The organism is Sabulicella flocculans (genome assembly GCF_045449635.1).
GTDB lineage: Bacteria > Pseudomonadota > Alphaproteobacteria > Acetobacterales > Acetobacteraceae > Roseococcus.
The window spans coordinates 1-42,121 of sequence record NZ_JBJJBR010000028.1 but is presented as its reverse complement, the minus strand read 5'-3'; the positions used below and the strand labels follow the sequence as shown (position 1 = coordinate 42,121).

The 42,121-nt window shown below is 74.6% G+C and carries 40 protein-coding genes and 1 pseudogene; 26 read left to right on the top strand and 15 right to left on the bottom strand.

Annotation, left to right across the window (positions count from 1 at the left end; translation table 11 throughout):
* The 17 genes and pseudogenes from ACI6QG_RS17920 to recN form a co-directional block, all read left to right on the top strand.
* Positions 1 to 332, top strand: a pseudogene (locus tag ACI6QG_RS17920) (hypothetical protein); the annotation flags it as partial.
* 3 nt (positions 333 to 335) lie between these two features.
* The gene (locus tag ACI6QG_RS17915; RefSeq protein WP_407025956.1) at positions 336 to 2,258 is read left to right on the top strand and encodes a peptidoglycan D,D-transpeptidase FtsI family protein; all 1,923 of its coding nucleotides are present in this window, start codon (positions 336 to 338) and stop codon (positions 2,256 to 2,258) included.
* Entirely contained in the window at positions 2,245 to 3,660 is a 1,416-nt protein-coding gene (locus ACI6QG_RS17910; RefSeq protein ID WP_407025955.1) for a UDP-N-acetylmuramoyl-L-alanyl-D-glutamate--2,6-diaminopimelate ligase, read from the top strand. Before ACI6QG_RS17915 ends, ACI6QG_RS17910 begins: the two co-directional genes overlap by 14 nt.
* On the top strand, positions 3,657 to 5,030 hold the full coding sequence (locus tag ACI6QG_RS17905) for a UDP-N-acetylmuramoyl-tripeptide--D-alanyl-D-alanine ligase (protein ID WP_407025954.1): 1,374 nt from the start codon (positions 3,657 to 3,659) through the stop codon (positions 5,028 to 5,030). The genes ACI6QG_RS17910 and ACI6QG_RS17905 overlap by 4 nt, the downstream gene beginning before the upstream one ends.
* Positions 5,027 to 6,115: a phospho-N-acetylmuramoyl-pentapeptide-transferase gene (gene mraY / locus ACI6QG_RS17900; RefSeq protein WP_407025953.1), complete on the top strand. Its 1,089-nt coding sequence runs from the start codon at positions 5,027 to 5,029 to the stop codon at positions 6,113 to 6,115. The genes ACI6QG_RS17905 and mraY overlap by 4 nt, the downstream gene beginning before the upstream one ends.
* Positions 6,115 to 7,470: a UDP-N-acetylmuramoyl-L-alanine--D-glutamate ligase gene (gene murD / locus ACI6QG_RS17895; protein WP_407025952.1), complete on the top strand. Its 1,356-nt coding sequence runs from the start codon at positions 6,115 to 6,117 to the stop codon at positions 7,468 to 7,470. The genes mraY and murD overlap by 1 nt, the downstream gene beginning before the upstream one ends.
* Positions 7,467 to 8,606, top strand: coding sequence for an FtsW/RodA/SpoVE family cell cycle protein (locus tag ACI6QG_RS17890; protein ID WP_407025957.1), 1,140 nt, complete (start codon positions 7,467 to 7,469; stop codon positions 8,604 to 8,606). The genes murD and ACI6QG_RS17890 overlap by 4 nt, the downstream gene beginning before the upstream one ends.
* On the top strand, positions 8,603 to 9,700 hold the full coding sequence (murG, locus tag ACI6QG_RS17885) for an undecaprenyldiphospho-muramoylpentapeptide beta-N-acetylglucosaminyltransferase (RefSeq protein ID WP_407025951.1): 1,098 nt from the start codon (positions 8,603 to 8,605) through the stop codon (positions 9,698 to 9,700). Before ACI6QG_RS17890 ends, murG begins: the two co-directional genes overlap by 4 nt.
* A gap of 165 nt (positions 9,701 to 9,865) precedes the next feature.
* Positions 9,866 to 11,305: a UDP-N-acetylmuramate--L-alanine ligase gene (gene murC, locus ACI6QG_RS17880; RefSeq protein ID WP_407025950.1), complete on the top strand. Its 1,440-nt coding sequence runs from the start codon at positions 9,866 to 9,868 to the stop codon at positions 11,303 to 11,305.
* Positions 11,305 to 12,213 carry a UDP-N-acetylmuramate dehydrogenase gene (gene murB, locus ACI6QG_RS17875; RefSeq protein WP_407025949.1) on the top strand — a complete coding sequence of 303 codons (909 nt, stop codon included), beginning with the start codon at positions 11,305 to 11,307 and terminating at the stop codon, positions 12,211 to 12,213. The genes murC and murB overlap by 1 nt, the downstream gene beginning before the upstream one ends.
* On the top strand, positions 12,210 to 13,130 hold the full coding sequence (locus ACI6QG_RS17870) for a D-alanine--D-alanine ligase (protein WP_407025948.1): 921 nt from the start codon (positions 12,210 to 12,212) through the stop codon (positions 13,128 to 13,130). The genes murB and ACI6QG_RS17870 overlap by 4 nt, the downstream gene beginning before the upstream one ends.
* Entirely contained in the window at positions 13,120 to 13,998 is an 879-nt protein-coding gene (locus ACI6QG_RS17865; protein ID WP_407025947.1) for a cell division protein FtsQ/DivIB, read from the top strand. The genes ACI6QG_RS17870 and ACI6QG_RS17865 overlap by 11 nt, the downstream gene beginning before the upstream one ends.
* Positions 13,995 to 15,299 (top strand): cell division protein FtsA, encoded by a 1,305-nt coding sequence (ftsA, locus tag ACI6QG_RS17860; protein ID WP_407025946.1) that lies wholly within the window; start codon positions 13,995 to 13,997, stop codon positions 15,297 to 15,299. The genes ACI6QG_RS17865 and ftsA overlap by 4 nt, the downstream gene beginning before the upstream one ends.
* Before the next feature lie 72 nt (positions 15,300 to 15,371).
* Positions 15,372 to 16,817: a cell division protein FtsZ gene (gene ftsZ / locus ACI6QG_RS17855; protein ID WP_407025945.1), complete on the top strand. Its 1,446-nt coding sequence runs from the start codon at positions 15,372 to 15,374 to the stop codon at positions 16,815 to 16,817.
* Positions 16,818 to 17,031: 214 nt separating this feature from the next.
* The gene (gene lpxC / locus ACI6QG_RS17850; protein WP_407025944.1) at positions 17,032 to 17,967 is read left to right on the top strand and encodes a UDP-3-O-acyl-N-acetylglucosamine deacetylase; all 936 of its coding nucleotides are present in this window, start codon (positions 17,032 to 17,034) and stop codon (positions 17,965 to 17,967) included.
* Between the two features lie 51 nt (positions 17,968 to 18,018).
* Entirely contained in the window at positions 18,019 to 18,873 is an 855-nt protein-coding gene (locus ACI6QG_RS17845; protein ID WP_407025943.1) for an outer membrane protein assembly factor BamD, read from the top strand.
* 4 nt (positions 18,874 to 18,877) lie between these two features.
* Entirely contained in the window at positions 18,878 to 20,554 is a 1,677-nt protein-coding gene (gene recN, locus ACI6QG_RS17840) for a DNA repair protein RecN (protein WP_407025942.1), read from the top strand.
* A gap of 156 nt (positions 20,555 to 20,710) precedes the next feature.
* Here recN and ACI6QG_RS17835 read toward each other — a convergent pair whose 3' ends face one another.
* Complete coding sequence (locus ACI6QG_RS17835; RefSeq protein ID WP_407025941.1) at positions 20,711 to 21,694, bottom strand: Bug family tripartite tricarboxylate transporter substrate binding protein; 984 nt, start codon at positions 21,692 to 21,694, stop codon at positions 20,711 to 20,713.
* 92 nt (positions 21,695 to 21,786) lie between these two features.
* Between ACI6QG_RS17835 and ACI6QG_RS17830 the strand changes: the two genes are divergently transcribed.
* Positions 21,787 to 22,569 carry an IclR family transcriptional regulator gene (locus ACI6QG_RS17830; protein WP_407025940.1) on the top strand — a complete coding sequence of 261 codons (783 nt, stop codon included), beginning with the start codon at positions 21,787 to 21,789 and terminating at the stop codon, positions 22,567 to 22,569.
* A 28-nt stretch (positions 22,570 to 22,597) separates the two neighbouring features.
* Entirely contained in the window at positions 22,598 to 24,406 is a 1,809-nt protein-coding gene (locus ACI6QG_RS17825; RefSeq protein WP_407025939.1) for a thiamine pyrophosphate-binding protein, read from the top strand.
* Here ACI6QG_RS17825 and ACI6QG_RS17820 read toward each other — a convergent pair.
* The 3 genes from ACI6QG_RS17820 to ACI6QG_RS17810 are packed head-to-tail and all read right to left on the bottom strand — an operon-like array spanning position 24,396 to position 27,415.
* Positions 24,396 to 25,274: an amidohydrolase family protein gene (locus tag ACI6QG_RS17820; RefSeq protein WP_407025938.1), complete on the bottom strand. Its 879-nt coding sequence runs from the start codon at positions 25,272 to 25,274 to the stop codon at positions 24,396 to 24,398. The genes ACI6QG_RS17825 and ACI6QG_RS17820 overlap by 11 nt on opposite strands.
* Positions 25,267 to 26,259 carry a Gfo/Idh/MocA family protein gene (locus ACI6QG_RS17815; RefSeq protein ID WP_407025937.1) on the bottom strand — a complete coding sequence of 331 codons (993 nt, stop codon included), beginning with the start codon at positions 26,257 to 26,259 and terminating at the stop codon, positions 25,267 to 25,269. Before ACI6QG_RS17815 ends, ACI6QG_RS17820 begins: the two co-directional genes overlap by 8 nt.
* Positions 26,249 to 27,415, bottom strand: coding sequence for a 4-hydroxybenzoate 3-monooxygenase (locus ACI6QG_RS17810; RefSeq protein WP_407025936.1), 1,167 nt, complete (start codon positions 27,413 to 27,415; stop codon positions 26,249 to 26,251). The genes ACI6QG_RS17815 and ACI6QG_RS17810 overlap by 11 nt, the downstream gene beginning before the upstream one ends.
* A gap of 124 nt (positions 27,416 to 27,539) precedes the next feature.
* Here ACI6QG_RS17810 and ACI6QG_RS17805 point away from each other — a divergent pair, with 124 nt between their 5' ends.
* Positions 27,540 to 28,526: a Bug family tripartite tricarboxylate transporter substrate binding protein gene (locus ACI6QG_RS17805; RefSeq protein WP_407025935.1), complete on the top strand. Its 987-nt coding sequence runs from the start codon at positions 27,540 to 27,542 to the stop codon at positions 28,524 to 28,526.
* Here the strand turns inward: ACI6QG_RS17805 and ACI6QG_RS17800 are convergent.
* From ACI6QG_RS17800 to ACI6QG_RS17775, 6 genes are read right to left on the bottom strand one after another with little or no spacing between them, the layout of a single operon-like run.
* Positions 28,507 to 28,815: an AzlD domain-containing protein gene (locus tag ACI6QG_RS17800; RefSeq protein ID WP_407025934.1), complete on the bottom strand. Its 309-nt coding sequence runs from the start codon at positions 28,813 to 28,815 to the stop codon at positions 28,507 to 28,509. The two genes, ACI6QG_RS17805 and ACI6QG_RS17800, sit on opposite strands and share 20 nt — an antisense overlap.
* Positions 28,808 to 29,446, bottom strand: coding sequence for an AzlC family ABC transporter permease (locus ACI6QG_RS17795; RefSeq protein ID WP_407025933.1), 639 nt, complete (start codon positions 29,444 to 29,446; stop codon positions 28,808 to 28,810). Before ACI6QG_RS17795 ends, ACI6QG_RS17800 begins: the two co-directional genes overlap by 8 nt.
* 50 nt (positions 29,447 to 29,496) lie before the next feature.
* Positions 29,497 to 29,856 carry a helix-turn-helix domain-containing protein gene (locus ACI6QG_RS17790; protein WP_407025932.1) on the bottom strand — a complete coding sequence of 120 codons (360 nt, stop codon included), beginning with the start codon at positions 29,854 to 29,856 and terminating at the stop codon, positions 29,497 to 29,499.
* Positions 29,853 to 30,386, bottom strand: coding sequence for a Smr/MutS family protein (locus tag ACI6QG_RS17785; protein ID WP_407025931.1), 534 nt, complete (start codon positions 30,384 to 30,386; stop codon positions 29,853 to 29,855). Before ACI6QG_RS17785 ends, ACI6QG_RS17790 begins: the two co-directional genes overlap by 4 nt.
* On the bottom strand, positions 30,386 to 31,165 hold the full coding sequence (locus ACI6QG_RS17780) for a LutC/YkgG family protein (protein WP_407025930.1): 780 nt from the start codon (positions 31,163 to 31,165) through the stop codon (positions 30,386 to 30,388). Before ACI6QG_RS17780 ends, ACI6QG_RS17785 begins: the two co-directional genes overlap by 1 nt.
* On the bottom strand, positions 31,162 to 32,586 hold the full coding sequence (locus ACI6QG_RS17775) for a lactate utilization protein B (protein ID WP_407025929.1): 1,425 nt from the start codon (positions 32,584 to 32,586) through the stop codon (positions 31,162 to 31,164). Before ACI6QG_RS17775 ends, ACI6QG_RS17780 begins: the two co-directional genes overlap by 4 nt.
* A gap of 63 nt (positions 32,587 to 32,649) precedes the next feature.
* Between ACI6QG_RS17775 and ACI6QG_RS17770 the strand changes: the two genes are divergently transcribed.
* Together ACI6QG_RS17770 and aptA are read left to right on the top strand one after the other, a co-directional pair.
* Positions 32,650 to 33,462, top strand: coding sequence for a class I SAM-dependent methyltransferase (locus tag ACI6QG_RS17770; RefSeq protein ID WP_407025928.1), 813 nt, complete (start codon positions 32,650 to 32,652; stop codon positions 33,460 to 33,462).
* Positions 33,463 to 33,514: 52 nt separating this feature from the next.
* A complete protein-coding gene (gene aptA / locus ACI6QG_RS17765; protein ID WP_407025927.1) occupies positions 33,515 to 34,843 on the top strand; it encodes an omega-aminotransferase AptA in 1,329 nt (442 codons plus the stop codon).
* A gap of 541 nt (positions 34,844 to 35,384) precedes the next feature.
* Here aptA and ACI6QG_RS17760 read toward each other — a convergent pair.
* From ACI6QG_RS17760 to ACI6QG_RS17750, 3 genes are read right to left on the bottom strand one after another with little or no spacing between them, the layout of a single operon-like run.
* Positions 35,385 to 36,377, bottom strand: a complete 993-nt coding sequence (locus ACI6QG_RS17760) for a Bug family tripartite tricarboxylate transporter substrate binding protein (RefSeq protein ID WP_407025926.1) — start codon at positions 36,375 to 36,377, stop codon at positions 35,385 to 35,387.
* Positions 36,378 to 36,429: 52 nt separating this feature from the next.
* The gene (locus ACI6QG_RS17755; RefSeq protein WP_407025925.1) at positions 36,430 to 36,630 is read right to left on the bottom strand and encodes a hypothetical protein; all 201 of its coding nucleotides are present in this window, start codon (positions 36,628 to 36,630) and stop codon (positions 36,430 to 36,432) included.
* On the bottom strand, positions 36,627 to 36,872 hold the full coding sequence (locus ACI6QG_RS17750; RefSeq protein ID WP_407025924.1) for a hypothetical protein: 246 nt from the start codon (positions 36,870 to 36,872) through the stop codon (positions 36,627 to 36,629). Before ACI6QG_RS17750 ends, ACI6QG_RS17755 begins: the two co-directional genes overlap by 4 nt.
* A 104-nt stretch (positions 36,873 to 36,976) precedes the next feature.
* Here ACI6QG_RS17750 and ACI6QG_RS17745 point away from each other — a divergent pair, with 104 nt between their 5' ends.
* The 4 genes from ACI6QG_RS17745 to ACI6QG_RS17730 are packed head-to-tail and all read left to right on the top strand — an operon-like array spanning position 36,977 to position 40,258.
* Positions 36,977 to 37,945: a CobW family GTP-binding protein gene (locus tag ACI6QG_RS17745; RefSeq protein ID WP_407025923.1), complete on the top strand. Its 969-nt coding sequence runs from the start codon at positions 36,977 to 36,979 to the stop codon at positions 37,943 to 37,945.
* Entirely contained in the window at positions 37,942 to 38,964 is a 1,023-nt protein-coding gene (locus tag ACI6QG_RS17740) for a WD40 repeat domain-containing protein (protein ID WP_407025922.1), read from the top strand. The genes ACI6QG_RS17745 and ACI6QG_RS17740 overlap by 4 nt, the downstream gene beginning before the upstream one ends.
* A complete protein-coding gene (locus ACI6QG_RS17735; protein WP_407025921.1) occupies positions 38,961 to 39,779 on the top strand; it encodes an aldo/keto reductase in 819 nt (272 codons plus the stop codon). Before ACI6QG_RS17740 ends, ACI6QG_RS17735 begins: the two co-directional genes overlap by 4 nt.
* Positions 39,780 to 39,829: 50 nt before the next feature.
* Positions 39,830 to 40,258 (top strand): DUF3775 domain-containing protein, encoded by a 429-nt coding sequence (locus ACI6QG_RS17730; RefSeq protein WP_407025920.1) that lies wholly within the window; start codon positions 39,830 to 39,832, stop codon positions 40,256 to 40,258.
* Between the two features lie 12 nt (positions 40,259 to 40,270).
* Here the strand turns inward: ACI6QG_RS17730 and ACI6QG_RS17725 are convergent, their stop codons facing one another.
* Together ACI6QG_RS17725 and ACI6QG_RS17720 are read right to left on the bottom strand one after the other, a co-directional pair.
* Positions 40,271 to 41,260 (bottom strand): hypothetical protein, encoded by a 990-nt coding sequence (locus ACI6QG_RS17725; protein WP_407025919.1) that lies wholly within the window; start codon positions 41,258 to 41,260, stop codon positions 40,271 to 40,273.
* The coding region (locus ACI6QG_RS17720) for an FkbM family methyltransferase (RefSeq protein ID WP_407025918.1) at positions 41,257 to 42,121 on the bottom strand (865 nt) is incomplete at its 5' end. The genes ACI6QG_RS17725 and ACI6QG_RS17720, both read right to left, overlap by 4 nt.

Sequence of the window (42,121 nt, the reverse complement as noted above, 5' to 3'; positions counted from 1 at the left end):
CGCGGCGGTCGTGCGGGGGCGGGGGGCGGCGGGGCCCGAGGGCCCAGCCCGGCTGCGCGGCCGCCTCGCCGCCGCGCCCGGCCTCCGCCCTGGCCGCCCGCCCGGCCGAGCGGCCGGCGCCGCGGCGGACCGAATTCGCCGCCCTGCCGCCGGTGGCCATGCCGGCCCACCAGCCGCGCCCGCCGCAGCCGCCGATCTCCAACCTGCCGGCCTCGCCCAACTCCGCCATCCCGCAGCCCGCCATCCGCACCGCCATGGCCACCGCCCCGGCGCCGATGGGCGGCTCGCTGCTGGGGGGCGCGGCGCTGCCGCCGCCCGTGCCCTTCCGCTAGCCGGTGCTGCCCCCCGCCCCGCCCCCCGCCGAGAGCGCCTCCCGCGCCCTGGTCCGCGTCCCGCCGGCCGAGGCGGTGATGCGCGCCCGGCTGCGCGGGCGGCTGCTGGTGGCTGCCGCCGGCTTCGCCGTGCTGTTCGGGGCGGTGGCGCTGAAGCTGACCGACGCCACGGTGCTGGACCCCGCCTCCAGCCGCATCGCCACCACGCCGCGCCACGCGGCGGCGGTGGAGGCCCCGGTCAGCCGCGCCGAGATCACCGACCGCAACGGGGAGATCCTGGCGGTGACGGTGCGCGGCACCGCGCTCTACGCCCGCCCGCCGCAGATCGACGACCCGGCGCGGGTGGCCGACCAGCTGGTGCGCATCCTGCCCCACCTGGACCGCGAGCGGCTGGTGCAGCGCCTCTCCCCGCCGCGGCAATTCGCCTACATCGACCGCTTCATCACCCCCCGGCAGGAACAGGCGATCAACGACCTGGGCATCCTGGGCCTGCACTTCGAGGTGGCGGAGCGCCGCACCTACCCGCGCGGCCGCGACGCGTCCCACGTGCTGGGCGTGGTGGACGTGGATGGCCAGGGCATCGCCGGGGTGGAGAAGTGGTTCGACGAGCGCCTGCGGGTGGACCGCCGCCCGCTGCGCCTGTCCATCGACATCCGCATCCAGCGCGAGCTGCGCGAGGCCGCGGCCTGGGCCATCGAGCGCTTCAGCGGCATCGGCGGCGCGGCCATCATGATGGACGTGCACACCGCCGAGGTGCTGGGCATGGTCTCCCTGCCCGACTTCGCAGCCGCCGACCTCGCCACCTCGCCGCCCGAGCAGCGCTTCAACCGCGCGGTGACGGGCGTCTACGAGCCGGGCTCCACCTTCAAGCTGCTCACCACCGCCATGGCGCTGGAGCTGGGGACGGTGCAGCTGCACTCGGGCTTCGACGCCTCGCGCCCCATCCGCGTCGGCCGGCACGAGATCAACGACTTCCGCGGCAAGAACCGCTGGCTGACGGTGCCCGAGATCATCGCCTACTCCTCCAACCTCGGCACCGCGCACATGGCGATGACGCTGGGCCCGCAGCGCCACCGCGAGTTCATGGGCCGCTTCGGCAACCTGCAGCGCCTTGGCGTGGAGCTGCCGGAGGCCGCGGTGCCGCTGGTGCCGTCGCGGCAGAACTGGCGCGACCTCAACACCATGACCATCGGCTTCGGCCACGGCATCTCCGTCACGCCGCTGCACGTGGTCAACGCCACCGCTGCCATCGCCAATGGCGGCATCCTGCGCCAGCCCACCATCCTGTCCGTGCCCGAGGGCACCGAGCGCGAGGGCGCGCGCATCATCAGCGAGCGCACGAGCGAGCAGATGCGCCGCCTGATGCGCGTCGCCGTCACCGAGGGCAGCGCGCGCGGGGCCGACAGCCCGGGCTACTTCATCGGCGGCAAGACCGGCACCGCGCAGAAGACCAACGAGCGCGGCCAGTACATGGAGAACCGGCGCATCTCGGCCTTCGTCGGCGCCTTCCCGATGAACGCGCCGCGCTACGCCCTCTACATCATGGTGGACGAGCCCAAGCCGCGCGCCGACCTCGGCCCCTTCGCCACCGCAGGTGTCGTCGCCGCCCCCACCGCGCGGCGCATCCTGGAGCGCACCGCCCCCATCCTGGGCCTGGTGCCCGAGGGGGCGGAGCGCATCCCGCAGATCCAGGCCTCCATCGCCCTGCCGCTGCAGCCCGGCCGCCCGGCCCGCGCCACACCGGCCGCCGCGCCGCAGCCGCGCGCGCAGACGCAGCCGCCGCCGCGCCCGGCCACCCCGGCCTTCGCGCCGGACCCGGCGCCGATCCGCCGCACCGAGGCCGCGCCCGCGGGGCAGGACGCCATCGCCATGCCGCGGCTGGTGCTGCACGGCCTGGGGCCGGAGGGCGGCCGTGCGCCTCGATGAGCTGGCGCGCTGCGGGCTGACGGTGCCGCCCGGCGCGGGCGCCACGGAGGTCACGGCCATCACCGCCGACAGCCGGGAGGTGGCGCCCGGCGCGCTGTTCTTCGCCCTGCCCGGCAGCCGCCTCGACGGCCGGCGCTTCGTCGCCGACGCCATCGCCCGCGGCGCCGCCGCCATCGCCCTGCCGGAGGATGCGGAGCCGGGCTGGCCCGTGCCGGTGCTGGTGGCGCCGCACCCGCAGCGCGCCCTGGCCTTCGCCGCCGCCGCCTTCCACCCCGGCCAGCCCGAAGCGGCGGTGGGCGTCACCGGCACCAACGGCAAGACCAGCACGGCGGATTTCGTGCGCCAGATCTGCGCCCTGGCCGGCCATCGCGCCGCCTCGCTGGGCACGCTGGGGCTGGTGGCCGACGGGCTGCCGCCGGAGGAGACGCTGACCACGCCCGGCCCGGTGGCGCTGCACCGCATCCTGTCGCGCCTGCACGGCGCGGGCATCACCCACCTGGCGATGGAGGCGTCCTCGCACGGGCTGCACCAGGGGCGGCTGGACGCGGTGCGGCTGCTGGCCGCCGGCTTCACCTCCTTCACCCGCGACCACCTGGACTACCACGGCACGCTGGATGCCTACCGCGAGGCCAAGCTGGCGCTGTTCCGCCGCGGCATGGTGCGGCCGGGCGGGCTCGCCGTGCTCAGCGCCGCGCTGGACGCGCCGACGCTGCGCGCGGCGCAGGAGGCCGCGGCGGCGGCGCGGCTGGACACCGAGGTGGTCAAGGTGCGGGACTGGCGGCCGCTGCCCGGCGGGCAGGCCTTCTCGTTCCGCGGCCAGGCGCTCGAACTCGCCATCCCCGGCCGCTTCCAGGCCGACAACGCCCTGGTGGCCACCGCGCTGGCGCGGGCGATGGGCGTCCCCGACCCCTGGGCGCTGCTGCCGCGCCTGGTGGGGGTGCGCGGGCGGATGGAGCTCGCCGCCACCCTGCCCAACGGCGCCGCCGCCTATGTGGACTACGCCCACACCCCCGACGCGCTGTCGCGCCTGCTGGAGGCGCTGCGCCCCCACGTGGCGCCAGGTGCCAGGCTGCACGTGCTGTTCGGCGCCGGCGGCGACCGCGACCCCGGCAAGCGCCCGCTGATGGGCGCCGCCGCGGCGGCGGGCGCCGACCGCGTCTGGGTCACCGACGACAACCCGCGCTCGGAGGACCCCGCCGCCATCCGCCGCGCCGTGCTCCAAGGCGCGCCGGGCGCGGTGGACGCGGGCGGGCGCGCGGCGGCCATCGCCCGCGCGCTGGGGGCGCTGGGCCCGGGCGACGTGCTGGCGGTGGCCGGCAAGGGGCACGAGCAGGGCCAGACCATCGGCGGCGAGACCCTGCCCTTCGACGACGCCTCCGTGGTGCGGGGGCTGGTGGGATGAGCGCGCTGTGGACGGCGGAGGAGCTGCGCGCCGCCACCGGCGGCCGCTGCGCCGACGGGCTGGCGGTGCGGGGCGTGTCCATCGACACCCGCACGATTCAGCCGGGCGACCTGTTCGTGGCGCTGCGCGACGCGCGGGACGGGCACGACTTCGTGCCCCAGGCCTTCGCCGCCGGCGCCGCCGCCATGGTGGACCGCGAGGTGCCGCCCGGCCCCGTGCTGCGCGTGCCCGACACCTTCGCCGCGCTGGGCGCGCTGGGCGCCGCCGGGCGCGCCCGCTGCGCCGGGCAGGTGCTGGCGGTGACCGGCAGCGTCGGCAAGACCACCACCAAGGAGATGCTGCGCCGCGCCTGCGCCGGGCTGGGCGCCACCCATGCCTCGGCGGCGTCCTACAACAACCACTGGGGCGTGCCGCTGACCCTGGCGCGCATGCCCGCCGCCACCGCCTGGGCGGCGGTGGAGATCGGCATGAACCACCGGGGCGAGATCGCGCCGCTGTCGCGCCTCGCGCGGCCGCACGTCGCGGTGGTGACGGCCATCGGCACCGCGCATGTCGGCAACCTGGGCAGCGTGGAGGCCATCGCGGAGGAGAAGGCGGACGTCACGGCGGGGCTGCAGCCCGGCGGGGTGGCGGTGCTGCCGGCCGATTCGGCGCATTTCGCCCGCATGGCCGCCATCGCGCGCGGCAACGGCGCGCGGGTGCTGCCCTTCGGCGAGGGGACGGGCGCGGAGGCGCGGCTGCTGGAGTTCCACGGCACCGACGCCGGCAGCCGCAGCCTGCTGGCGCTGCCGGGCCGGCAGGTGGAGCTGGCGCTGGGCCAGCCCGGCCGCCACATGGCGCTGAACGCCCTGGCGGCGCTGGCCGCCATCCAGGCCGCGGGGGGCGACCCCGCGGCGGCGGCGGCGGCGCTGGCGGGCTTCGGCGCCGGCGCCGGGCGCGGGCAGATGCGGCGCATCGCCACGCCCGATGGCGGCACCGCCCTGCTGCTGGACGAGAGCTACAACGCCTCCGACACCGCCATCCGCGCCGCGCTGGCGGTGCTGGCGGCGCAGCCGGCCCGCCGCCGCCTCGCCGTGCTGGGCGACATGCGGGAGCTGGGCGGGCACGGCCCGGCCCTGCACGCGGCCCTGGCGCCCGAGACGGCGGCCGCCGCCGGGCTGGTCTTCGCCTGCGGCCCATTGATGCGCGGGCTGTTCGATGCCATCCCCCCCGCGCGGCGCGGCGCCTGGGCGGAAAGCGCCGGGGCGCTGGCCCCCGTGGTGGCGGCGGCGCTGCGCGACGGGGACGCCGTTCTGGTCAAGGGGTCGCTGGGCATGCGGATGGCGGAGATCGTCCGGGCCCTCGACGGCGCTGGGAAGGCTTCACCATGATTCCGCTGCTGCTCGGCCCGCTGGCCGACGAGTTCATCCTGTTCAACCTCACCCGCTACATCACCTTCCGCGCGGGCGCGGCCTGCATGACGGCGCTGGTGCTGACGCTGTTCTTCGGGCGCCGGCTGATCGGCTGGCTGCGCACCTTCCAGCCCGCCGGCCAGCCCATCCGCGAGGACGGGCCGCAATCCCACCTGCTGACCAAGAAGGGCACGCCCACCATGGGCGGGGTGCTGATCCTGTTCAGCCTGTCCGTCTCCTTCCTGCTGTGGGCGGACCTGCGCAACGGCTTCGTCTGGCCGGTGATGATGGTCACGCTGGGCTACGGCGCCATCGGCTTCCTGGACGACTGGCTGAAGGTGACCAAGCGCAACACCAAGGGGGTGTCGGGCCGGCAGAAGCTGCTGGGCCAGGGGCTGATCGGCCTCGGCGCGGCGCTGTGGTTCTGCCTGCTGATGCCGCCGGGGCTGGAAAGCAACCTGGCCCTGCCGGTGTTCAAGGAGCTGCTGATCCCCTTCGGCGTGCTGTTCCCGCTGGTGGCGATGTTCGTGATGATGGGCGCCTCCAACGCGGTGAACCTGACGGACGGGCTGGACGGGCTGGCCATTGTGCCGGTGATGATCGCCGCCGCCGTCTTCGCGCTGATCGCCTACCTGGTGGGCAACCGCATCTTCGCCGACCACCTGCAGCTGCACGGCGTGCCCGGCGTGGGCGAGCTGGCCGTCATCTGCTCGGCGCTGATCGGCAGCAGCCTGGGCTTCCTGTGGTTCAACGCGCCGCCGGCGGCGGTGTTCATGGGCGACACCGGCAGCCTGTCCCTGGGCGGGGCGCTGGGCGCGGTGGCGGTGGCCACCAAGCACGAGGTGGTGCTGGCCATCGTCGGCGGGCTGTTCGTGGTGGAGACGCTGAGCGTGATGATCCAGGTGTTCTGGTTCAAGCGCACCGGGCGGCGGGTGTTCCTGATGGCGCCGCTGCACCACCACTTCGAGAAAAAGGGCTGGGCCGAGCCGACCATCGTCATCCGCTTCTGGATCATCGCCATGGTGCTGGCCCTCGTCGGCCTGTCCACGCTGAAGATCCGGTGATGGCGCCCGGTCACGCAGCGGAGCGGGGCGTGGGCCGGCCGCCCGGCGGGCCCTTCGCGGGCCGGCGCATCGCCGTGGTCGGGCTGGGCAAGGCCGGGCTGCCGGCCGCGCGCCGCCTGCGCGAATGGGGCGCGGCGGTGACGGCGTGGGACGACGACGCCGCGCGCCGCGCCGAGGCCGAGGCCGCCGGGCTGCGCGTGGCCGACCCCGCCCTGGCCTGGGCCTTCGACGCGCTGCTGCTCTCGCCCGGCATCCCGCACCGCCTGCCCGCGCCGCACCCGGCCGCCGCCGCCGCGCTGGCGGCCGGCGCGCCGGTGCTGAGCGAGATCGAGTTCCTGTTCCGCGCCGTGCGCGCCGCCGGCTCGCGCGCGCGCTTCGCCGGCATCACCGGCACCAACGGCAAGAGCACCACCACCGCCCTGCTGGCCCACCTGCTGCGCGGCGCCGGGCAGCAGGCGGTCGAGGGAGGCAACCTGGGCCCCGCCGCCCTGGACATGCCCATCCTGCCCGATGGCGGCACCTACGTGCTGGAGATGTCCTCCTACGCGCTGGAACGCCTGGACGCCTGCACCTTCGACGTGGCGGCGATGCTGAACCTCTCGCCCGACCACCTGGACCGGCACGGGGACATGGCGGGCTACCTGCGGGCCAAGGCGCGCATCCTGCGCGGCGCCGGCGTGGCCGTGCTGGGCCAGGATGACGGCTGGACGCGCTCGCTCCGGCCGGAGGGCCGGGTGGTGCCGCTGGGCCCCGGCGGGGTGTGGTGGGAAGGTGCGCTGCTGCGCGACGCCGCCGGCCCGCTGGCCGACCTGTCGCGCTGCCCCACCCTGCCGGGCGCGCACAACGCGCAGAACGCCGCCGCCGCCGCCGCCATGGCCCTGGCGCTGGGGGTGGGGCGCGACGCGCTGGCGCCCCTGCTGGAAACCTATCCCGGCCTGCCGCACCGGCAGGAGCGCGTGGCCGAGCGCGGCGGCGTGCTGTGGGTGAACGACAGCAAGGCCACCAACGCCGACAGCGCCGAGAAGGCGCTGGCCTCCTACCCCCGCGTGGTGTGGATCGCCGGCGGCACCGGCAAGGAGGGGGGCATCGCCCCGCTGGCGCCGCTGTTCGGCCGGGTGGCGCACGCGCTGCTGGTGGGCCGCGACGGCCCGGCCTTCGCCGCCACCCTGGCGGCGCACGGCGTGGCGCACGAGGTCGCGGGCACGCTGGAGAACGCGGTGCGGCGCGCGCGCGCCCTGGCGGCGCCGGGCGACGTGGTGCTGCTCTCGCCCGCCGCGGCGTCCTGGGACCAGTTCACCGGCTTCGACGCCCGCGGCGACCTGTTCCGCCGCCTGGCGCAGGAGGAGGATGCCTGATGGCCGTCTCGCGCAACGACACCTCCGTCCTCGGCCGCTGGTGGTGGAGCGTGGACCGCTGGACCCTCGGCGCGCTGCTGGCGCTGGTGGCCATCGGCTACGTGATGATGCTCTCGGCCTCGCCCGCCGTGGCCGACCGCATCGGCGCCTCCACCCGCCACATGTTCCTGGCGCGGCAGGTGCTCTACTCCTCCCTCGCGGTGGTGGTGATGGTGTGCGTGTCGCTGCTGTCGCCGCGCTGGACGCTGCGGCTGGCCATCCTCGGCGCGCTGGGGGCGCTGGCGCTGACGGCGCTGACCCTGGTGGCGGGCACGGAGATCAAGGGCGCGCGGCGCTGGATCTCCCTGCCCGGCATGTCGCTGCAGCCCAGCGAGTTCCTGAAGCCCTGCTTGGCGGTGGTGTGCGGCTGGCTGCTGGCCGAGGGCAAGCGCACGCCCCGCTTCCCCGGGCTGCTGATCGCCTTCGCGCTGATCGGCGTGGTGGCGCTGCTGCTGAAGAAGCAGCCCGACATCGGCATGCTGGCCGTGATCGGCGCGGTGTTCGTCGCGCAGGTGTTCGTGTCGGGCATCAACCTGTTCTGGGTGGCGCTGCTGGGCGGCGTGGGGGTGGGCGCCTTCGCGCTGGCCTACATGCTGCACGGCCACGTGCGCTCGCGCATCCAGCGCTTCCTGGACCCCGAGGGCGGGGGCGACAACTTCCAGGTGCGGATGTCGCTGGAAGCCTTCGGCAATGGCGGGCTGCTGGGCCGCGGCCCCGGCGAGGGCCGGGTGAAGGACGTGCTGCCCGACGCCCATGCCGACTTCGTCTTCCCCGTGGCGGCGGAGGAGTTCGGCCTGGTCGCCTGCCTGCTCATCCTGGGCATCTTCGCCTTCGTGGTGATCCGCGGCCTGCTGCGCCTGCTGGGCGAGCGCGACAGCTTCGTCGCCCTGGCCGCCGCCGGGCTGCTGACGCAGTTCGGCCTGCAATCCTTCATCAACATGGCCTCCTCCCTGCACCTGATCCCCACCAAGGGGATGACGCTGCCCTTCGTGAGCTACGGCGGATCCTCCGTCATCGCGCTGGCGCTGGGCATGGGCTTCCTGCTGGCGCTGACGCGGCGGCGCATGCAGGGCCGGGCGGAAAGCGCCGAGGCATGATCGCCATCGCCGCCGGCGGCACCGGGGGCCACCTGTTCCCCGCCGAGGCGCTGGCCGCCGAGCTGCTGGCGCGCGGCGAGCGCATCGCCCTGTTCACCGATGCGCGATCGGCCGCCTTCGACAGCCCGGCCTTCACCCAGGCCGAGCGCTTCGTGCTGGAAGGCAGCGGCATCGCCGGGCGCAGCGCGCTGAAGGCGGCGCGCGGCGCGCTGGCGCTGGGGCGCGGCACCTGGCGGGCGCGCGGGCTGCTGCGGCGCACCGGTGCGCGCGCCGTGGTGGGCTTCGGCGGCTACCCGGCCATCCCGCCGGCCCTGGCGGCGCTGAGCCTGGGCGCCGGGCGCCCGGTGCTGGTGCTGCACGAGCAGAACGCCGTGCTGGGCCGCGCCAACCGCCTGCTGGCCCCGCGCGCCGACGCCCTGGCCCTGACCTACGCCGAGACCGGGCGCCTGCCCGCCGGCACCAGGGCGCATGCGGTGGGCAACCCGGTGCGCCCGGCCCTGGCCGCCCTGGCCGGCGCCGCCTACGAGGCCCCGCGCGAGGGCGCCATCCGCCTGCTGGTCATCGGCGGCAGCCTGGGCGCGCGGGTGTTCGGCGACGCGGTGCCGGCGGCGGTCACCGCCCTGCCGCCCGCCCTGCGCCAGCGCCTCATCGTCACCCAGCAATGCCGGGCGGAGGACCTGGAGCGCGTGCGCGCGGCCTATGCCGGCACCGGCATCCCGGTGGAGCTGTCGCCCTTCTTCACCGACATCCCGCGCCGGCTGGCCACCGCCCACCTGGTGCTGGCCCGCGCCGGCGCCTCCACCCTGGCCGAGCTGGCCTGCGCCGGGCGGCCCGCCGTGCTGGTGCCGCTGCCCTCCGCCATCGACGACCACCAGGCCGCCAACGCCCGGGCGCTGGAGGCCGCGGGCGCCGCCTCCGTGCTGCCGCAGGCGCGGATGACGGGCGAGAGCCTGTCCGCCCTGCTGGTCACCTGGCTGTCCTCGCCCGACAGGCTTGCGGAGGCGGCCCGGGCTGCGGCATCCCTGGCCCGGCCCCAGGCGGCGCGCGACCTCGCCGACCTGGTCCTGTCCCTGCTTCGCCGGAAGGCTTCCTGATGCGCGCGTCCCTCCCCTCCACCGGCACCATCCATCCCGTCGGCATCGCCCGCCGCGGCGCGGCGCAAGGAAAGGGCCGCTGATGCGCGCGCTCCCGCTCTCCATCGGCACCATCCATTTCGTGGGCATCGCCCGCCGCGGCGCGGCGCAAGGAAAGGGCCGCTGATGCGCGCGCTCCCGCTCTCCATCGGCACCATCCATTTCGTCGGCATCGGCGGCATCGGCATGTCGGGCATCGCGGAGGTGCTGCACAACCTCGGCTACTCGGTGCAGGGCAGCGACGTCGCGGAGGGCGCCAACGTCGCCCGGCTGCGCGAGCGCGGCATCGCCGTCAGCATCGGGCATGACGCCGCCAACCTGGGCGGGGCGCAGGTCGTCGTCGTCTCCACCGCGGTGAAGAAGGACAACCCGGAGGTGCAGGAGGCCCGGCGACGCCTGCTGCCGGTGGTCCGCCGCGCCGAGATGCTGGCGGAGCTGATGCGCCTGAAATGGGGCGTCGCGGTGGGCGGCACCCACGGCAAGACCACCACCACCTCCCTGATCGCGGCGGTGCTGGAGGCGGCGAAGCTGGACCCCACCGTGATCAACGGCGGCATCGTCAACGCCTATGGCGGCAACACCCGCATGGGCACCGGCGAGTGGATGGTGGTGGAGGCGGATGAGAGCGACGGCTCCTTCCTGCGCCTGCCCGCCACCGTGGCCGTCGTCACCAACATGGACGCCGAGCACCTGGACCACTGGGGCACGGAGGAGGCGATGCGCGAGGGCTACGCGCAGTTCGTCGGCAACATCCCCTTCTACGGCTTCGCCGTGCTGTGCATGGACCATCCGGGCGTGCAGGCGATGATCCCCCGCCTGGACCGCCGCCTGGTCACCTACGGCTTCTCCCCCCAGGCGGACGTGCGGGCCGAGAAGCTGCTGACCGACCGCGCCGGCGCCACCTTCGAGGTGGTGGTGACCGACCGCGGCACCGGCCGCGCCCGGCGCATGAAGCCGTTCCGCCTGCCCATGCTGGGCAGCCACAACGTGCAGAACGCCCTGGCCGCCATCGCCGTGGGGGTGGAGATGGAGGTGCCGGAGGACGTCATCCGCACCGCGCTGGCCGGCTTCAAGGGCGTCAAGCGCCGCTTCACCCGGGTGGGCGAGGTCGGCGGCATCGCCGTCATCGACGACTACGGCCACCACCCGGTGGAAATCGCCGCCGTGCTGAAAGCGGCCCGCCAGGCCGGGGCGCGCGACGTCATCGCCGTGGTGCAGCCGCACCGCTACTCCCGCCTCGACCAGCTGTTCGGGGAGTTCTGCACCTGCATGAACGACGCCGGCACCGTCATCGTGGCCGACGTCTACGCCGCCGGCGAGGCGCCGGTGGAGGGGCGCGACAAGGAGGCGCTGGTGGAGGGGCTGCGCGCCCGCGGCCACCGCTCGGTGGTGCCGCTGCCCGAGCCCGCGGCCCTGCCGGAGATGGTGAACGCCATCGCCCGGCCGGGCGACTTCGTGGTCTGCCTGGGCGCGGGCAACATCACCGCCTGGGCGCACGCCCTGCCGGAGCAGCTGGCGGCGCTGCAGGCGCAGTCCGGGCGGCTCGGCCCGCTGAAGCGGGCGTGATGGAGGTGCGCGCCCCCGGCCCGCACGCGCTGCCCGCCCTGCGCGGCCGCGCCGAGGCGCAGGCGCCGCTGGCGCCCTTCACCTGGTTCCGGGTCGGCGGCCCGGCGGAATGGCTGGTGCGCCCAGCCGACGACGAGGACCTGGTGGCGCTGCTGCGCGCGCTGGACCCGGCCACGCCCGTCGCCGTCATCGGCGCGGCGTCCAACCTCATCGTGCGCGACGGCGGGGTGCCCGGCGTGGTGCTGCGGCTGCCGGCGCGCCCCTTCGGCGCCATCGCGCGCGACGGCGAGGGCTTCGTGGCCGGCGCCGCGGCGCTGGACGCCACCCTGGCCCAGCACGCCGCCGCCGCCGGGCTGGCGGGGCTGGAGTTCCTGTCAGGCATCCCCGGCACCGTGGGCGGCGCGGTGGCGATGAACGCCGGCGCCTATGGCCGCGAGGTGAAGGACTGCCTGGACTGGGCCGAGGTCGCGACGCGCGCGGGCGTGCGGCGGCTGGCGGCGGCGGAGCTGGGCTTCGCCTACCGCCACGCCGCGCTGCCCGAGGGCGGCGTGGTGCTGCGCGCGCGCTTCCGCGCCACGCCGGGCGAGCCTGCGGCCATCGCCGCGCGCATGGCCGAAATCCGCGCGGCGCGCGAGGCGACGCAGCCGGTGCGCGCCCGCACCGGCGGCAGCACCTTCCGCAACCCCGAGGGCCACAAGGCCTGGGCGCTGGTGGACGCCGCCGGCGGGCGCGGCCTGCGCCGTGGCGGCGCGCAGGTGAGCGAGCAGCACGCCAACTTCCTGCTCAACACCGGCGGCGCCACGGCGGCCGAGCTGGAAGCGCTGGGCGAGGAGCTGCGCGCGCGGGTGCGGGCGCAAAGCGGCGTGGAGCTGCAATGGGAAATCAAGCGCATCGGGGTGCCGGCATGACCTGCGTCGCAGTCCTCTTCGGCGGCATCTCGGCCGAGCGCGAGGTGTCGCTCTCCTCCGGCCGGCAGGTGGCGGGCGCGCTGGCGCAGGCGGGCTACGCCGTGGCGCCCATCGAGGTGACGGAGGACCTGTCGGCCACCATCGCCGCCCTGCGCGCGGCGCGGCCGGACGCAGTGTTCAACGCCCTGCACGGCCGCTTCGGCGAGGATGGCTGCATCCAGGGCGTGCTGGACTGGATGGGCCTGCCCTACACGCATTCCGGCGTGCGCGCCTCCGCGGTGGCGATGGACAAGGGCGCGGCCAAGGCGGTGTTCGCCGCGCACGGCCTGCCGGTGGCCGAGGGCCGGGTGGTGAGCCCGGAGGAGCTGGAGGCCGCCGACCCGCTGCCCCGCCCCTACGTGGTGAAGCCGGTGGACGAGGGGTCGAGCGTGGGCGTCACCATCCTGCGCGAGGGCGACAACCGCCGCGCCGAGGTGGCGCGCGGCTGGCGGTTCGGCCGGCGCATCATGGCCGAGGCCTTCGTGCCGGGCCGCGAGCTGACGGTGGCCGTGCTGGGCGACCGCGCGCTGGCGGTGACGGAGATCAGCACCGGCAACGTGTTCTACGACTACGAGGCGAAGTACGCCGATGGCGGCTCCCGCCACCTGCTGCCTGCGCCCATCCATCCGGCCGCGGCGCAGGAGGCGATGCGCGTGGCGCTGGAGGCGCACCGGGCGCTGGGCTGCCGCGGCGTCTCGCGCGCCGACTTCCGCTACGACGACACCGGGGGCGAGCCCGGGCGGCTGGTGCTGCTGGAGGTGAACACCCAGCCCGGCATGACGCCCACCTCCCTGCTGCCGGAGCAGGCGGCGCATGCCGGCATCCCCTTCCCCCAGCTGTGCCGCTGGATCGTGGAGCAGGCGCGCCATGGCACGTGAGCCCCGCCCCCGCCTCGCCGCCGCCTCGCGGGCGCCGCAGCGGCCCTCGCGCCTCGGGCTGTGGCTGAAGCGGCGGCGCTCCTGGCTGCGCGGGGCGGGCCTCGCCACGCTGGCGCTGGGCGGGGTGGCGGCGCTGGCGCTGGGCGTGCTGGCGCTGGACCCGGCGGCGCGGCTGCGCGACGCCGCCAACCACCTGGCCGCGCTGGGCCGCGGCCCCGGGCTGCGCATCCAGGAGATCCGCATCGAGGGCCGCGAGTTCACCCCGCGCGAGGCGCTGCTGGCCGCCATCGGCACCCTGCCGGGCGACGCGGTGCTGGACTTCGACCCCCACGCCGCCCGCCAGCGCCTGGAGGAGATCGCCTGGGTGGACGAGGCGCATGTGGAGCGCCGGCTGGACGGCACCGTGCTGGTCCGCATCAAGGAGCGCCGCGCCTTCGCCATCTGGCAGCGCGACGGCCGCTTCGCCGTGATCGACCGCGAGGGCCGGGTGATGGCGACGGAGCGCCTGGACGCCTTCGGCCCGCTGCCCCTGGTGGTCGGCCAGGGCGCCGAGCGCGAGGCGGCGGCGATGGTGGACCTGCTGCGCACCGTGCCCGACATCGCCGAGCGCGTGCAGGCCATCGTCCGCGTGTCGGAGCGGCGGTGGAACCTGCGCCTGGTGAACGGCGCCGACGTGATGCTGCCCGAGGGGCACGAGCCCGCCGCCGTGGCCCGCCTGGCCGAGCTGCACGCGCGCGACAAGCTGCTGGACCGCCCGCTGGCCGCGGTGGACATGCGCCTGCCCGACCGCTTGGTGGTGCGCCTGCAGGCCAGCGCCGCGCCCGCCCCCGCCCCCACCGCCACGCCGACGAGGAACCCGCGGGGATGAACGAGCTGACGCGCCACCACGCCCCCGCGCAGGACTTGCCGGCCCGGCCGCGCCGGCACGGCGGCGCGCGCTCCGGCCCCTTCGGCGTGCTCGACATCGGCTCCTCCAAGGTGGTCTGCCTGATCGCGCGCATCGAGGGCGACGGCGTGCCGCGCGCGCTGGGCTTCGGCTGGCAGAAGTCGCGCGGGGTGAAGGCGGGCTCCATCGTGGACATGGAGGCGGCCGAGCAGTGCATCCGCGCCGCGGTGGCCAGCGCCGAGCAGATGGCCGACCACCTGCTGGAAGGCGCCATCGTCACCCTGGCCTGCGGCCAGCCCGAGAGCCGGGTGCGCAACATCCTGTGGCACGTCGGCGGGCGGGCGGTGACGGAGGCCGACCTGCGCGCCATCCTGGCCGAAGGCGTGCGCCGCACCGCCGCCGACGGGCGGGAAAGCGTGCACGCCTTCCCGCTGAGCTTCGGGGTGGACGCCACCGGCGGCGTGGAGGACCCGCGCGGCATGGTGTGCGACAACCTGTCCGCCCGGCTGCACGTGGTGGACGCCGCCACCCACGCCCTGTCCAACCTGGGCCACACCCTGCATCGCTGCGAGCTGGAGGCCGACGAGCTGGTCAGCGCCCCCTTCGCCGCCGGCCTGGCGACGCTGGTGGAGGACGAGATGCAGATGGGTGCGGTGGCCATCGAGATGGGCGCCGGCGCCACCTCCCTGGCCTGCTTCGTCGAGGGGCAGCTGGCCCACACGGCGCAGATTCCCGTGGGCGGCTGGCAGGTGACCAACGACCTGGCGCGCCTGCTGTCCACCCCCATCGCCCATGCCGAGCGGGTCAAGACCATGCACGGCTCGGTGCTGGAGGCGGGCGAGGACCGGGTGGAGATGCTGGCGGTGCCGCAGGTGGGCGAGGAGGACGACCAGATCGCGCGCATCCCGCGCGAGATGGTGGTGCGCATCATCCGCCCCCGGCTGGAGGAGACCTTCGAGCTGCTGCGCGACCGCCTGGACGGCTCGGGCCTGCCGGCGGAGCTGCGGCGGCGGGTGGTGCTGACCGGCGGCGCCTCCCAGCTGATCGGCGTGCGGGAGCTGGCGGCGCGCATCCTGGGGCGTGAGGTGACGGTGCGGCTGGGCCGACCGCGCCTGGTGCGCGGCCTGCCCGAGACGGCGGCCGGGCCAGGCTTCGCCGGGGCGGTGGGGCTGCTGGCCTGGGCGGCCGGCGAAGGCCGCCCATTGCTGGACCTTGCGCCGGCGCCGCCGCTGCGCGATGGGTGGATGGGCAGGCTCATGCGCTGGGTGAAGGAGCGCATGTGAAGGCATGGGGCAGATGACGGGGGAGACGCGAATCCTCGCGCTCTCTATCCTGGGGGCGAGGAGAGAGTGGCCATGACGTTGAACCTGACGCTGCCGGTGACGCAGCACACCGATTTCTCGCCGCGCATCGCCGTGATCGGCGTCGGCGGCGGCGGCACCAACGCGGTCAACAACATGATCGCGCTGGGGCTGGACGGCGTGGAGTTCATCGTCGCCAACACGGACGCCCAGGCGCTGGTGAACAGCCGCGCGCAGCGCCGCGTGCAGCTGGGCCCGCACCTGACGCAGGGCCTGGGCGCCGGCGCCAAGCCCGAGATCGGCCGCGCCGCGGCGGAGGAAGCCACCGACGAGCTGGCCCGCCACCTGGAAGGCTGCCACATGGTGTTCGTCACCGCCGGCATGGGCGGCGGCACCGGCACCGGCGCGGCCCCGGTCATCGCCCGCATGGCGCGCGAGCGCGGCATCCTCACCGTCGGCGTCGTCACCAAGCCCTTCGACTTCGAGGGGCCGAAGCGCAAGCGCGCGGCGGATGCCGGCATCGAGGAGCTGCAGTCCTTCGTGGACACGCTCATCATCGTGCCGAACCAGAACCTGTTCCGCATGGCCAACGAGCGCACCACCTTCGCCGAGGCCTTCAAGATGGCCGACAACGTCCTCTACATGGGCGTGCGCGGCGTGACCGACCTGATGGTGGCGCCGGGCCAGATCAACCTGGACTTCGCCGACATCCGCACCGTGATGGCCGAGATGGGCAAGGCCATGATGGGCACCGGCGAGGCCGAGGGCGAGGACCGCGCGGTGAAGGCGGCCGAGGCCGCGATCAGCAACCCGCTGCTGGAGGACACCTCCATGCGCGGCGCCAAGGGCGTGCTGATCAACATCACCGGCGGCCTGGACATGACCCTGTTCGAGGTGGACGAGGCCGCCATGCGCATCCGCCGCGAGGTGGACGAGGAAGCCAACATCATCTTCGGCTCCTCCTTCGACGAGATGATGAACGGGCGCGTGCGCGTCTCCGTCGTCGCCACCGGCATCGACGTGGAGGTGCCGGCCGCGGCGCAGCCCGCCGCCGGGCCGCGGCTGGCGGTGGCCAACGCCGCCGCGCCGGCTCCGCGCGCCGCCGCGGTGGTGCCGCCGCCGGCGCGCCGCCCGGCCGCGCAGCCCGGCATGGCCGGCATGCTGCGCCAGGCCGCGCCGGTGGCGCAGCCGGTGGCCCAGCCCCTGCCCTACGCCGAGGACGCCCAGCCCTTGCCGCAGCCGGTGCCGGTGGCCCCGCCGCCGCTGGTGGCCGAGGCCCCGGCCCCGCGCGCGCCCGAGCCCGCCCCCGCCCCGGCCGGCGGCGGGCTGCGCCGCCTGTTCGGCCAGGTCACCGGGCTGGCGACCATGAAGCGCGAGCCCGCCGCCCCCGCCCCGGCCGCCCCGCGCGCCGAGCCCGGCCTGGCCGCCGCCCCCCGCGGGGCGCAGCCGGACGAGAACGGGCTGGACATCCCCACCTTCCTGCGCCGCCAGTCGAACTGACCGGTCGTCCCGCGGGACTAGGCGCGGCCGCCCCGGCGACGGGGCGGCCGCGCCGCGTTTCAGGCCCGCGAAAAATGCAGCAGAATCAAGGCACTGAAGCGAAACATCGCGAAACAAGGCTTGACTGGCACCACCCATCCACAGCCCCTAAGTGACGTTCGTGGGACAGGCGCTGGGGGGCTGCCGCCCACCTTCACAGGGGATGCTTCACAGCATGGATGGTTTCGCACAGCTTCCGCTCGGCCGGCGCCGGCGCCTTGCCGGCAGCATCGCCTGCCGCGGCGTGGGCCTGCACAGCGGGGCGGCCATCACCCTCACGCTGCGCCCCGGCCAGCCGGGCGCGGGCATCGCCTTCCACCGCACTGACATCGGCGTCACCATCCCCGCCCGGCACGACCACGTGGTGGACACCCGGCTGTGCACGGCGCTGGGCCTGCCCGGCCGCGCCGACGCCCGCGTGGGCACGGTGGAGCACGTGATGGCCGCCCTGGCCGCCCTGTCCATCGACGACGCGCTGCTGGAGCTGGACGGGCCGGAAGTGCCCATCCTGGACGGCTCGGCCGAGCCCTTCCTGTTCCTGCTCTCCTGCGCCGGCACGGTGGACGGCACCGGCCCGCGCCGCGCCATCGAGGTGCTGCGCCCGGTGCGGGTGCAGGACGCCCACGGCGCCTGGGCCGAGCTGGCCCCCAACCCCGAGCCCTTCCTGGACGCCTCCCTGTCCATCGAGTTCGCCGGCACCGCCATCGGCGCCCAGGCGCACAGCCTGCGCGTGACGGCCGAGAGCTTCCGCGAGGAGCTGGCCAACGCCCGCACCTTCACCCTGGCGGAGGAGGTCTCGGCCCTGCGCGCCGCCGGGCTGGCCCAGGGCGGCGGGCTGCACAACGCGGTGGTGGTGGACGGCCCGCTGGTGCTGAACCCCGGCGGGCTGCGCCGCCCGGACGAGTTCGTGCGCCACAAGCTGCTGGACGTGGTGGGCGACCTGGCGCTGGCCGGGCACCCCATCCATGGCCGCTTCTCCGGCCACCGCTCGGGCCACGCGCTGAACAACCAGCTGCTGCGCGCCCTGCTGGCCGACCGCGCGGCCTGGCGCTTCGCCAGCCCCGCGCCTTTCCCGGCCCTGGCCACCATGCCGGAGCGCGTGGCGGCATAAGCCGGGGGCCTCCCCCTCCCGCCCCCGCGCTCCTGTGGTATGCACCCGGCCATGACCGCCCGCCCCCGCCCGCTCCTGGCGCTGCTCCTGCTCGTCCCGCTCGCCGCCTGCGGCGGCCTTACCCAGTGGGACGGGCGGATGAACTCGCTGCTCGGCTCCTCCTCGCCTGCCGCCGCCATCCAGGACCGCTCGCCCGAAGGCATGTACGCCGCGGGCATCGAGGCGCTGCAGCAGCGCCGCTACCCCGCCGCCGTCGAGATCTTCGACACGCTGGAGCGCGAGCACCCGTTCAGCACCTGGAGCACCAACGCCAAGCTGATGGGCGCCTATGGCGAGTACATGCGCAACCGCTACACCGAGGCCATCGGCGGGCTGGACCGCTTCATCCAGCTGCACCCGAACCACCGCGACATCGCCTACGCCTACTACCTGCGGGCGCTGAGCCACTACGAGCAGATCGCCGACAGCCAGCGCGACCAGCGCGGCACCGAGCTCGCGCTCGGCGCGCTGCAGGACGTGGCCAACCGCTATCCCGACACCGCCTATGCCCGCGACGCCCGCCTCAAGATCGACTTGGCGCGCGACCACCTGGCGGGCAAGGAGATGAACATCGGCCGCTTCTACCAGCGCCAGGGCATCCTCAACGCCGCCATCGGCCGCTTCCGCCGGGTGGTGGAGGACTACCAGACCACCAACCACGTGCCCGAGGCGCTGCACCGGCTGACGGAGATCTACACCGCGCTGGGGCTGACGGAGGAGGCGCGGCGCACCGCCTCCGTGCTGGGGCACAACTTCCCCGGCTCGCCCTGGTACCAGGACAGCTTCGCCCTGCTGACCCCCGGCGCGCAGCGCGCCGAGGTGGACCGGCCGGGGCTGTTGCGGCGGGCCTGGGGCACCATCTTCTGAGGCGATGCTCCTCTCGCTCGCCATCCGCGACGTGGTGCTGATCGAGCGGCTCGACCTCTCCTTCGGCCCCGGCCTTTCCGTGCTGACCGGCGAGACCGGCGCCGGCAAGTCCATCCTGCTGGACAGCCTGGGCCTGGCGCTGGGCATGCGGGCGGAGGCCGGTCTGGTGCGCGCCGGCCAGGGGCAGGCCAGCGTCGCCGCCGTGTTCCAGCCCCCCGCCGGCCACCCCGCCCACGCCCTGCTGGCCGAGCAGGGCATGGAGGCGGAGGACGCCGTCGTGCTGCGCCGCGTGGTGTCCGCCGACGGCCGCTCCCGCGCCTTCGTGAACGACCAGCCGGTGGGGGTGGCGCTGCTGCGCCGCCTGGGCGCCACCCTGGTGGAGGTGCAGGGCCAGCACGACCAGGTCGGCCTGGCCGACCCCGCCACCCACGGCGCCCTGCTCGACGCCTTCGGCGGGCTGGAGGCGCAGCGCGGCCAGGTCGCCGCCGCCCACCGCGCCTGGAAGGGCGCCGAGGCGGCGCTGCGCGAGGCCGAGGAAGCGGTGGCCGCCGCCCTGCGCGACGAGGAATGGCTGCGCCACGCCGTGGGCGAGCTGGGCGAGCTGGCGCCGGAGGATGGCGAGGAGGACCGCCTCTCGCAGGAGCGCACGCAGCTCCAGCAGGGCGAGCGCCGCACGGAGGCCATCGCCGCCGCCCTGGGCGAGCTGACACCCCGCGACCGCCGCTCCACCCACCCGGCGGCGGCGCTGCGCAACGCCTCGCGCGCGCTGGAGCGCCTGCCGGGCGGCGGCGATTCCGCCCAGCCGGCCCTGGCCGCCCTGGCCGCCGCGATGGACGCCCTGGCCGAGGCCGAGCAGCACATCGAGCGCCTGGCCAACGACGCCCAGCCCGACCCCCGCCGGCTGGAGGTGCTGGAGGACCGGCTGTTCGGCCTGCGCGCCGCCGCGCGCAAGCACGGCGTGCCGGTGGTGGAGCTGCCCGCCCTGTTGGAGTCGCTCAAGGCGCGGCTGGCGGCGCTGGACGCCGGCACCGGCCGGGTGGCGGCGCTGGAGGCCGCGCGGCGCGAGGCGCGCGCCGCCTACGCCGCCGCCGCCGGCAAGCTGAGCGAGGCGCGGCGCGCCGCAGCGGCCAAGCTGGAGCGGGCGCTGGCGCAGGAGCTGCCGCCGCTGAAGCTGGACCGCGCCCGCGTGGTGATCGAGGTCGCCCCGCGCGAGGAAGCCGCCTGGGGACCGGACGGGCAGGACCGCGTGACCATGCTGGTTTCCACCAATCCCGGACAGGCGCCGGGGCAGCTGATGAAGATCGCCTCGGGCGGCGAGCTGTCGCGGCTGATGCTGGCGCTGAAGGTGGTGCTGGCCCGCGGCTCGCCGGTGCCCACCCTGGTGTTCGACGAGGTGGACGCCGGCATCGGCGGCGCCACTGCCGCCGCGGTGGGCGAGCGCCTGCAGCGGGTCGCCGAGCGCCTGCAGGTGCTGGTGGTGACGCACTCGCCGCAGGTGGCGGCGCGCGGGGCGCAGCACCTGCGCGTGGCCAAGGCGGTGAAGGGCGGCGCGGCGGAAACCCGCGTGGTGCCGCTGGACGAGGGCGAGCGGCGCGAGGAGATCGCCCGCATGCTGGCCGGCGAGCGCGTGACCCCCGCCGCCCGCGCCGCCGCCGAGGCCCTGCTGGAGCAGGCGGGTTAGGACGCGCTTCGCGGCGACGGTGACGTCAGCGCGGCGCATCGCCCTTCCAGGGGCTTGGTCCACGGAGCAGAGCACGATCCGCCTTGATGGGATCATCAAGGCGGTGAATCGTCCTCAGCAAAGGCTGGATCATGATCCGCGCTTGCGGATCATGATCTAAGGTTCGGAAATCCGCGCGGCGCGCACCACCACCGCCCAGCGCTCCACCTCCGTCCGCACCAGGTTGCGCAGCGCCTCCGGCCCCATGGCGGCCGGGGTGGCGGGCACCGAGCCCAGGGATTCGATGCGCGCGCGGATGGCGGGGTCCGTCAGGGCGGCGCGCAGGGCCCCATCCAGCCGCTGCACCACCGCCTCGGGCGTGCCGCGCGGGGCGAAGACGGCGTTCCAGCCCTGGAAGATGTAGTCCGCCACCCCGGCCTCGGGCGCCGAGGGCACGGCGGGCGCGCCGGCGCTGCGCTCGGTGGCGGCGATCAGCAGGCCGCGCATGGTGCCGGACTGGATCTGCGGCACGGCGGCCGGCGCCAGCAGGCAGGCGCTGTCCAGCTGCCCGGCCACCACGTCGTTCATCGCCGGGCCTTCGCCGCGATAGGGGATGTTGTTCATCTCCACCCCGGTGATGTGCGCGAACAGCGCGCAGGCGAGGTGGTTGGTGGAGCCGATGCCGGCATGGCCGTTGGAGATGCGCCCCGGCGCCTCCCGCGCCATGGCCAGGAACTGCCGCATGTCCTGCGCCGGGTGGCCGTTGCGCACCACGAAGTACAGCGGCGTGCCGGCGATCAGGCCGATGGGCTGCAGCTCCCGCGGGTCGTACTGGATGGAGCGGTAGATGGAAGGCGCCGCCGAATGGCTGCCGAGCGAGCCGACGGTGAGGGTGTAGCCGTCGGGCGCGGCCTGCGCCCCGCGCGCCCCGCCGATGGTGCCGCCGGCGCCGGACACGTTCTCCACCACCACGCGCTGGTTGAGCGTGCGGGACATGTGGTCGGCGACGATGCGCGCCAGCACGTCGGTGGCGCCGCCGGGCGCGAAGACCACCAGCATGGTGATGGGGCGGCTGGGGAAGTCCTGCGCCTGCCCCTGTGCTGGGGCGGCGCCCGCCCAACCCAGCCACGCGGCGCAGGCGGCGGCGATCCATCGCAACATGATCCGTTTCTCCCTGGTTGACGCACAGCGAACCCGCTTTGCGCTCCGCGCGTCAAGCGTATATGATGGCGAAACGCGTTTCAGGATTTCCGATGGCCGAGGACGCCAAGGACCCTTACCACCTCGCCTCGCTGTCGCGGGGGCTGGAGGTGCTGGACTGCTTCACCCGCCGCCCGGAATGGGGCCTGGCCGAGCTGTCGCAGCACCTGGGCCAGAACAAGGCCACGGTGTTCCGCGTGCTGCACACACTGGAGCAGGCGGGCTGGCTGTCCAAGGACGCCGCCGGCCACTACGCGCTGGGGCTGCGCTTCCACGCCCTGGGCGCGGCGGCGATGCGGCGCGAGCAGCTGCGCTGGCAGGCCCTGCCCCCCTTGCAGGACCTGGCCGAGGCCACCGGCGAGACCGTCCATGTCGGCATTCTGCACGACAACGCGGCGGTGACGGTGCAGATCGTCGAGGGCACGCACGCGGTGCGGATGCACTCCGCCGTCGGCAAGCGCTCGCCGGTGCATGCCTCGGCCATGGGCAAGGCGCTGCTGGCCTACCTGCCGGACGCCGAGGTGGAGGCGATGCTGGCCGCCACCGGCATGGAGCGCTTCACCCCCGCCACCCTCGCCACGCCCGCCGCGCTGCGCGAGGCGCTGCACCAGGTGCGCCAGCAGGGCCACGCGCTGGACGAGGAGGAGCTGGTGCCCGGGCTGCGCTGCGTCGCCGCGCCCATCACCGACCACACCGGCCGCCCCACCGCGGCGCTGGCCGTCTCCGCGCCGAAGGACCGCATGGGCGCGGCGCGGGTGGCCGACCTCATCCCGCGGGTGAAGGGGGCGGCGGCGCGCATCTCGCGCATGCTCGGCGCGCCCTCCATCGCGGCCTGAACCAACGAACACCGGGAGGAACGAACGAATGGACGGAGCGGCGAAGCTGGCGGCGATGAACGGCGCCGACATCATCCTGGACCACCTGGTGAAGAAGAAGGTGCCCTACCTGTTCGGCCTGTGCGGCCACGGCATCACCGGCTTCATGGACGCCGCCTTCAAGTCGCAGAACCAGATCCGCACCATCTCCTCCCACCACGAGCAGACGGCCGGCCACATGGCCGACGCCTACTACAAGGTGCGTGGCGAGCCGGTGGCGACCTTCACCTCCTGCGGCCCTGGCTCGGCCAATCTCGTCGTCGCGCTGGCGGCGGCGATGATGGACAGCTCCGCCTTCCTCGCCATCACCGGCAACGTGCCGACCGGGCAGTTCAACCGCGGCCCGTTCCAGGAGACGGGGCGGCACTTCCAGGGCGACTTCCCCTCGGTGGTGCGGCCCTACGTCAAGCGCTCCTTCCAGCCGACGCGGGCGGACATGGTGCCGCTGGCGGTGAGCCAGGCGTGGGACCTGCTGACCTCCGGCCGGCCCGGCCCGGTGAACCTCGACGTGCCGCTCAACGTCTTCGTGGAGGAGACGACGGTGCCGCCCGTGCAGGGCTCCACCCGCATGGTCAACGGCGCGCCGGGCAACCCGCGGGAGCTGTCGGCGGCGCTGGACCTGCTGCTGGGGGCAGCGCGGCCCGTCATCATCGCCGGCCAGGGCGTCATCCTCGGCCATGCGAGCGAGGCGCTGGTGGCCTTCGCCGAGGCCGCGCGCATCCCCGTCGTCACCAGCCCCAACGGCAAGGGCGCCATCCCCGACCGCCACCCGCTGGCCTTCGGCGCCATCGGCCGCAACGGCGCCTATGCGGCGAACGACGCGACCAGGAATGCCGACGTCATCCTGGCCATCGGCTTCTCCTTCGACGACCGCGCGACCTCCGCCTGGCTGGATGGCTACACCCTGTCCGTCCCGCCCTCGCGCCTCATCCAGATCGACATCGACCCCTCGGAGATCGGGCGCAACTACCCGGCCGAATACGGCATCCTGGGCGACGCCAGGGCCAGCCTGGAGCTGCTGGCGGAGATGGCGCCGGCCCGCATCGCCGGCGGGCGCGACGCCATCGCCCCCTGGCTGGCGCGGCTGGAGCAGGGCCGCGCCGTGTGGCGCGAATACCAGGGCGGGCTGGCGCTGAGCGACCAGGTGCCGCTGCGGCCCGAACGGCTGATGGCCGCCCTGTCCCGCGCGGTGCCGGAGGACGCGGTGGTGGCCTCCGACGTGGGCGTGCACCACAACTGGATCATCCAGCTGATGGACTGCCTGCGGCCGCGCCACCTGATCCATTCCTGGGGCTTCGCGGCGATGGGCTTCGCCACCTCGGGCATACTGGGCGCCAAGCTGGCGGCGCCGGACCGGCCCTGCGTGGCGGTGGTCGGCGACGGCTCCTTCCTGATGACGCCGCACGCCCTGGCCACCGCGGTGGAATACGACATCCCGGTGGTCTGGGTGGTGTGGAACAACCAGGGCTTCTGCTCCATCCGCGACATCCAGCACGGCATGTTCGGCGGGCGCGAGCTGGCCACCGCCTTCGAAATCCAGCGCACCGGCGAGAGCTACTCCCCCGACTTCGCAATGATGGCCAGGAGCTTCGGCGTGCCCAGCCACCGCGTCACCCATGCGGGCGAGGTGGAGGACGCCATCCAGACCGCCATCAAGGCCAACCGCCCCTACTTGGTGGAAGTGCCGGTGGACCGCGACATCCGCCCCATCGGCACCGGCTCCTGGGACCTGCCGCCGCTGCCGCCGCCGGAGCCGAACTTCCTGAAGGCGCTGGCCGCGCGCGGCCTCACGCTGTGAAGTAAAGGGCGTCCGGGTTGTCGCGCAGGATGCGGTCGCGCAGGGCCGCATCCGTCACCCAGTCGCCCAGCAGGGCCAGCAGGTCGCCATCATCCGGCATGGCGGCGTATTGCGCCACGTGCGGCCAGTCGCTGCCCCACAGGGTGCGGCCCGGCGCGGCCTCGACCACCGCCTCGGCCATCGGGCGCACATCGTCCCAGGGCGCCTCGGCCAGCCGGTAGGGGCCGGTGAGCTTGGTCCAGAACAGCCCGTCGCGCAGCATCGCCAGGTATTCGCGGAAGCCCGGATGCGCGGCGCCGCCCCTAGCCACCTTCACGTAGCCGACATGGCCGATGCTGACCGGGATGCCCACCGCCGCCGCCAGGGCGCGCAGCTCCTCCGGGCGTTGCTCCACGTGCACCAGCAGCTCGGCGTGCCAGCCGAAGGGGCGGATGACGGAAGCGGCCTCGCGCAGCGCGTCCAGGCTGCGGAAGGGCATGCCGCCCTTGTCCACCAGGTTCAGCCGGATGCCGCGCGCGCCGCGGGCGTGCATGGCGGCGACCTCGGCCTCCGTCACGCCCTCTTCCACCGCCACCACGGCGCGCAGGCGGCCGGGGTGCGCCTCGGCCGCTTCCAGCACGGCGCGGTTGTCGGTGCCGTGGACGCTGGCCTGCACCACCACGCCGCGTCCTAGCCCCATGGCATCGTGCAGCGCCAGCAGCGCGGAGACCGGGCTGTCCGGCGGGGTGTAGCCGCGCGTGGGCTGGTAGGGGTGGCGCGCGGCGTCGAAGACGTGGGCGTGGCTGTCGCAGGCGCCCGGCGGCAGGCGCAGCCCGTGCGGGCGCGGCGCGGGGCGCGGCGGCAGGCAGAGCGGGGCGTCGTCAGCCAAGCATCGCCTCCACCGCCTCCTGCACCGCCAGCGCCTCCTCCAGCGTGGCGAGGCCGGAGTTCCCGCCGCGGCGCAGCGCCGCCAGCCGGTCCAGCTGCCCGCGCAGGGTCAGCGGGCGCATCTCGGCGTTGGGGCGGGCGTCGGGGGCCTCGCGCCAGGCGCAGCCGTCCCAGCGCTCGGCGATGCTCCAGTCGCGCAGGCGCAGGCGGCCGGCCGCGCCTTCCAGCACGAACAGGTTGTGGTCGTCGGCCTCCGTGCCGCCCACCGCGCCGCGCAGCGCCACCGGCAGGGCGCCGGCGCGCAGCCGGGCGGTCACCGCCACCTCGCTGCCGTCGCCGGGCGGGAACTCGGCCTGGCCGGCCTCCAGCGCCAGCTGGCCGCCCAGGCGCTGCGCCAGGAACAGGAAGTGCGAGGCCACCTCCCGCGTGAAGCCGCCCTCGGCGCGGCGGGACAGCCAGGCGGCGGCGCCGCGCTGCCAGGAGCGCGGCCAGGCGGCGAAGGCCAGGGTGATGTCCACCGATTGCAGCGCCCCGATGCCGGGCAGCCACGCCATCAGCTGCGCCACGGCGGGCGAGGACACCATGGGGAAGTTCACGCTCGCCGGCCTGCCCCGCGCCCAGGCCACGAAGTCCCGCGCGGCCGGCACGTCGTGCGACAGCGGCTTCTCCAGCAGCAGCGCCCGCCCGGCTTCCAGCACGGCGCGGCCCTGGGCGATGTGCGCCGCGGGCGGCGAGGCGACGTGCACCGCGTCGGCCAGCGCCACCGCCTCCTCCGGCGTGGCGCAGAAGCGGGCGGCGGGGGCGATGGCGGCCAGCCGCGCCGCCGCCGCCGGGTCGGGGTCGGCGGCGGCGGCGACCTCCCAGCCCTCGTGCGCGGCGGCGGCGCGGGCCAGTCGCTCGCCCATGATGCCCAGGCCGATGATGGCAAGGCGCAGGGGGGCGGCCGCCTCGCCGCCCTGGTCGGACCGGGCGCGGTCATTCGTCATAGGGGAGCCCCACATACTGCTCGGCCAGGGAACGGCGCGCCGCCTCGCTGCCGCAGACGTAGTCCAGCTCGGCGGTCTGCACGCGGTGCTCGAAGGGGTCGTCGGCGCTGAACTTGTGCAGCATCGCCGTCATCCACCAGGAGAAGCGCTGCACCTTCCAGATGCGCGCCAGGGCGCGGGCGGAGTAGGTCTCGGCCAGCCGTCCGTCGCCGCGCAGCAGCGCCACCAGCGCGGGCGCCAGCAGCCGCACGTCGGCCACCGCGAGGTTCATGCCCTTGGCGCCGGTGGGCGGCACGATGTGCGCGGCGTCGCCGGCCAGGAACAGCCGGCCGTGGCGCATCGGCTCCGCCACGAAGGAGCGCATGGCGGTGACGCCCTTCTGGGTGATGGGCCCCTCGTTCACGGCGCCCAGGCGCTGGTGCAGCGCCTCCCAGATGCGTTCGTCGGGCCACAGGGCCAGGTCCTCGTCCGGGGCGCATTGCAGGTAGAGGCGCGACACCGTCTCCGAGCGCATGGTGGCCAGGGCGAAGCCGTCCTCGTGCCGCGCGTAGATCAGCTCGTGCGAGATGGGCCGGGCGTCGGCCAGGATGCCCAGCCAGGCGAAGGGATAGACGCGCTCGTAGACGCGCAGCACCTCCGGCGGCATGGCGGCGCGGGAGGGGCCGTGGAAGCCGTCGCAGCCGGCGATGGCGTCGCAGGTCACCTCGTGCGGCACCCCCTCGTGGGTGAAGGTCACGCGCGGGGCGTCGGAGGACACGTCGTGCAGGGCGGTGTCCGCCACCTCGAACAGCAGGGGGCGGCCGGTGGCGAGCCGCGCGGCCACCATGTCCTTCACGCTTTCCTGCTGGCCGTAGATGGTGACGCGCTTGCCGGTCAGCCCGAACAGCTCGATGCGCTGGTTGCCGCCGGCGAAGCGCAGCTCCATCCCCTCATGCGCCAGCCCCTCGCGGTGCAGGCGCTCGCCCAGCCCGGCCTCCGTCAGCGTGTCCACGCTGCCCTGCTCCAGCAGGCCGGCGCGGATGCGCCCCTCGATGTAGGGGCGGGACTGGCGCTCGATCACCAGGCTGTCCACCCCGGCGCGGTGCAGCAGCTGCGCCAGCAGCAGCCCGGCCGGCCCGGCGCCGATGATCGCCACCTGCGTGCGGATGCGCTTCATGTCCCGGTGCCTCCCCTGGCCTCGCTGGGGCGCGCCATGCCCGAAAGCGGCGCGCAAGTCCATGGCGCTTGCCCTGCGCCGCCCGCGCGGCCGAAGCTGCCCCCCGAACCAGGGAGACTCCCGCATGCACCTGCCCCGCCGCGCCCTGCTGGCCGCGCCCCTGCTGCTGCCCGGCGCCGCCCGCGCCCAGGGCGGCAACGCCGCGTGGCAGCCCCAGCGCCCCCTGCGCATGATCGTGCCCTTCGCCCCCGGCGGCTCCACCGACGTGGGCGGGCGCATCATCGCCGAGCGCCTGTCGGAGACGCTGGGCCAGCCGGTGGTGGTGGAGAACCGCACCGGCGCCGGCGGCGCGGTGGGCATCGAGGCCGCGGCGCGCTCGCCCGCCGACGGGCACACCCTGCTGGTGGCCACCAACGGCGCCTTCACCCTGCAACCGCACCTGGGCCTGCTGCGCACGGTGGACCCGCGGCGGGACCTCGCCGTGGTGTCGCTGATCTTCACCACCGACGTCATCGTGGTGGTGCACCCCGGCGTGCCGGCGCGGACCTTGCCGGAGTTCATCGCCCATGCCCGCGCCCATCCGGGCCGCGTGTCCTTCGCCACCTCGGGCGTCGGCACCGGCACGCACATCTTCACCGAACTGTTCATGGCGGTGACCGGCACGCAGATGGTGCACGTGCCCTATCGCGGCTCCGGCCAGGCGATGGCGGACCTGGTGAACGGCACGGTGCAGCTGATGCTGGACCAGCCGGCCTCGTCCATCGCGCAGGTGCGCTCCGGCGCCATCCGCGTGCTGGCCAGCAGCGGCCCGCGCCGGCTGGCGCTGACGCCCGAGACGCCGACCTTCGAGGAACTCGGCTTCGGTGCCGCCAGCGCGCAGAGCTGGGGCGCCATCGCCGTGCCCGCCGGCACCCCCGCCGCCGCGATCGAGCGCCTGGGGGCGGCGGTGCGCGAGGCGGTGGCGCACCCGCCGGTGGTGCAGCGCATGGCCGGCGCCGGGCTGGACGCGGTGGGCAGCACGCCGGCGGAGCTGGAGGCCTTCGCCGCCCGCGAATACGAGCGCTGGGGCCAGGTGATCCGCGAGCGCGGCATCAAGGTGGAGCCCGGCTGAGCAGGGCGGCCACCGCCACCCCCGCCAGCACCGGCCCCAGCAGCCCGCCGCGCCACCACAGCAGCACCCCCGCCGCCGCCATGCCGCCCAGCCGGGCCAGCGGCGGCAGGGTGGCCAGCGCGCCGGAAGGCCACAGCAGCGCCTGCGCCACGAAGGCCGCCAGCGTCGCCATCGCCACCGCGGCGGCCCAGCGGATCAGCGGGTGATCCGCTCCCATCCGCCCGGCCAGGGCCAGCCCCAGCCCGCGCAGCCCGGCGCAGCCCAGGATGAGCCACCCAAGTTCAGCCACGCCGGGCGTTCCAGCAGAAGGCGGCGGTGCCGCCGGCCACCCCGGCCGCCAGCAGCCCGAGGGAGGGCGGCAGCATCCAGGCCAACGGCAGCGCCGCCAGCCCGCCCAGCACGGCGGCGCGCGCGGCCGGCAGCCGCGCCGCATCCAGCAGGATGAGCCCGAAATACAGCGGGTTCACCAGCAGCAGCAGCGCCAGCACCGGCAGGGGCAGGCGCCCCGCCAGCGCCCAGCCCGCCAGCGTCGCCACCCCGGCGACCATCCAGGAGGCGAGGGCGAATTGCAGGAACCAACCCAGCCGTTCGGGCGGCGGCAGGCCCGGCAGGCGGCGCATCGCCATGGCCCAGGGGGTGACGGCGATGAAGGGCAGCGCCCACCACCGCCCCTTGCCGCCGCCCAGCCAGGGCGCCAGCGCCACCGCCATCGGCAGGAAGCGCGCATTGGCCGCCAGCGCCGCCGGAACGCCGCCGCCACCCAGCCAGATCATCTGCCCGGGCATGCCGTAGACGCCCAGCGAGGCCAGCAGAGCCACCCAGGCCGGCCAGCCCGCCACACCGGCCGCCGCGCCGAAGGCCAGGAAGGTCGCCGCCATGGCCAGGGCCGGGGCGCCCAGGGCCTCGCGGATGCCGCTCATGGACGCAGCATCGCCGCGGCGTGTCCGGGCGTCCATCCGCCGGCCCGGCCTCAGGGCGGCGGCTCGCCGAGCAGCGCCAGCAGCGCCGCCACCCGCGCCTCCGGCAGGTCGCGGATGCGGCGGGCCAGCTCGTTGGCCAGGCGCGTCGCGGCGGGGCTGAGCCCGGCGGTGTCCACCACCACCCGCGGGTGGGACAGCCGGGCCAGCGCGGCCAGCTCCTCCGCCTCGTCCCAGATCAGGCCGAAATATTCGTTCACCTGGTGCACCAGCCCGGCCGAGGGGCGGCCGCGCCGGCCGTGCTCCAGCGCCGACAGGTAGGCGGCCGAGACCTGGAGCGCGGCGGCCAGCTCGCTCAGCGTGGTGCCGCGCGCCTCGCGCAGGGCGCGCAGGCGCTCACCGAAGGGGGTCATCGCATCCGGCGCAGCAGCAGGTGCACCGCCCCGGCATTGGCGCGGTGCGGGTGGGCGGCGCCCAGCACCAGCCCGCGCAGCGGCGCCTCGTTCAGCCAGTGCGGCAGCTCCCGCCGCAGCACCCCGCCCTCCGCGCTGCCGCCCTTGCCGGTGACGATGCACACGCAGCGCACCCCGTCCGCCTGGGCGTCCAGCAGGAAGCCGCGCACCGCGCCGTGCGCCTGGGCGGCCGTCATGCCGTGCAGGTCCAGCTTGCGCTCCACCCGCGTCTTGCCGCGGCGCAGGTCGCGCCAGCGGCGGGCGTCCAGCCCCGGCGGCGGCGCGCCCACCGCCACCGGGGGCGGCGGCAGCGGGCGGGCGGGCAGGACCAGGGCGGGCGGCGGCGCGTCGGCGCGGGGCGGCGGCGGCGTGATGGTGACGGATGGCGGGGCGGCCGGGCGCGGGCGGCCGGGCAGCGGCGTCACCGACTGCGCCACCACCGCCCACAGCGCCTGGTCGGCCGCGCTCAGCTCGCCCCGGCGGCGGCGCATCAGTCGCCCGGGTTGGCCAGCCCGCCCGGCCGCGCCACCGGCTGCTTCGCCGCCTCCGGCCGCAGGTCGGGCGCGGGGCCCAGCGCCGCCGGGTCGTCGTCGAGCACGATGACGTGCAGGCGGCGCGGGCCGTGCGCCCCCAGCTCCAGCGTCTGCTCGATGTCGGCCGAGCGCGAGGGGCCGGTGACCAGCATCACGTTGCGCGGCATGAAGCCGCCGGTCAGCGCGTCCTGCCGCTCGGCGCGCAGCAGGTCCCAGGCCTCCTCGTAGGCGCCGACGATGCGCGACGCGCGCAGGAACACCATGGCGGTGTCGGGCAGCAGGTTCAGCGTGGTCGGGCGCTCGCCGGCCACCGGCAGCATCAGCGTGCCGGTCTCGGCGATGGCGGCGAAGCCGTGCTGCAGGCTGGCCTGGTCCGCCGGGTCGCCCTTGCGCGCCTGCCATTCCAGCATTGGCCGGGTGTCCCAGGGCAGACCGGTCAGCTCCGGGTGCGGGGCCATGGCGAAGCGGCCGGGCAGGTTCTGCGCCGCCAGGTAGTCGGCCACGGCGGCGGGCACGGAGGCGAGGTCGGGCACGCGCTCGACGCTGCCGAACTCCTTCTCCACGTTGCGGATGAACAGCGCCACCTGCCCGGCGCGGTCGAGGCGCGAGCGCGCGGGAATCATGTGGCGCGGATGGGCCGCGATGCGCCCGCGCAGCATGGCCTGCTGGTCCTCGGGCAGCTCGCCGCGCCGCAGGCCGCGGCGGATGGCGCCCAGGATGGCGTCCCGGCCGCTCATGCCCCGCGGCCCCGGCGGGCGTGCCATTCGGCCATGAAGGTGGAGCCCTGCGGCACCGGCAGGTCCCGCCCCGCCGTCCAGCCGCCGGCGAGCGGCAGGGAGCGCAGCGCCCCCCTGCCCCGCCCGGCCAGCGCCAGCGCCTTGGCCGCCGCGCGGCTGGCCAGCCGGTACAGCGCCGGCCGCCGGGCGAACCACGCCCAGAGCGCGAGGTTGGAGCGGACGGCGCCGGGCTGCAGGTGGCGCTCGAACTCGCGCTCCCGCCAGTGGCGCATCAGCTTGGGCAGGGGGATCTTCACCGGGCAGACGCTCTCGCACTTGCCGCAGAAGGTGGAGGCGTTGGGCAGGTGCCCCGCCTTGTCCACCCCGATCAGCGAGGGCGTCAGCACGCTGCCCATCGGCCCCGGATAGGTCCAGCCATAGGCGTGCCCGCCCACCGCGCCATAGACCGGGCAGTGGTTCATGCAGGCCGAGCAGCGGATGCAGCGCAGCATCTCCGCGAACTCGGTGCCGACCATGTTGGAGCGCCCGGCATCCACCAGCACCACGTGGTACTCCTCCGGCCCGTCGAGGTCGCCCTGGCGGCGAACCCCGGTGCTGAAGGTGGTGTAGACGGAGAAGTCCTGCCCGGTGGCCGAGCGCGCCAGCAGCCGCAGCAGGCTGGTGCAGTCCTCCAGCGTCGGCACCACCTTCTCGATGGAGGCCAGCACGATGTGCACGCGCGGCAGGGTCTGCGTCAGGTCGCCATTGCCCTCGTTGGTGACGATGACGGAGCTGCCGGTCTCGGCGACCAGGAAGTTGGCGCCGGTGATGCCGACGTCGGCGGCCAGGAACTGCGCGCGCAGCTTGGTGCGGGCCTCCGTGAGGATGTCGCGGCGCTCGTGGAACACGCGGTCGGGCGGCAGGTCCTTGTGCGACTTGCGGAAGCTGTCCTCCCAGTCCTCGCGGTTCAGGTGGAAGGCGGGGCCGATGATGTGGGAGGGCGGCTCCTTGCGCAGCTGGAGGATGTATTCGCCCAGGTCGGTCTCGACGGGGCGGATGCCGTGCGCCTCCAGGTGGTCGTTGATCCCCAGCTCCTCGGAGATCATGGACTTGCCCTTGGTGACGGTGCGCGCCCCGGCCTTGCGGCAGATCTCCAGCACCGCCGCCCGCGCGTCGTCGGCGGTGTGGGCCCAGTGGACCTGCCCGCCGGCCTTCACCACCTGGGCCTCGTACTCCTCCAGGTAGAAGTCGAGGTGGGCGAGGGTGTGGTCCTTGATGCCCTTGCCGATGTCGCGCAGCCGCTCGAACTCCGGCAGGCCGGCGACGGCGGCGGAGCGCTTGCTCAGGAAGCCGCCCTTGGCGCGGGTCAGCGCCTTCTGGAGGCCGGGATCCTCCAGCGCGCGGGCGGCGTTGTCCTTGAACTGGGGCGAGGTGGCGAGCATCCCCCCATCCTAGCGCAAGCCACCGCTGGACGGAACGGCGCGCCGCGCCTCACCCTGCGGTGGATGGAACCGGAATGGCGCCGCCTGAACCTGCTGAACTGGGAGGAGCGCACGGCGCTGCACCTGGGCCCGCGCGGCTATGACCTGGCGCCGCACCGCGCCGGCCGCGGCCGGCTGGACCCCATCGCCGCCGCCGTGCTGGGCGACCCCGCGGGCCTGCGCGTGGCCCATGTGCAATGCCACATCGGCGATGACAGCGTGGCCATCGCCCAGGCCGGCGCCGCCGAGGTGCTGGGGGTGGATTTCTCGCCCGCCGCGCTGGAGGGCGCGCGGGCGCTGGCGGCGGAATGCGGCGCCCCCTGCCGCTTCGCCCTGGCCGATGCCCAGGCCATCCCCGAGGCGCTGCCGGAGGAGGCGGGGCGCTTCGACCTCGCCTTCGCTTCCTGGGGTACCATCACCTGGCTGCCGGACCTGCACGCCTGGGCACGCGGGCTGGCGCACCTGCTGCGGCCCGGCGGGGCGCTGGCCTTCGCCGACTGCCACCCGGTGGCGGAGGTCTTCGACGGCTGGGAGGCCGGGCGGCCGGGCTGGGGCTTCCCCTATTTCGCCCGCCAGCCCATCCCCTTCGAGGACGCGGTGGACTACGCCGCCGGCGAGCCCATCGCCAACGGCGCCACCATCATCCACCTGCACCCGCTGGGGGACATCCTGGGCGCGCTGGCCGGGGCCGGTTTCCGGCTGGACCGGCTGGAGGAGCATGACCGCCTGCCCTGGCCGCTCTGGCCCGGTCTGGTCAAGGCGGAGGGGCCGTACTGGACCTGGCCGGACCGGCCGTGGCTGCCGCTGTCGCTCTCGCTGCGCGCCACCCGGTGCTGACATGGCAGGCCGGGCGGGCCTATGCTTCCGCACCCGTGCAGGACCGCCCGCGATGAACGAGATCTCCATCCCCCGCCCGAACGACCTCGACGCGTTCTGGATGCCCTTCTCCGACAACAAGTACTTCAAGGGCACGCCGCGCCTGCTGGCCCGCGCCGAGGGCATGCACTACTTCACCCCCGAGGGGCGCGAGGTGCTGGACGGCACCGCCGGCCTGTGGTGCTGCAACGCCGGCCATGGCCGGCGGGAAATCACCGAGGCCATCCAGAAGCAGGCCGCCATCCTGGACTTCGCGCCGACCTTCCAGCTCGGCCACCCCATCGCCTTCGAGGCGGCGGCGCGCGTGGCCGACCTGACGCCCAAGGGGCTGGGCCGCGTCTTCTTCACCAACTCGGGCAGCGAGAGCGCGGACACCGCGCTGAAGATGGCGCTGGCCTACCAGAAGGCCATCGGCCAGGCGCAGCGCACCCGGCTGGTGGGGCGCGAGCGCGGCTACCACGGCGTGGGCTTCGGCGGCATGTCGGTGGGCGGCATCGGGCCGAACCGCAAGCAGTTCGGCGCCATGCTGCCCTATGTGGACCACCTGCCGCACACCCACCTGCCGGCGCAGAACGCCTTCTCGCGCGGGCAGCCCGCCCATGGCGCGGCGCTGGCCGACGAGCTGGAGAAGCTGGTGGCCCTGCATGGCGACACCATCGCGGCGGTGATGGTGGAGCCGGTGGCGGGCTCCACCGGCGTGCTGGTGCCCCCCGTGGGCTACCTGGAGCGCTTGCGCGAGCTCTGCACCAAGCACGGCATCCTGCTGATCTTCGACGAGGTCATCACCGGCTTCGGCCGCATCGGCAGCCATTTCGGCGCCGAGCGCCTGGGCGTGGTGCCCGACATCATGACCATGGCCAAGGGCCTGACCAATGCCGCGGTGCCGATGGGCGCGGTGGCGGCCTCCGACGCCGTGTATGACGCCATCGTGCAGGGCACCGCGGCGGGCATCGAGTTCTTCCACGGCTACACCTATTCCGGCCACCCGCTGGCGAGCGCGGCCGCCATCGCCGCCATCGACATCCACGTGCGCGAGGACCTGCCGGGCCGCGCGCGCGCCATCGAGGGCTACTGGGAGGAGGCGGCGCATTCCCTGAAGTCCGCGCCCAACGTCATCGACATCCGCAACCACGGCCTGATCGCCGGCATCGAGTTGCAGGGGCGCGAGGGCAAGCCCGGCGACCGCGCCATGCGCGTGTTCCGCCGCTGCTTCGACGAAGGGGTGCTGGTGCGCGTGACCGGCGACATCGTCGCGCTCAGCCCGCCGCTGATCATCGAGAAGCCGCAGGTGGACCGGCTGATGGGCACCTTGCAGGACGCGATCTACGCCGAGGCGGCATAAAATGAAAATCGTAGTATTTATAACGATGACAATGTATTTAATAGCTTGCAAGCAAGGTAACGCGCAACATTCAGCATTTACTCCATATGAATGGAATACTCTTCGTCAGATATGCCACCAGCAGATTGATTTGCCTCCTTGCGGCCTCCCAAATAATGTGACGACCTCGCCATGCGCCGCGCGGTTTGGCTTATCCGATCAAGCCGAAAGTTGCTTCAGAGAACGATCAGGAGAATACAGAAGAAATAATATTATACAAATCCAAATTAGGGGTGCCACCCTTATGATATCAAACAACATTACATCAAATATGATATGCAATACAGAAGAAGATCTTCACTATTTTTTTTGGAATACTTTGGGCGATCCCACTCGGCATCCTAAGCCCGAGAGCTGTCGTGAGCTGAGAAGAGGTTACAATGTCACGCTACAACAATGTAATGCTGCGGGAATATATTGTAGCGTGACATCATCATCGGTTTTCAATAGATCGGGGTGGATTTCGTTCGACCTTCTCCGACCACGTAATTAGTACTCTGCCTCACTCCAGCGTCGCCCCGGAATCCCGCATCAGCCGCTCCCACACCGAGAGCTGGCTGTTGAGGTATTGGCCGAAGGCGGCCGGGGTGTCGTCGGCCACCGGCTCGAAGCCCAGCGGCGACAGGCGCTCGCGGAAATCGGCCGAGCGCACCACCTGCGCCAGCACCTCGTGCCAGCGCGCCACCACCGGGGCCGGGGTGCGCCCGGGCAGCACGGTGGCGTACCAGCTCTGCATGTCGATGCCGCTGCCGGGCAGCACCTCCCTCATGCCGGGCACCTCGCGCAGCTCGGGCACGTAGCCGATGCGCTCGGCGCTGCCGACCGCCAGCGGGCGGAAGCGGCCCGAGCGGACATGCGGCATCAGCGCGGGGATGACGTCGAACATCATGTCGAGGGTGCCGGCCAGCAGGTCGGTGATGGCCGGGCCGCCGCCGCGGTAGGGGATGTGGTTGATCTCCATCCCCGCCGCGCGGTTGATGGAGGCGAGCGTCAGGTGCGACGGCGTGCCGGTGCCCGAGGAGCCCATGGAGATGCGCCCCGGCTGCGCCTTGGCCGCCGCGACGAGGTCGGCGAAGGTGCGCCACGGGCGGTCGGCGTTGACCACCAGCAGCACCGTGCCGGTGGACACGCGGGTGACCGGCGCGAAGTCCCGGATCGGGTCGAAGGGCATGCCGCGCTGGTAGAGGAACTTGTTGGCCGCCAGGATGGAGGCGGTGCCGAGCAGGATGGTCTGCCCGTCCGGCTCGGCCTTGGCGACCACGTCGGCGCCCAGGTTGCCGCCGGCGCCGCCGCGGTTCTCCACCACCACGGGCTGGCCGAGGAGGGGCTGCAGGCGCTCGGCCAGCAGGCGGCCGGTGATGTCCACCGCGCCCCCGGCGGCGAAGGGCACCACCAGCCGGACGGGGCGGCTGGGCGCCCAGGGGGCCTGGGCGCGGGCCAGGCCGGGCGCAGCCAGCAGGGGCAGCGCCAGGGCGGCGCGACGGGACAGGGTCATGCGAGGCTCCTCATGCTGCGCGGTGCGTAGCCGGTGCCTGATGTAGGGACAATTACCCGGATTTGCCCACCTGGTCCTTGAAGGCGCCCGCGGCCTCCGGGCTGTGCGTCTTTTCCGTGCGCTTGCCCGCCGCGCGTTCGCTGTGCGGCTTCACCTTGGCGGCGTCCATGTCCGCGTCGGTGGAGCGCGTGTCCATCTCGCCGCCCGTGGTCCTGGCCGACCAGTCCGGCTTGTTCTGCCCGTTGCCCGTCAATGCACCGTCTCCTTCCTTTTCCGTGGCGCGGCGGCCTTGCCGGCCGGCGCCGCCTTGGCCGGCGCCTTGCGGCCGCTGCCGCCCGGCTGCTTGCCGCCGCCATCCTGCTTGTTCACCGTGGCCCAGGCGCGGGCCTCGGCCTCGGCCTCCGGCACGCCCTGGGCCTCGTAGCCCTCGGCGATGTGGGCGGCCTTGCGCTTCTGCTTGGGGGTGTACTTCGCCTTGGGGTCCTTGCTCGCCATGCGCGGGGTCCTTTCCTCCCGCCAACGCCGGGCATGGCCGGGGGGTTTGGTGTCGGCGCCGGCCACGCCATATTGCGCCGCAAACCTTCCCAGGAGTGCCCGCCATGTCCGAACCCGTGCCCGTCACCGTGCTGACCGGCTACCTGGGCGCCGGCAAGACCACGCTGCTCAACCGCATCCTTTCCGAGAACCACGGCAAGAAGTTCGCCGTGGTGATCAACGAGTTCGGGGAGCTGGGCGTGGACAACGACCTCGTCGTGGATGCGGACGAGGAGGTGTTCGAGATGAACAACGGCTGCATCTGCTGCACCGTGCGCGGCGACCTGATCCGCATCCTGTCCCAGCTGATGCGCCGGCGCGACAGGTTCGACGGCATCATCGTCGAGACCACGGGCCTGGCCGACCCCGCCCCCGTCGCGCAGACCTTCTTCGTGGACGAAGACGTGAAGAAGGCCACCAAGCTCGATTCCATCGTCACCGTGGTGGACGCCAGGCACCTGGCCGCCCGGCTGGACGACAGCAAGGAGGCCGAGGAGCAGATCGCCTTCGCCGACCTGCTGGTGCTGAACAAGATGGACCTGGTGACGGAGGAGGAGGCCGCGGCGGTGGAGCGCCGCATCCGCGCCATCAACCCCTATGCCCAGGTCATCCGCGCCACGAAGAGCGACGTGCCCATCGCGGAGGTGATCGGCCGCGACAGCTTCAGCCTGGAGCGCATCCTCCAGCGCGAGCCCGAATTCCTGTCCGGCGAGGACGAGCACGACCACGACAGCGAGGTGAACAGCGTCTCCTTCGAGGTGTCCCGCCCGGTGGACCCCGAGAAGTTCAACCAGTGGATGACCGACCTGCTGGCCGCCAAGGGCCAGGACCTGCTGCGCACCAAGGGCATCCTCGCCTACCCCGGCGAGGACCGGCGCTTTGCCTTCCAGGCCGTGCACATGATCGCCGATGGCGACTACATCGGCCCCTGGAAGGAAGGCGACCCGCGGAAGTCCAAGATCGTCTTCATCGGCCGCGACCTGAACCGGCCCGCGTTGCGCCGCGGCTTCGAGGCCTGCCAGGTGCCGGCGTGAGTTCCACGGCAAGCCCTGACTTCCTGGTCGAATCGCGCGGCACCGTCGCGGAGCTCGGCGCCTGGGTGGTGGGGCTGGCCTTCGGGCGGGGTCCGGGCGGCCTGTTTGCCGGGCTGGGCGACGGCACGGTGCGCCTGGCCGGGCCGGAATGGCAGGTGGTGCAGGCGCATGACGGCGCAGTGCTCTCGCTCTGCGCCGATGCCAGGGATGGCGCGCTCTCGGGCGGCGATGACGGCCGGCTGCTGCGCATCGCGCCCGATGGCAGCACGGTGGAGCTGGCGAAATACGGCTCCAAGTGGGTGGAGCACGTCGCCGCCCATGAATCCGGCGTGCGCGCCTGCGCCGTGGCCAAGGCGGTGCATGTGCTGGACATGGCGGGCCAGCCGCTGAAGTCGCTGGCGCACCCCTCCACCGTCGGCGGCATCGCCTTCGACGGCAAGGGCAAGCGCATCGCCGCCTCGCACTACAACGGCGCCTCCGTGTGGTTCGTCAACGCCAAGGAGGACAAGCCGCGCGTGCTGGAATGGAAGGGCAGCCACCACGCCATCGCCGTCTCGCCCGATGGCGAGCACGTGGTGACGGCGATGCAGGAGATGTCCCTGCATGGCTGGCGCCTGAAGGATGGCCAGCACATGCGCATGTCCGGCTACCCGGCCAAGACGCACAGCCTGGGCTTCACCGCCAAGGGCAGGTGGCTGGCGACCTCGGGCGCGGAATCCGTGGTGCTGTGGCCCTTCTTCGGCGGTGGGCCGATGGGCAAGCAGCCCACCGAACTCGCCGGCGGGGACGAGGTGTTCTGCACCCGCGTCGCCTGCCACCCGCAGCACGACATGGTGGCGGCCGGCTTCGAGGACGGGCTGGTGCTGCTGGCCGACATCGCCTCGGGCCGGGTGCTGCCCATCGCCCCGCCGGGCGGCGGCGGCGTCTCGGCACTGGCCTGGAACGCGGCCGGCACGTTGCTGGCCTTCGGCACCGAACAGGGGCGCTGCGGCGTCGTGGACCTGGGGAAGCGCGCATGATTCTCGAGACGCCGCTGCTGCGGATGCCGGCCCTGGGCCTGGGCACCTGGCCGATGAAGGGCGCGGAATGCGAGCGCGCGGTGGAATCCGCGCTGTCGCTCGGCTACCGCCACCTGGACACCGCCGAGATGTACGGCAACGAGGAGGCCGTCGGCGCCGCCCTGGCGCAATCCGCCCTGCCGCGGGAGGAGGTCTTCCTCACCACCAAGGTGTGGTTCGACAAGCCGGACGAGGCCAGCTTCCACGCCGCCGCGCTGCGCTGCCTGGAGCGCCTGGACCAGCCCTACGTGGACCTGCTGCTGGTCCACTGGCCCTCGCCGCAGATGGACCTGCCGGGCATCCTGCGCGCCCTGGCCCGGCTGCGGGAAGGCGGGCAGGCGAAGGCGGTCGGCGTCTCCAACTTCCCCGCCGGCCTGCTGCGCCGCGCCCTGGAGCTGGACATCGCCCCGCTGGCCTGCCTGCAGGTGGAGCACCACGCCATGCTGGACCAGTCCCGCCTGCTGGCCATCACCGGGCCGGCGGGGATGGTGCTCACCTCCTACACGCCGCTGGGCAAGGGCGGGGTGGCGGAGCACCCGGTCATCCAGGCCATTGCCCGCCGCCACGGCGCCACCGGGGCGCAGGTGGCGCTGGCCGCCATCCTGGCGCGCGGCCGCGTCGCCGCCATCCCCAAGGCGGCGGGGCCGGAACGCCAGAAGGAGAACCTGGGCGCCCTGGCCCTGCGCCTGTCCGCGCAGGACCTGGAGGAGTTGGCCGCCCTGCCCGGCGACCGCCGCTTCGTGAACCCGGATTTCGCCCCCGACTGGGCGGCCTGAAACGCAACCCCGCCCTGGCGCATTCGCCCCCCGCGGAACGGAGCGACACCATGCCCCCACAGGACGAGGACGACGAGGTTGACCTGGGCGTGAGCCTGGAGGTCATCGCCACCATCGTGGACCTGGCCAACGCCGTGCAGTCGCCCGAGGAGGGCACCATGGGCGACGGCGACGAGGACGAGGAGCTGGACGACGACGAGGACAGCGACGACCTGGCCGACGAGGACGCCACCCTCGACATGCTCACCGAGTACATCGACGAGCTGAACGAGGACCAGCAGGCGGCGCTGATCGCCCTGGCCTGGGTCGGCCGCGGCGACTACGACGCCGAGGGCTGGGACGAGGCGCTCAAGCTGGCCTACGAGCGCAACGCCAAGGGCACCGCCGCCGAGTACCTGGTGGACATGCAGGGCCTGGGCGACCTGCTTTCCGAAGGCGTCGCCGCCTTCGGGCTGAGCGTGGAGGAAGTGGAGCGCTGACGGCGCCCGGCCTCAGGCCGGCGCGAAGCGCTCCAGCCAGTCGGCGGCGGCCGCCAGGACCAGCTCCTGCGGCCCGTCCAGCGCGGCTTCCAGCAGCGCCGCCTGCCCCGGCCCGTCCAGCGGGCGGGCGGTGACGGCGTCGGCCAGCCAGGCGGCGCCGGGGAAGGCCGCGGCCAGGGCGGCGATGGCCTCGCGCGGGTGGCCGCCTTCCAGCACCAGGGCGCGCAGGTCCAGCCGCAGCAGCACCGGCACGTCGCCCGCGGCTTCCAGCGCCTCGGCCGCCGCGCCGGGGGCGGCCAGGCGCAGCAGCCCGGCGCCCTGGCGCAGCATATCCCGCGCCGGGGGCGCCTCGCGCGCCTCCACCTGCGCCCGCACGCCGTTCTCGGCGATGTTGGCGGCCAGGAAGGCGGCCTCGCGCAGCCGGCCTTCCCACAGGCGCAGCCCGGCCAGCCGCGGCGCCGCGGCATGGATGGCCAGGGCCGCCAGCCCGATGCCGGCGCCGGAGACCATGGCCGTCACCCCCTCCCCGCCGCCGGGCAGCAGGGCGCGCACCGCCGCGGCCAGGGGGGCGGCCGGGCCGGGGGCGCCGGCGAATTCGGGGTCGCGCGTGTCGCCGAACAGCGCCATGTCCCGGCCGGGCAGGCGCAGCCGGCGCAGCCGCAGCCCGTCGCGCGGCGGCAGCAGCGCCTGCAGGTCCGGCGCCGAGAGCACCTCGCGCCGCAGCCGGTCCAGCTCCGGCACCTCCCGCCCCGGCGGCGCCGCGGCGGGAAAGGCGCCGTCGCGCAGGGCGATGGCGGTTTCCAGCGCGGCGGGGCCCACCGGCGCCGCCACCGGGCTGTCCAGCCGGCCGGACACCATCCGCGCCTGGAACTCGGGCGAGGCGAGGATGCCCTCGCGCAGCGCGGCCAGCCCGGCGTTGCGCCAGCTCTCCACCACCTCGGGCGATTCCGGCTCGCGCCCCAGCAGCAGCAGGTAGGCCCAGCGCACCGTGTCCGGCGTCATTCCCAGCGCTCCATCCAGTCGAGGTCGTGGCAGAGCACGAGGTCGTCCACCCCGGCCCTGCCGGCCATGATGGCATGCAGCACCCCCAGCCGCCCATCCGGGTGCGTCACCGCCTCGGGCGCGCCGTCGTCGCGGAACCAGCACAGGTGCGGCGCCAGGGTGGCCAGGCGCTCCAGCACCGCGAAGGGGTTCTCGCGCGCCAGGGTCATCTGGGTGAACAGGTTGAACTCCACCAGCACCAGCGGCCGGAAGCGCTCCAGCGCGGCGGCGGCCCCGGCCAGCACCGGCTCCTCGGCGCCCTCCACGTCCAGCTTCAGCAGGTCCAGCCGCGTCGCGCCGGCCTCGGCCAGCAGGGTGTCGGCGCGGCGCAGCGGCACGCGCAGCGTCTCGCCCTTCCAGTCGCGGGCCGGGCGGTCATGCGGGAACAGGTGGCTGGTGGCGCGGTTCGGCAGCTCGCGCCGGAACGCCGCCTCGCCATCCGTGGCGCCCAGCGCCAGGGGCCAAACGCGGGCGCGGTCCAGCCCGGCGGCGCGGAGGTTCCAGCGCAGCAGCTCCGCCACCTCCGGGTCGGGCTCGGCGGCGTGCAGGGCGGCGTGGCCGGGCCAGGCGGCGGCCAGGGCCAGCACGGTGACGCCCAGGTTGGCCCCGGCATCCAGCGCCACCGCGCCGTCGCCGCCGCCGGGGCGCCAGGCGCGGGCCAGGCGGGCCAAACGTTCGGCCTCCGGCTCGGCGCCGCGCTCGCCCAGGGCGCGCCAGGCCTCGTCCGCCGGCTGGCCGCGCACCCGGTGCGGCTGCCCGGCGATGCGGACCGGGTGCGCCGGCACCGGGCCGCCCCAGGCCGCCGCGCAGGCCGCCGCCCAG

Coding starts and splice junctions, on each gene's coding strand:
- ACI6QG_RS17775 (WP_407025929.1), bottom strand. CDS start 32,586: ATGCTCGCCACCTCGCCCCAGTTCAAGGACAACGCCGCCCGCGCGCTG.
- murB (WP_407025949.1), top strand. CDS start 11,305: ATGGAGGTGCGCGCCCCCGGCCCGCACGCGCTGCCCGCCCTGCGCGGC.
- ACI6QG_RS17750 (WP_407025924.1), bottom strand. CDS start 36,872: ATGGCGAGCAAGGACCCCAAGGCGAAGTACACCCCCAAGCAGAAGCGC.
- ACI6QG_RS17790 (WP_407025932.1), bottom strand. CDS start 29,856: ATGACCCCCTTCGGTGAGCGCCTGCGCGCCCTGCGCGAGGCGCGCGGC.
- ACI6QG_RS17870 (WP_407025948.1), top strand. CDS start 12,210: ATGACCTGCGTCGCAGTCCTCTTCGGCGGCATCTCGGCCGAGCGCGAG.
- ACI6QG_RS17815 (WP_407025937.1), bottom strand. CDS start 26,259: ATGACGAATGACCGCGCCCGGTCCGACCAGGGCGGCGAGGCGGCCGCC.
- ACI6QG_RS17795 (WP_407025933.1), bottom strand. CDS start 29,446: ATGAGCGGCATCCGCGAGGCCCTGGGCGCCCCGGCCCTGGCCATGGCG.
- mraY (WP_407025953.1), top strand. CDS start 5,027: ATGATTCCGCTGCTGCTCGGCCCGCTGGCCGACGAGTTCATCCTGTTC.
- ACI6QG_RS17805 (WP_407025935.1), top strand. CDS start 27,540: ATGCACCTGCCCCGCCGCGCCCTGCTGGCCGCGCCCCTGCTGCTGCCC.
- ACI6QG_RS17865 (WP_407025947.1), top strand. CDS start 13,120: ATGGCACGTGAGCCCCGCCCCCGCCTCGCCGCCGCCTCGCGGGCGCCG.
- ftsZ (WP_407025945.1), top strand. CDS start 15,372: ATGACGTTGAACCTGACGCTGCCGGTGACGCAGCACACCGATTTCTCG.
- ACI6QG_RS17905 (WP_407025954.1), top strand. CDS start 3,657: ATGAGCGCGCTGTGGACGGCGGAGGAGCTGCGCGCCGCCACCGGCGGC.
- ACI6QG_RS17830 (WP_407025940.1), top strand. CDS start 21,787: ATGGCCGAGGACGCCAAGGACCCTTACCACCTCGCCTCGCTGTCGCGG.
- ACI6QG_RS17825 (WP_407025939.1), top strand. CDS start 22,598: ATGGACGGAGCGGCGAAGCTGGCGGCGATGAACGGCGCCGACATCATC.
- ACI6QG_RS17725 (WP_407025919.1), bottom strand. CDS start 41,260: ATGACGCCGGACACGGTGCGCTGGGCCTACCTGCTGCTGCTGGGGCGC.
- lpxC (WP_407025944.1), top strand. CDS start 17,032: ATGGATGGTTTCGCACAGCTTCCGCTCGGCCGGCGCCGGCGCCTTGCC.
- ftsA (WP_407025946.1), top strand. CDS start 13,995: ATGAACGAGCTGACGCGCCACCACGCCCCCGCGCAGGACTTGCCGGCC.
- aptA (WP_407025927.1), top strand. CDS start 33,515: ATGAACGAGATCTCCATCCCCCGCCCGAACGACCTCGACGCGTTCTGG.
- murD (WP_407025952.1), top strand. CDS start 6,115: ATGGCGCCCGGTCACGCAGCGGAGCGGGGCGTGGGCCGGCCGCCCGGC.
- ACI6QG_RS17760 (WP_407025926.1), bottom strand. CDS start 36,377: ATGACCCTGTCCCGTCGCGCCGCCCTGGCGCTGCCCCTGCTGGCTGCG.
- ACI6QG_RS17745 (WP_407025923.1), top strand. CDS start 36,977: ATGTCCGAACCCGTGCCCGTCACCGTGCTGACCGGCTACCTGGGCGCC.
- ACI6QG_RS17730 (WP_407025920.1), top strand. CDS start 39,830: ATGCCCCCACAGGACGAGGACGACGAGGTTGACCTGGGCGTGAGCCTG.
- ACI6QG_RS17845 (WP_407025943.1), top strand. CDS start 18,019: ATGACCGCCCGCCCCCGCCCGCTCCTGGCGCTGCTCCTGCTCGTCCCG.
- ACI6QG_RS17770 (WP_407025928.1), top strand. CDS start 32,650: ATGGAACCGGAATGGCGCCGCCTGAACCTGCTGAACTGGGAGGAGCGC.
- ACI6QG_RS17780 (WP_407025930.1), bottom strand. CDS start 31,165: ATGAGCGGCCGGGACGCCATCCTGGGCGCCATCCGCCGCGGCCTGCGG.
- ACI6QG_RS17835 (WP_407025941.1), bottom strand. CDS start 21,694: ATGTTGCGATGGATCGCCGCCGCCTGCGCCGCGTGGCTGGGTTGGGCG.
- ACI6QG_RS17735 (WP_407025921.1), top strand. CDS start 38,961: ATGATTCTCGAGACGCCGCTGCTGCGGATGCCGGCCCTGGGCCTGGGC.
- recN (WP_407025942.1), top strand. CDS start 18,878: ATGCTCCTCTCGCTCGCCATCCGCGACGTGGTGCTGATCGAGCGGCTC.
- ACI6QG_RS17785 (WP_407025931.1), bottom strand. CDS start 30,386: ATGCGCCGCCGCCGGGGCGAGCTGAGCGCGGCCGACCAGGCGCTGTGG.
- ACI6QG_RS17810 (WP_407025936.1), bottom strand. CDS start 27,415: ATGAAGCGCATCCGCACGCAGGTGGCGATCATCGGCGCCGGGCCGGCC.
- murC (WP_407025950.1), top strand. CDS start 9,866: ATGCGCGCGCTCCCGCTCTCCATCGGCACCATCCATTTCGTCGGCATC.
- murG (WP_407025951.1), top strand. CDS start 8,603: ATGATCGCCATCGCCGCCGGCGGCACCGGGGGCCACCTGTTCCCCGCC.